Raw genomic sequence first — 45,548 nt, 5'->3', positions numbered from 1 at the left:
GGGCGGGGCGGGGTCGGGCGGGCTGGCTGCGCCGGGTCGTTCCGGGCGTACCTTGTCGAGTCGGGCGTACCTGGTCGGAAGTTCGCACCAGGTATGCCCGAAAGCACCAGCTATCGCGGACGTTCTGGGAAGGAACGGGCGCGGGGTGCGCGGGTACGGGGTCGAGTCGGGCGTACCGGGTCGTTCCGGGCGTACCTGGTCGAGTCGGGCGTACCTGGTCGGAAGTTCGCACCAGGTATGCCCGAAAGCACCAGGTATCGCGGACGTTCTGGGAAGGAACGGGCGCGGGGTGCGCGGGCGCGGGGTCGAATCGGGCGTACTGGGCCGTTCCGGGTGTACCTGGTCGAATCGGGCGTACCTGGTCGGATGTTCGCACCAGGTGCCCGGATGCACCAGGTATCGCGGGTGTTCTGGGAAGGAACGGGCACGGGGTGCGCGGGCGCGGGCGCGGGCGCGGGCGCGGGGCGCGCGGGCGCGGGGTCGAGTCTGGCGTGCCTGGTCGTTCGGGGCGTACCTGGTCGTTGCGGGCGTACCTGGTCGGATCGGGCGTACCTGGTCGGAAGTTCCGACACGGTATGCCCGGGAACGCCAGGTATCGCGGGCGTTCTGGGAAGGAACGGGCGTACCGCTCAGCCGCCGAACTCAGCCGCCGAACTCAGCCGCCGAACTCAGCCGCCGGCGAAGGGCGGCATGACGTCGACGACCTCGACCCCGTCGAGCGAGGTCGCCCGGTCGCGCGTGGTCACGCCGTCGACCAGGTACGAGCAGCGCTCCTGCAGCGCACCCCAGCGCGCAGGGTCCGCCACGACGTCGATCGCGCCGAGGGCGGCCTCGATGGTGGGGCCCGACGTGGTCAGCGAGTCGACACCCACGGCAGCGCGGGCAGCGGCGAAGAACCGGATCGTGGTCATGCCTCAGCCGCCGATCGCACTCATGCCGCGCGTCGGGTGCACGAGTTCGTCGCTGTCGTCACCGTGGTCGCGCGGCTTCGCCCACATCGCGAGCCGCCAGAGCTCGGCGACCTCGTCGTCGTCCGCCCCGGAGCGCATCGGCCCGAGCACGTCGGTCTCCTCGTCGGAGAACAGGCAGCTGCGCACGTGCCCGTCGGCGGTCAGCCGCGTGCGGGTGCAGTCGGCGCAGAACGACTCGGTGATGCTCGCGATGATCCCGACGGTGCCGAGCGGCTCCCCGGTGACGGCGTCGTGCACGCGGTACCGCTCCGCCGGGGCGCCGTCGCGCGGGGCGTCGTCCGGCGTGAGCACGAACGACGTCGCCAGCAGCGCGCGGGTCTCGGCGGCGGTGATCATCTCGGTGCGGTCCCAGGCGTGGTCGGGGTCGAGGGGCATCTGCTCGATGAACCGCAGCTCGTAGCCACGCTCCAGGCACCAGCGGAGGAGTTCCGGGGCGGCCTCGTCGTTGATGCCGCGCAGCAGCACCGCGTTCACCTTGATGTCGAGTCCGGCGTCGTGCGCGGCCGACAGCCCGGCGATCACCTTGTCGAGGAACGGCCTGCGGGTCACGGTGGTGAAGACGTCGGGGTCGACGGTGTCGAGCGAGACGTTCACGCGCCGCAGCCCGGCGTCGTACAGGCCCTGTGCGCGGTGGGCGAGGCCGATCGCGTTCGTGGTGAGCGACAGCTCCGGGGCGTCGGGCAGCGCGGCGCACCGGGCGATCACGTCGACCAGGTCGTGCCGGAGCATCGGCTCCCCGCCGGTGAACCGGACCTTGCGGACGCCGAACCGCGACGACCCGATCCGGACCAGCCGCTCGATCTCGGTCGCCGTCATCAGGGCCTCGTCGGGGGCGAACGGCAGCCCGGCCGCGGGCATGCAGTACGTGCAGCGGAGGTTGCAGCGTTCGGTCAGCGACACCCGCAGGTCGACGGCGCGACGCCCGAAGCGGTCGACGAGCCCGGCGGGAGCCGGGTCCACGGAGCCGGTCGTGCCGAGCAGGATCGCGGGTGCCATGGTCGTCAGCGTACGTGTTCCACGCGCCGGAACGACAGCCGCTCCCACCACCGTCGCCACTCCGAGCGCTCCGTGCGCAGGAGCGTGACGACCACGATGACCACTACGGCCGCGACCAACCACCACCGGTAGGCGTCCGCTGACGGCCACACCCCGCGCAGCGCGATGGCGAGGCCGATCGACAGCCACTCCCACCGCCCGGACAGCACCACGAACGGGATGAGGAGCAGCGCGTACCAGGGGTAGCGCGGCGTCACGGCGAGGAACGTCACGCCGATCATCAGGACCTCGCCCGACCACGGCCGCGCCGGGTCGGACAACCGCCACGCCACGAACGCCGCGAGCAGCACCAGGAGCCCGACTACCAGGGTCGCCGCGTCGCCCTTGACCACGAGCGACACCAGCGCGAACCGGGAGCCGTCCTCGTAGCCCTCCTCGTTCAGGTAGCCGGGCAGGTACCCGAGCACGTCGAGCCCGGTCGTCAGCACGTAGGGCACGTAGAGCAGCCCGAACACGGCGATGCCGATGGGGATCGCCCACCAGGCCCGACCGCGGCCGAGCAACGGCGGGTACACGATCGCCGGGATGAGCTTGGTCGCGGTCGCAGCCCCGAGCGCAATGCCGCCCCAGATCGGCCGGCCGAACGCCACGAGCACGACACCGGCCGTGGCGAGGGCGGCGCCGACGACGTCGACGTGCGAGTTGGTGACCGCCTCGGAGGCGACGAGCGGCGACCAGGCCCAGAGCGCCGCCCACCAGGTCGGACGGCCGATCCGGCGGAGCACCAGGACGAGCCCGACGGTCACACCGAGCGACACGAGCAGCCCGGCGACCTGGAACGGCAGGTACTGCGCGGTCGCCGGCACGAAGAACCGCACCGCGGCGAACCACAGCTGCGCCATCGGCGGGTAGATCGTCGTGACGTCCGGCCGGTTGATCGCGGTGCAGTGTCCGTCGGCGCCGTCGCCGAGTCCGCGGAACCGGGGCTTCAACGGATCGCACGTGCCGTCCACCTTGTCGGGGAACAACCAGTCGGGTCGGAGACCGGACAGTGCCGCGGACTGGGGGGTGTGCGCGTACGGTGAGACACCGGCATGCTGGACGATGCCGTCCCACGCGTACCGAGCGGAGTCGGTGCTCGTGTTGGGCGGGCCGACCAGCGCCGCGATGCCGATCACCACCGCTCCGCCGATGACCATGGTGGTCATCCACCGGACGGGCACGAAACGCACCGCGAGCACGGCGATCACGAAGACGGTCCAAGCGATCAGCGTCCACGCAACGAATGCAGAACGATGGCCCGATCGGAGGAACCCCAGATGCGTGACGCCGACGGCGATGACGCCCGACAGGGCGAGTACTCCCACGACGGCCAGCACCGTGCCGATCCGGGCGGCGGTGCCGTCGGCCAGGGACGGTCGGAGGGCACGCAGTCGGTCGCTCATGGTCCGTCGAGGCTATCCGGCCTCCAGCGCCTGCTGCACGACGGACGAGCAGCTCTGGCGTCCCCCAACCGCAACGCCCGCTCGGCGGTGGTGCTCGGGCGCCTGCTCGGCATCGCGTTCCTGGTCTGCTTCGGCACCGGGATCTACAGCCACCTGCTGCAGGAACCGCTCGGCTGGATGCGGTTCCCGACCCGTCCGACGCAGCTGTACCAGTTCACGCAGGGCCTGCACATCACGACCGGGATCGCGATCATCCCGCTGCTGCTCGCCAAGCTCAACACCGTCATGCCCGCCCTGGTGCAGGTGCCGCCGGTGCGCGGCGTGCTGCACCTGCTCGAGCGGCTGTCGATCGCGGTGCTCGTGTCCGCGTCGATCATCCAGGTCGTCACCGGCCTGCTCAACACGTACCAGTGGTACCCGTGGCCGTTCCCGTTCCGCCAGGTGCACAACGCCCTGGCCTACGTGATCATCGGCTCGCTGGCCATCCACATCGCCGCCAAGCTGCCGGTCATCGCCCGCTACTGGCGGAAGCGCGACTCCTACGACGCGCACGGCCGGTTCATCGCGGACCCCGCGTCCGGCAGTGAGCTGCTCCCACCCGGCCGGGAGGCTCGTGGTGCGTCCGCACCGCGCGCTGCGGACTCGGGGACCGCCGGGTCCACCGCCCCCGGCCTGCTGGGCCGCGTGTTCCGCTGGATCGACGGCGTCGACGCCGCCCCCGGCGGCGCCGAGTCCCGTCCCACCGGACCGGACACGGCCCCGGAGACCCGCGAGGTGTCCGAGGAGCCGAGTCCCGCCCAGCCCACGGCCGACGCGGCGGAGGCGAGCCGGGCCTCCAGGCCGACGCCGGAAGCCGCCACCGGACGACGCCAGCGCATCGCCCGACGCGGGTTCTTCGCCGGCGTGACGGCGGCGACCGTGGGAGTCGTCGCGCTCACGGCGGGGCAGTCCTCGAAGCTCGCGGAACCGTTCAACGTGTTCGGCGCCCGCGGCCGCGGCATCGGCGCGAACGGGCTGCCGGTGAACCGGACCGCGCGTGCGGCCGGCGTGCTCGCCACCGCCACCGCCGCCGACTGGACGCTCACCGTCGTCGGGCACGACGTGAGCCGGACGTTCGTCCGGGCGGAACTCGTCGCACTCGGCACCGCGCAGGTCGACCTGCCGATCTCGTGCGTCGAGGGGTGGAGCCAGATGGCGACCTGGAAGGGCGTGCGGATGCGCGACCTGCTCGACGCCGTGCAGGCGCCACAGGGGTCGCACGTTCGCGTGACGAGCCTGGAGCGGCACGGTGGCTACCGGATCATGGACATGGGACCGGAGTACGCCGAGGACCCGACGACGCTCATCGCCCTCGAGCTGAACGGTGCGACGCTCGACCTGGACCACGGGTTCCCGGCGCGGATCATCGCTCCCGGGCGGCCCGGTGTGCTGCAGACCAAGTGGATCGAGAAGATCGAGGTGCTCCGGTGAAGGCCGCGCGGATCGTGCTCGTGGTGATCGGTGTGCTGGTCATCGCCTTCGGGGCGTCCGTGCTCGTGACGTCCGTCAAGCCGAACCGCATCGGCGGGCTCGGGGTGTGGCTGCTCGCGGCGGTGGTGCTGCACGACGCGATCCTGTCGCCGTTCGTGGTCGGCGCCGGGCTGCTGCTGCGGCGGGCCGGACGCTCGCTGCGGGCCTGGGTGCTCGTCGTCGTGCAGGCGGCGATCGTGCTCGGCAGCGTGCTCGCCCTGGTGGTGCTGCCGGAGATCGCGGCCAAGGACCACGGGCAGAAGAACCCCACCGTGCTGCCGTTCGACTACGGCACGCGGCTGCTGCTCGTCGAGGGGGCGCTGCTCGTCGTCGTGGTGGTCGTGCTCGTCATCGGGGTGGTGCGGTCGCGTCGCGCTGGCGGGCCGTCTGGTTCGGCGGGTTCGTCCGGTTCGTCCGCGGTGCGCACCACTGGTTAAAGAGACAACCTTTCGGTATGATCAGGTCATGACCGACGAGACCCCGTGGCTCACCCGCGAGCAGCTGCGCGCGTGGATGAAGCTCGTCGCGGTCATGGAACTCCTGCCGGCCGCGCTCGACCAGCAGCTGCAGCGTGACGCCGACCTGACGCACTTCGACTACATGGTCATCGCGATGCTCTCCGAGACCGACACCCGGACCCTGCGGATGTCGGCGCTCGCCTCGGCCACGAACGCCTCGTTGCCGCGGCTGTCGCACGTGGTGTCCCGGCTCGAGAAGCGCGGGCTCGTGACCCGGTGCCCGTCGACCTCCGACCGCCGGGCCACCGACGTCCGCCTGACCGACGCCGGGTACGCCACGATCGTCGACGCTGCCCCGGACCACGTCCGCACCGCCCGCCGGGTGGTCATCGACGCGCTCTCCGACGAGCAGGTCGCGCAGCTCGACGGCATCGCGGCGTCGCTCCTGACGCGGCTCGACCCCGAGGGGCGTTTCGCAGCGCTGACCTACCCGCGCGAGGACGACGACACCGCGATCTGCGAGCAGCGGCTGACGGGCGCGGCGACGGACTGAGGCCTACTCCATATGGAGCAATGGTGCCTCCACATGGGCGCATCTTGCGACCATATGGAGGCAGTCCCTGCAATAGGCTCGCCGCATGACCGACCCCGCCGCGCCGTCCGACACGTACTCCTACCTCGGACCCGCCGGCACCTTCACCGAGGCGGCCCTGAAACTCGTCGAGGCCGCCGTCGGCAAGCCCTGGCGGAGCGTCAACAACGTCGGTGAGGCCCTGGACGACGTCATGTCCGGCCGCTCGATCGGGGCCGTCATCGCGATCGAGAACAGCGTCGACGGCGGGGTCAGCGCCACGCAGGACGCCCTGGCCCGGATCCCCGGCGTGCGGATCGTGGGGGAGTACCTGGTCCCCGTCGACTTCGTGCTCGTCGCCCGACCCGGCACGACGCTGGCCGACGTCCACACCGTGAACGCGCACCCGGTCGCCTACGCCCAGACCCACAACTGGCTCGAGGCGAACCTGCCCGGCCACGGCCACATCCCGGCGTCGTCGAACGTCGCCGCGGCGCTCGCCCTGCTCGAGGCGGACCCCACGGCCGACGCCGCCGTCGCGCCGCCCGGCATCACCGACCACCACGACGTCGTCGTGCTCGCGTCGTCCATCGGCGACAACGCCTCGGCGGTCACCCGGTTCGTGCTCGTGTCGAAGACCCTCGCGCTGCCCGAACCGACCGGCGCCGACAAGACCAGCGTCATCGTCGAGCTGCCCGCCGACCACCCCGGCGCCCTGGTCGACATGCTCGAGCAGTTCGCGACCCGGGGCATCAACATGGGGCTGCTGTCGTCACGGCCGATCGGTGACGAGCTCGGCCGCTACCGGTTCGTCATCGACCTCGACGGGCACGTGCGCGACGAGCGGGTGGCGGACGCTCTGCTCGGCCTGCGCCGGTTCAGCCCGCGCGTGACGTTCCTCGGGTCGTACCCGCGCGCCGACGGTGCCCGCCCCGAGGTGCCTGCTCGCTACTCGGACGCCGCGTTCGTCGAGGCGCGGGACTGGCTGCGCGCGATCGTGTCAGGCGAGCCCGGGGCGCGGTAGCGGCGGAACAGCCCCGGGTCAGGGCACCTGGCGCGAGCCGTGGCGGTCATCCGCCGGGTCCGGCACGCGCACGGAGAGCCCCATCGGGTCGATCCTCGAGCGGAAGGCGATGACCTCGCCCACCGGGTCGCCGTCGATCTCGAACTCGTCGGGTCGCTCGAGCCGTGCGGTGAACTCCTGCCCGCGCAGGTAGCGCAAGGGACGTTCCTCGCGCGATTTCGACACGATCTTCTTGCCGACGGCGGTCTTGCCCAGGGTCGAACGGCGGAAGGCCCGCAGGATCCCGTTCTCCCAGAACACCCGGGCGCCGATCCGCACCCATCCGAAGAACCCGCGCGGCCGCATGACGGCGATGTCGAACACCCCGTCGTCGATCTCGGCGTCGGGCAGCAGGATCGCGCCGGCCTGCAGCATCCCGCAGTTGCCGACGATGAGCGAGTGCGCTCGGAGCGAGTGGTTGCCGTCGTCGTCGAGCTGGTAACGGAACTCGAACGCGTTGGCGTCGCGCACCGAACGGAACAGCGAGTCGACGTAGGCGAGCCAGCCGACCTTCTTCTTCAGCTCGGGACGGGTGTTCACGAGCATCCGGGCGTCGAGCCCCAGGCCCGCCATCACCAGGAAGCCGAAGCGTTCGCGCTCGCCGCCCGGTCGCTCGACCTTGAGCATGCCGAAGTCGATCTTGCGGTCGTCGCCGTGGAAGATCGTCCGGACGCTCGCGCCGAGGTCGTCGAGGGGCAGCTTCATGTTGCGGGCGAGCAGGTTTCCGGTGCCGCTCGGCAGCAGCGCCAGGGTCGAACCGGCTTCGTGCACGACCTCGGCGACCGCACGGACCGTGCCGTCACCGCCGGCTGCGGCGACGACGTGGGCACCGGCCTCGATCGCGGCGCGGGCCATGCCGCCGCCCGGGTCTTCTTCCGAGGTCTCGAACCACAGGGTGTCGGCCCAGCCGGCTGCCTGCTGCTGTTCTTCGACGGTGCGCTTGAGGGTCGGCAGGTGGACCTTGACCGGGTTGTAGACCACCGCGGCCGTCCGCTGCTCGGTGGGGAGGGCGTCCTGGTCCGCGGGCGCGGTCTCCGAAGGGGTCGACATACGTTCACGCTACCGATCGAGGCTGCGTGCGGTTGCCTTGTCTAGGATGGAGCGGTGATCGATCCACAGCTGCTTCGCGACAACCCGGACGTCATCAAGGCTTCACAGCGGGCACGCGGTGCCTCCGAGGCCGTCGTGGACGAAGCCGTCGCCGCCGATTCCGCCCGCCGCAGCGCGATCACCTCGTTCGAGTCGCTCCGTGCGGAGCAGAACGCGTTCGGCAAGACCGTCGCCAAGGCCCCGAAGGACGAGAAGGCCGCGCTCGTACAGCAGGCCCAGGCCCTCGCCGCCGAGGTGAAGGAGGCGCAGGCCACCGTCACCGCGGCCGAGGACACCTTCAACACCGTCGTCCGCGGCATCCCGAACGTCGTGCTCCCCGGGGTCCCCGAGGGTGGCGAGGACGACTTCGTCACGCTCCGCACCGTCGGCACCAAGCCCGAGTTCGACTTCGAGCCGAAGGACCACGCCGACCTCGGTGAGCACCTCGGCATCATCGACATCCCGCGTGGCGTGAAGGTCTCCGGCTCGCGCTTCTACTTCCTGCGCGGCATGGGCGCCCGGCTCGAGATCGCGCTGATGTCGCTCGGCCTCGACCGTGCGATCGCTGCCGGCTTCGAGCCGCTCATCACCCCGACGCTCGTCCGCCCCGAGACGATGGCCGGCACCGGGTTCCTCGGTGAGCACGCGGCCGAGGTCTACCGGCTCGAAGCCGACGACCTGTACCTGACCGGCACGAGCGAGGTCGCCCTGGCCGGCTTCCACGCCGACGAGATCCTCGACATCGAGAAGACCGCGCACCGCTACGCCGGCTGGTCGACCTGCTACCGGCGTGAGGCCGGGTCGGCGGGCAAGGACAACCGCGGCATCCTCCGCGTGCACCAGTTCAACAAGCTCGAGATGTTCACCTACGTGCACCCCGACGAGGCCGAGGCCGAGCACGAGAAGCTCGTCGGGTACCAGGAGCAGATGCTCCAGGACCTCGGGCTCCACTACCGCGTGATCGACGTCGCCGGCGGTGACCTCGGCACGAGCGCCGCGAAGAAGTACGACATCGAGGCCTGGGTCCCGACGCAGGGCACGTTCCGCGAGCTCACCTCGACGTCGAACTGCACGACGTACCAGGCCCGCCGCCTCGACATCCGCTACCGCACCGAGAGCGGCAAGACCGCCCCGGTCGCCACCCTGAACGGCACCCTCGCCACCACCCGCTGGATCGTCGCGATCCTCGAGACGCACCAGCAGGCCGACGGTTCCGTCGTCGTGCCGGAGGTCCTGCGCCCCTACCTCGGTGGCGTCGAGGTGATCGAGCCCCGATGAGCACCCAGGGACGATTCGTCGACGGCACCGAGCAGGGCGCGGGCACCGACGCGCCCGCCCGCACCAAGCGCTGGCTGGTCGCGCTCGACATCGACGGCACCACCATGCGCGAGGACGGTGTCATCACGCAGGCGGTGGTCGCCGCCGTGCGCGACGCCGAGGCCGCCGGGCACGAGGTCATGCTCTCGACCGGCCGCAGCGAGGGCATGACCGTGCCCCTGCTCGAGACCCTCGGCATCCGGCCGAAGTACCTGGTGTGCGCGAACGGTGCGCTCATCCTGGCCCGTCGCGCCGACGGTTCCTACGTGCGCGAACACGTCGAGCGGTTCGACCCGTCCGAGGTGCTGCAGACCATCCACGGCGCGCTCGAGAACGCCGCGTTCGGCGTCGAGGACGAGACCGGTCACTTCCTGCTGTCCGGCAACTTCCCCGACGACACGATGACCGTCGAGGGCGAGCACGTGCCGTTCGAGCAGCTGCTCGGCGTCGAGGCCACCCGCGTCGTCGTCATCTCACCCGGCCACGACACCGAGGACTTCCTGCAGATCGTCGAGCAGATGGGCCTGCACAAGGTCTCGTACTCCGTCGGCTGGACGTCGTGGCTCGACATCGCTCCGGAGGGCGTGACGAAGGCCACCGCGATGGAGCGCGTCCGCGAGTGGCTCGACATCCCGCGTTCCCGCGTCTTCGCCGCGGGCGACGGCCGCAACGACATCGACATGCTCCGCTGGGCCTCGACCTCCGGTCGCGGCGTCGTCATGGGCCAGGCCCCCGACGACGTCGTCGACGCCGGCAACGAGCTCACCGGCGGCGTCACCGACGACGGCCTGGCAGCGGCGCTCGACTCCCTGCCCCGTTAGTCCGCGCTCGCGCGCACCCCTGCCTGGAGGCCCGGGTAGACTTCCCGGGACGCGATCACGTCTCGCCACGTGGTCGCGTCACTGGAGGGTTGTCCGAGCGGCCGATGGAGCCTGTCTTGAAAACAGGTGGGCAGAGATGTCTCGTGGGTTCGAATCCCACACCCTCCGCGATGGACACACGGTTGCGCCCACTCCGCCTCGACGACGCGGCCGTCCTGGCTGCGGTCATCACCGAGAACGCTGACCACCTGCGACCGTGGGAACCGGCCCGAGCGCCGTCTTACTACACGGAGTCGGGCCAGCGGGACGTCATCACGCAGGCCCTCGCCACGCAGCGCGCCGGCAACGCGGTGCCGTTCGTCATCGAGTCGACCGACGGGGAACTCCTCGGCCGGATCACGCTGAGCGGCGTCGTCCGCGGCGCCCTGCAGTCGTGCGCGATGGGGTACTGGATCCGCGCCGACCGCACGCGCCAGGGCCATGCGTCCCGCGCTGTCCGCGCGGCGGCCGATCACGCGTTCGACGTGCTCCGTCTGCACCGCGTGCAGGCCGAGACCCTGCCCGAGAACGTCGGCTCGCAGCGCGCGCTCGAGTCGGCGGGCTTCACCCGGTACGGCTTCGCGCCGGAGTACATCAAGATCGACGGCGTCTGGCGCGACCACGTCATGTTCCAGCTCCTCGCGCCGACGCCGGCCCCGTGATCGAGGTCGTCGCGTACCGGTCGTCCTGGCCCGACCGGTTCCGGCAGCTGCACGATGCGTACGCCGCCGCGCTCGTCGACGCTGACGTGCCGTTCCGGAGCATCGAGCACGTTGGCAGCACCTCCGTGCCGGGCTTGGCGGCGAAGCCCGTGCTCGACGTCGACGTCGTGGTGGACACTGCCGACGTCCCGGCTGCAGTGGCGGCGATGGCGACGATCGGCTTCGAGCCGCGCGGCGAACTCGGCGTCCCGGACAGGCAGGCGTTCCGGGCACCGGAGCGGTTCGCCCCGACCAACACCTACGTCGTCGCGGCCGGGTCGCTCGCGCTGCGGAACCACCTGGCCGTTCGCGACGTCCTGCGTGCCGACCCGGCGCTCCGCGACGAGTACGCCGCCGTGAAACGCCGGGCGGCCACCGAGGCCGAGGACATCGACGACTACATCGAGCGCAAGAGCGAGGTGCTGGGCCGGATCCTGCGGGCCGGTGGAATGGCTGACGACGAGCGCGCCGCCATCACCGCCACGAACCGTCGGATCACCGACCGCGGCGCGGGTGGCTGACGCGATCGGGGCGGGTGACGGTTCTGGTTCAGGAACCCGGGTGTTCGTGAACCAGAACCGTCACCGTCCCGACGAGAACCGGCCTCAGGCGCTGGCGAGCATCGGGTAGAGCGCGGTGAGCGGGGCGCTCAGGCCGGCACGGACGTCGCGGCTGACCTGGTCGGCGAGGACCTCGTGCTCGCCGGCCTCGACCGCGTCCCAGATCGACCGGACGATGTCGGCGGGGTCGGACTTCTCGACGTCGAGGTCGGCGATCATGCCGGTGTCGGTGTAGCCGAGGTGGGCGCCGACGACCTGGGTGCCCTGGGGTGCGAGCTCGAGGCGCAGGGAGTTCGTGATCGACCAGAACGCGGCCTCCGACGCCGAGTACGCGCCGGCGAGGGCGACCCAGCTCAGGGCGGAGTGCACGTCGACCAGCGCACCGTTGGCGATCGAGGGGGCGAAGGCCTTGGCGACGCGGAGTGCACCGAAGACGTTGGTGGCGAAGATGCGCTCGACCTCTTCGACGGAGACGTCGACGAGCGGGTCGGAGCCGGCGATCCCGGCGTTGTTCACGAGGACGGTCACGTCGGCTGCGGCGCGGGCCGCGGCGTCGACGCTCTCCTGGCTCGTGACGTCGAGGGCGAGCGGGACGATGCGCTCGTCGTCCCAGGTGCGCGGGTTGCGGGCGGTCGCGTAGACCTTGGTGGCGCCACGCTCCAGGGCCTGGCGGACGAACTCGGCGCCGAGGCCGCCGTTCGCTCCGGTGACGAGGACGACGGCGTTGGTGAGGTCGGTCATGAGTGCTCCAGACGAGAGAAGTTGAGTACGGAAACCGAACCTAGCACGTTGTGTCCGGAAATCGAACCCAGCTAGGATGAGCACATGCTCGGCATCCTCGGCGGCGACGAGCGCTGCCCCATCGCACGCTCCCTCGACGTCCTCGGCGAGAAGTGGACGCTCATGATCGTCCGCGACGCCGTCGGTGGCTCGACGCGCTTCAGCCAGTTCCAGCAGAGCCTCGGCATCCCGCGCGAGGTCCTGACCGCACGCCTGGCCTCACTCGTCGACGGGGGAGTGCTCGAGCGCACGACCTACAAGCCCGAGGGGGCACGTGCCCGCGAGGAGTACGTCCTGACCGACGCAGGCCGCGACCTGTCGCTCGTGCTGCTCGCCCTCGGCGGCTGGGCCGACCGGCACCGCCCGTCCGAGCGGGCGTCGGACCTGCGCTTCGTCGACGCCGAGACCGGCGAGGCGGTCGAGGCCGCTGCCGTGACCGTGGATGCGCAGCAGCGCATCCCGACCGCGCGCCTCCGCGCTGTCATGGAGCCAGCGTCCTGAACGCGAGCAGCTGACGGACAGGAGGCCCGTGGCGGCCCGCCCCGCGCCTCCAGGCCGTCGGTGGGTGCGTCAGCGACGCACGTCGCACCCGCAACTCGCGCCGAGGACCAGCTCGGCGGGGACCAGGTCGCGGTGCCACTGGTTGTCGGCGTCGAGGCCGAGCACGCGGTCGACTGCGGCGACCGCCATCGTCTCGATCGGCTGCCGGACCGTGGTGAGCTGCGGGTTGGTGTAGTCCGCCTCGGCCGCGCCGTCGAACGACACGATCGCGACGTCCTCGGGGACGCGCAGACCGAGTTCCCACAGTGCGCGCATGACGCCGATCGCCTGCATGTCCGAACTGACGAAGACGGCTCGGGGTCCGGTCTCGTCGGCGAACATGCGGAGGCCGGCTTCGTAGCCACCGCGCCGGGTGAAGTCGGTGCGGACGATGGGCCCGTCGGGCAGGCCAGCCTGGCGCAGGGCACGCATCCAGCCCTGCTCGCGGAGCTCCATCGAGCCGGTGTGCCCCATCACGAGGCCGATCGAGCGGTAGCCGTGCTCGACCAGGTGCTGCGTGCCGTCGAGAGCGCCACGCAGGGCGTCGACACCGATGCTGGCGTACTCGGGGACCTCGAAGAACGTGTTGAGCAGGACCATCGGCAGGCCGGGGTCGGTGACGGTCGACAGGTCCGGGTGGGTCATGATGCTCGTCACGATGATGCCGTCGACCTGGCGGGCGGACAGGCTGCGGAGCCGCTCGCGCTCCTGGGCGGCGTCGCCGTCGCTGTTGGCGAGCAGGACGTCGTAGCCGCGTGCGGCGGCGGCGTGGGTGACCGCGACGGCGAGCTCGGACCAGAACGGGTTGTCGAGTTCGGGCACGATCAGGCCGAGCATCTTCGACGAGCCGGTGCGCAGGGCCTGGGCGCTCGCGTTCGGGCGGTAGCCGAGGACGCGGATGGCCTCGCGCACCCGGGCGGCGGTGGCGGCGGCGACGGGGCGCGGTCCGTCGTGCACGACGTAGCTGACGACGGAGGTGCTGACCCCGGCGTAGCGGGCGACGTCCGCACGGGTGACCGCCCTGGGGTTCGTCGGGACGGTCACGGGTGCCACCTTCGTCGGGTCCGGGAGCGTCGTTCGGGTGCCGGCCCACGACGGACCGGCACCCGAACGACACGTGTTACTCGGACGCGATCGTAGCCGACGACGTGCTGTCTGCTGACGTCCGTGCGCTCGCCGTCTCGGGGGCGTCACCGAAGTCCGGCACGTCGAGGCGGGCGCCACCCTGCAGCGCGGACTGGTGGGCGATGATGCCCGGCAGGGTGAAGCGCGCGGCGGTCCAGGCGTTCACCGGCGGCAGGGTGCGGCCGACGACGGCGCGGACGAAGTCGTCGGCGAGGAACTGGTGGCTGCCCTCGTGCCCGGTCGGCACGCCGTCGTACTCGGCGGGCAGACGGTCGGTGTCGTGCACCTCGGCGTAGCCGGAGACGAACGCGTCGCGCAGGGACGGGTCGACGTCGGCCAGGCGCGGGTCGTCGAGGGACATCGTCGCCTGCGTGTCGATCTTGTCGCTGATGTCGTACGAGTCCTCCTTGTCCTGCCAGACGCTGGTCTTCGCGAGCTGCTCGAAGCTTGCCTCGGTGCCGAAGTAGCGGAAGCGCGACTCACGGATGTGCGACGGGTAGCCGACGCGACGCATCTCGTTGATGCGCATGACGCCGCCGTTGTCGAGCTCGAACAGGGCGGTGGCGTTCGAGAAGTCGTTGTCGAACTGGCTGACGTCCTTGTCGAAGACACCGTCGCCGCGGTCGTCCTTGACGCCGATGCAGCTGACGCTGACCGCGTGCCCGGGGATCGCACCGAGGACCCCGCCGACGGAGTGCGTCGGGTAGAGCATGGGCGGGTAGCTGGCGGTGCGCTTCCACTCCTCGCCGCCGCTGTACTGGTACGCGGCGTAGAAGCCGAGGTCCATGTCGTGCACGTAGTCACCCTCGGCGTAGAACACCCGGCCGAAGGCGCCGGCGGCGACCTGCTTGCGGGCGAACACCGTCGCGGGGTTGTAGTAGCTCGTCTCGCCCATCATGTAGGTCAGGCCGGTCTCGCGGACCGCCTGGATGATGTCGCGGATCTCGTCGACGGAGATCGCCATCGGCACGGCGGAGTACACGTGCTTGCCGGCGCGCAGGGCCTTGACCACGAGCGGGCCGTGGGTCCAGCGCTGCGTGAAGATCGCGACGGCGTCGACGTCCGAGGCGAGGACCGCATCGAAGTCCGGGAACGTGCCGTCGAGGTGCTGCGTCTCGACGAGTTCGGACGCGCGCTCGTCGACGAGGTCCGTGACGTAGACCCGGTCCACGTCGGGGTGGAGCTTGAACAGCTTGGCGAACTGGGGGGCGAACTGGCCCGCGCCGACCATTCCGACAGAGATCATCAGTGACCTTTCCAGGGGTGTGGGATGCGTCGCCGAGCGGGTCGCTCCGATGCGATCGAGCGCCATCCTGACACACCCTGTCTACACGTGACAACCCCCGTCGATGGCCCGAAAAGAGCCTCTTGCCAGCAGTGGTCCCCACGTGTAGATTCCCGGCTCACGGACTGCTGCACGTCAGTCCACCGCAGACGAAGGAGTCGCGATGGCAACCGAGAGCCCTGTGTCGTCACCCTTGACGACCGCCAGCACGAGACGGAGGAGTCGGTCCGCCGACCTCGCCCGTGCCCGCACCACCGCACCACGGCGCCGCCCCAGGAACGACCTGTGGCTCGCGCTCGTCTTCATCGCCCCGGCAGCCGTCGGGTTCGCGGTGTTCCTCGCCTGGCCGACCGTGCGGGGCATCTACCTGAGCTTCACGTCGTACAACCTGCTCACCGAGCCCGAGTTCACCGGCCTGCAGAACTACGCCCGCCTGGTGCAGGACTCGATCTTCTGGCACTCGATGGTGGTGACGGTCGAGTACGTCCTCATCAACATCGTCATCCAGACCGTCGTCGCGCTGTTCATCGCCGTGATGATGCACCGCCTGACGAAGTCGACCTTCGTGCGCGGCATCGTGCTCGCGCCGTACCTGGTGTCGAACGTCGTCGCCGCCCTGGTCTGGCTCTGGATCCTCGACACCCAGCTCGGCATCGGCAACGAGATGCTCGCCGCACTCGGGCTCGACCGCATCCCGTTCCTGCAGAGCGACGTCTGGGGCATCCCCTCGATCGCGCTCATCAACGTCTGGCGGCACGTCGGCTACACGGCACTGCTCATCTTCGCCGGCCTGCAGTCGCTGCCCGAGACCGTGTACGAGGCCGGACGCATCGACGGTGCGAGCGAGTGGAAGATGTTCTGGCGCATCACGGTGCCACTGCTCCGCCCGATCCTGTCCCTGGTGCTGATCATCACCGTGATCGGGTCGTTCCAGGTGTTCGACACCGTCGCCGTCACCACGCAGGGCGGCCCCGCGAACGCCACGAACGTCGTGCAGAACTACATCTACAACCTGGCGTTCGGCCGGTTCCAGTTCGGCTACGCGTCCGCGGTCTCGGTCGCGCTCCTCATCGTCCTCAGCATCATCACGATCATCCAGTACCGCCTCACCCGCTCGGGTGAGTCCGACCTGGACTGAACGGAAGCGCCATGACCACGACACTCACCCGTTCCGTCACCACGTCCCGCCCGCCGCGGATGGGCGCCGGCCACCGTCGTCGCCCGTCGCTCGGCCGCGTGCTCGCCTGGGTCGCGATGATCCTCGTCATCGTCGTCACCCTGTTCCCGTTCTACTGGATCCTGCGCACCGCGCTGTCGTCGAACACCGCGATCAACTCCGACCCCACCTCGCTGCTGCCCGTCGGGTTCAGCCTGGGCGGGTTCGAGCGGGTCTTCGGCCTGCAGTCCACCGAAGAGGCGTTGGCGCAGGGCGGCTCCGGCGCCGCGCTGAACTTCTGGCGGTACCTGCTCAACTCGATCCTGGTGTCGACGCTCGTCACCGTCGGCCAGGTGTTCTTCTCGGCAGCGGCCGCCTACGCCTTCGCCCGGCTGCGCTGGCCCGGTCGCGACAAGGTGTTCGGGGTGTTCCTGGCCGGACTGATGGTCCCCGCGATCTTCACGCTGCTGCCGAACTTCACCCTCATCAAGCAGCTCGGGCTCGTCGACAACCTGCTCGGCATCGCCCTGCCGACGATGTTCATGACCCCGTTCGCGGTGTTCTTCCTGCGGCAGTTCTTCCTCGGCATCTCGAAGGAGGTCGAAGAGGCGGCGCTCATCGACGGCGCCGGGAAGGTCCGCGTGTTCTTCCGGCTCGTCATCCCGATGGCCGCGGCCCCGATCGCCACGCTCGCCGTGCTGACGTACATCACGAGCTGGAACGACTACTTCTGGCCGCTCATGGTGTCGTACACGGACAGCTCGCGGGTGCTGACCGTCGCGCTCGGCGTCTTCAAGTCGCAGACCCCGCAGTCCGGCACCGACTGGGCCGGGCTCATGGCCGCGACCCTGGTGGCGGCGCTCCCGATGATCCTGCTGTTCGGCGTCTTCGCCAAGCGGATCGTCAACTCCATCGGCTTCTCCGGGATCAAGTGACCCGGCTGTCGGACAGGACGAACACCATGACGAACCAACTGACCCGCCGCACGCTCTTCGCCGGCGGCGCCTCCGCCCTGGCCCTCGGCGCGCTCGCCGCCTGCTCGTCGCCCGGTCGCCGCACGACCAACCGGTCGGGTGCGCGGACCGTGAGCTACTGGCTCTGGGACGCCAACCAGCAGCCCGCGTACCAGGCCGTCGCCGACGCGTTCCACCGCGCGAACCCGGACATCACCGTGAAGATCACCCAGCTCGGGTGGAACGACTACTGGACCAAGCTCACCGCGGGCTTCATCGCCGGCACCGCGCCCGACGTCTTCACCGACCACCTGACGAAGTTCCCGCAGTACGCCGACCTCGACGTGCTCTACAAGCTCGACGAACTCGACGCCACGAAGAGCATCCGTGACGACGACTACCAGTCCGGGCTCGCCGAACTGTGGAAGGGCCAGGACGGCCACCGCTACGGCTCGCCGAAGGACTGGGACACCGTCGCGATGTTCTACGACAGGAAGGCGATGGCGAAGGCCGGGGTCTCCGCCGAGGAACTCGGGTCGCTCGAGTGGAACCCGGACGACGGCGGCACGTTCGAACGGATGCTCGCGCGGCTGACCGTCGACTCGAAGGGCCGACGTGGCGACGAGGACGGCTTCGACAAGGAGGACGTCGCCGTCTACGGCATCTCGTCGAACGGCTCGGGCGGTGACGGCTTCGGCCAGACCCAGTGGTCACCGTTCACCGGATCGGTCGACTGGTTCTACACGAACGAGAACCCGTGGGGCGACAGGTTCCGCTACGACGAGCGGGTCGTGCAGGACACCCTCGCCTGGTACTACCGGCTTGCCGAGAAGGGCTACATGGCGAAGTACGGGGTGTTCTCCACCACGACCGGGCCCGAGGTCCAGCTCGGCGCCGGCAAGTGCGCGCTGTCGTTCAACGGCTCGTGGATGATCGGTTCGTACCTCGGCATGGAGGACCTCGACGTCGCGGTCGCCCCGACCCCGATCGGCCCGTCGGGTCACCGTGCGTCGATGTTCAACGGGCTCGGCGACTCGATCACGAAGCAGGCGAAGGACCCCGAGGCCGCGGCGAAGTGGGTGGCGTTCCTGGGCAGCGACGAGGCGCAGCGGATCGTCGGTGAGAGCGGGATCGTGTTCCCCGCCCGTCCCGCGGGCACCGAGGCTGCCGTGGCGTCGTTCCGGAAGCGCGGGCTCGACGTCTCGGCGTTCACCCGGCAGGTCGAGGAGGACACCACGTTCCTGTTCCCGGTCACGAAGAACCCCGCCGACGTGCAGGCCCTGCTGCAGCCCGCCTTCGACGACGTCTACGCGAACGGCAAGCCGATCTCGACGCTGACCGGGGTCAACGAACAGGTCAACAACCTGCTCGCCCTCACCTGATCGAAACCCGAAACCCGAAACCCGAAACCCGAAACCCGACACCCCGCCCGTCGTCCGCATGCCGCACCGTCCGGTGCGGTGTGCGGACGACGCGTTGACCGTGCCGCCGACCACGACCCAGACTGCAGGGGATGACCTCCCTCACCTCCCTCGTCTACATGTCCGTCGCCGTCGACGACCTGACCGACGACCAGCTGGTCGCCATGCTGCGTGAGGCGCGGCTCCGCAACCACGCGCTCGGCGTCTCCGGGCTCCTGCTCGCCAAGGGCGGCCGTTTCATGCAGGTGCTCGAGGGTCCGGTCTGGAGCGTCGAGGACCGCTTCGCCGCGATCGAGCGCGACCCGCGGCACACCGGCGTGAAGTCGTTGTCGCGTGAGTCCATCAGCACGCGTCGGTTCGACGGCTGGGCGATGGCGTTCGGCAGCCCGACCGGGGACGAGCTCCGTGACGAGCCCGGGTTCAGTACCTTCCTCAGCGACCGCACCGGTCTGCCGACCGGGGTGGCGGGCACGCCCGCCGACTGGCTGCTCCGCTGGTTCCGTGGGCGCGACCTGCAGGACCTGCCCGAGGAGCGCATCACGCTCGGCCGGCACGCGGCCTGAGACGCGCCGCCCCTCGGACTGCCGGCACGCGGCCTGAGCCGCACCACCCCTCGGACTGGAGGGACGGTGCGGGCCCGTCCCGTGCCTCCAGACTGTGAGACTGGTCCCGTGGAACGACGTGAGCAGATCCTGGTGGCCGCGGCGGAGGAGTTCGACCGCGTCGGCTTCGCCGGCGCGACGATCGCGGGCATCGCCCGCGCGGCGGGCGTCTCGCAGGGCACCCTGCACTTCCACTTCCCGACGAAGCTCGCCCTGGCGCTCGGCGTCATCGGCGAGCAGAACGCCCGCACCTTCGACGTCGTCAGCCACACCGACAGCTCGCCGGTCGCCGCGCTGATCGGTGCGTCGCACGGCATCGCCGACCTGCTCCGGACCGACCCGATCGTGCGGGCCGGGATTCGGCTGTCGCTGGAGCGCGGCGAGTTCCAGACCGCGACGCTGAGCTTCTACGAGCAGTGGATCGGCGGGATCGTCGACGTGTTCCGGTTGGCGGTCGCGAGCGGGGAACTCCGGACGGAACTGACCGCGGAGCAGCTCGGATCGACGGTGGTGCCCTACTTCACCGGCGTGCAGCTCGTGTCCGACGTCCGGACGCGGCGCACCGACCTGATGCCGGCCGTGGCGACGATGTGGCGCGTGGTGATCGCGGCGACGGCGGACCCGAAGCACCGCGACCGGCTGCTCGCCGTCGTCGAGGACGCGTTCGGCGAAGGCTGATCCGTGACGGCGTGCGGGGTCGGATCAGAGGTCGTGCAGCTCGCGGTCGCGGAACCACTTCAGCAGCCAGGCCGCACTGGTCCGGTCGAACGAGCGCGGGAAGTCCATCGTGCCGGAGAGGAAGGGACTGAAGCCCTCCTCGGACCGGATGTCCGAGTCGTCGAGCGCGCGGTAGGCCATCGACCAGCCGTCGAACCGTCGGCGCTCGATGTCCTCGCGCACGAGGGACTTCACCTCACCGTGCCGTCGGTCCTTCGCGATGACGTCGTACCGGTCCTGCACGCTCCACGCGGGCCCCTCGAGCAGCTGCATGAACCGGCCGCCCTTGGCGAGCAGGAGCCCGGAGACCCCGAGCGCTTCGTTGCGCAGCCGGGACTCCGCGAGCAGCACCGCCATGGCTTGGTCGTCGAAGGGGACGACGGCACGGCTCATGTAGACGATGGAGACGAGCACTCCTCCATCCTGCTGGGTGAAAGGCCGCTGCGCGAAGCGGATGTCCGCAACGCGCCCCACGGATCGGCGCTGCGGATCAGCCCTGCGGCAGCTCGTGCGCGGTGACGTCCTCGTTGCGCTTCTTCCGCCACGGACGGGCCGGGGTGTTCGGGCCGTCCCAGACCAGGATCGCGCCCCAGGCGGCGGCGATCAGCGGCACCGAGATGATCGCGCCGGTGATGCCGGCGAGGACGGTGCCGGCGGTCAGCCCGATCAGGATGACGAGGCCGTGCAGCTTGAGGGTGCGCCCCATCAGGACGGGCTGCAGCAGGTTGCCCTCGAGCTGGTTCACCAGCACCACGATGCCGATCACGATGAGCGCCTGCACCGGACCGAGGGCCACGAGCGCGACCAGGGCGGCGAGGATGCCGGCGGCGGTGGCACCGACGATCGGGATGAACGCGGTGATGAAGACGATGACGGCCAGCGGCAGGGCGAGCGGGACGCCGACGATGGCGATGCCGACTCCGATGCCGATCGCGTCGACCGCCGCGACCGTGGCGGTGCCGCGGACGTACCCGCCGAGGGTGGAGACAACCCGGTCGCCGACGCGACGTGCTCGGGCGTAGCGCTCACCGGTGAAGGGGCGGAGCAGGAACTCCCAGATGCTCGGGCCGTCCTTCAGGAAGAAGAACAGCACGACGATCATCAGGACGAGCCCGGTCAGGAAGTTCGCGGTGGCCGAGGCGCCGGCGAGTGCACCGGAGCCGAACTGCGCGCTCGTGACGAAGTCGGACGCCGACGCGACCGCGTCGTCGATCTGCTTGTCCGAGATCGAGAACGGCAGGTTCTTCGCGAACTCCTGCAGTTGCTGGAACCCGTCGACTGCCGACTTCTGCAGCTGCGCCCACTGGTTCTCGACGGCGACGACGATGAGCCAGCCGATCAGCCCCAGGATCGCGAGGACGCCGATGAGCACCGCGAGGGTGGCCAGCACGGACGGCACCCGGTGCTTGCGGAGCCACGACACCACGGGGTGCATGGCCGACGCGATGATGAGCGCGAGGAGCACCGGGATCGTGACGACGCTCAGGATGTTGCTCGCCCAGACGATGCCGGCGACGACCACCACGACGATGATGAGCTGCAGGCACCGGGTCGCGAGGTGCCCGGCGGAGTCGGACCACGCGGCCTGGACCCTGGACGGCGGGGCTGGGGTGGTCGGGCGCGGAGCGTCGCGGAAGAACGGCATGCCTGAGACGCTACCGACCGGACGGCCGCCGCGCCGGTTCCGACGGCTCGATCGTCCGCCCGGTGTCCTGTCCCCGCGTCGCCGGGGCGACCAGGAACGCCGCGACCAGCAGGACGAGCGGCACGAGCATCGCCGTCTGCAGGCCGAGGTGCTCCCCGACGAAGCCGAGCAGCGGCGGCCCCACCAGGAACGCGATGTACCCGGCGGTGGCCACCACCGACACCCGGCGGTCGCCGTCGGTGGGGTGGTCGCCGGCGGCGGAGATCGACAGCGGGAACCCGAGGGCGATGCCCAGACCCCAGACGCCGGCGGCCGCCGCGGTGACGATCGGACTCGGTGACAGCACGACGAGCAGGACCCCCACCGCACCGACCGCGGCACAGACCCGGATGACCGGGGCGCGTCCGAACCGGGCGACGAGCGGGGTGCCGGCCGCACGACCGATGAGCATGGCGAGGGCGAACCCGGTGAACACGAGGGACCCGACGGACTCGGGGGCGTCGTGGTCGGTGGTCATCAGCAGCGGGAGCCAGTCGCTCGCTGCACCCTCGGCGAAGGCCATCGCCAGCGTGATCACGGCGATCATGGCGAGCTGCACGGTGAGGACGGAGCGGCGGGCTCCCTTGCGGGCGCCGGGAGCATCGGCGGGCGCATCGGTCGGTGTCTCACGGGGCACCGGCCGCAGGTTCAGCGCCGCGAACACCGCCAGCGCGGCCATCACCGCGGCGCCGACGAGCAGGTGCACCCGGACCGGGGTCCCCGCCGCCGTCATGGCGATGCCGACGACCCCACCGACCACGCTGCCGAGGCTGAAGCACGCGTGCAGCACCGGCACGACCGGTCGCCCGATCTGCCGTTCGACCGCGGCGGCCTCGACGTTCAGCCCGATCTCGGCGACGCCCGCCCCGAAGCCGATCAGGAACAGCCCAGCCCAGACCCCGGCGACGACCTGCGCCGGGGCGAGCAGCGCGACGAGCACCATGCCGACGACGGGCAGCGCGCCCCCGAGCAGGATCAGCGGGCGGTTGCCGGTCCGTCGCACCAGCGCCCCGGCACCGAGGATCCCGATCATCGACCCGATCGACAGCCCGAGCAGGACGAGGCCCATCGCCTCGATCGAGGCGCCGAGCTCATCGCGGATCGCGGGCGTCCGGGTGATCCACGTCGCGATCCCGAACCCGGTCACCGTCGACGTGGCGAAGAGTGCGAGTCGATGCCGCCCGGCCATGCCCCCATCTGATCGGTCCCCGGGCGGCCCGTCAAGGGCGACCGCGTCCCGCGCTTAGGATCGGGCGCATGGCGACCGTCCTCCTCGTCCGTCACGGACGCACCACCGCGAACGCCACCGGCGTCCTGGCCGGACGCACCGCCGGCGTGCGACTCGACGCCGTCGGCCGCACCCAGGCCGAGCGGACCGCGGAGCGCATCGCCGCGGTGCCCGTCGTCGCCGTGGTGTCGAGTCCGCTCGAGCGCTGCCGACAGACCGCCCGCGCGATCCTGGACCGGCAGACGGACCGGCAGACGGACCGGCAGACCGATCGGCAGACCGGTGCACCCGCCTCGCTGATCGAGCGGGCCATCACCGAGGCCGACTACGGGCAGTGGCAGGGCCGGAAGCTCGCCGACCTGGCGAAGGAGCCCCTCTGGCGCACGGTGCAGGCGAACCCGAGCGCCGTCGTGTTCCCCGGCGGTGAGTCCATGCAGACGATGCAGTCCCGGGCCGTCGCGGCCGTCCGGCGCATCGACGCCGAGGTCGAGGCGGAGCACGGACCCGGCGCCGTCTGGGTCGCGGTGAGCCACGGCGACATCATCAAGAGCGTCCTCGCCGACGCGTTCGGCATGCACCTGGACCTGTTCCAGCGCATCGGCGTCGGGCCGGCCTCGGTGTCCGTCGTGCGCTACGGCGAGCACCGCCCGGAGGTCGTCGCGACGAACACCGAGTCCGGTGACCTGTCCTGGCTGCGCACCGCCCCGGCGCCCAGCGGGGACGCCGCGGTCGGCGGCGGCGCGGGTCATCCGGAACCCGATGCGCACACCGGCACCGGGCGTCCGGCGCCCGACGCGCCCGCGGGTCCTGCCGGACCCTGAACGGCCGGAGCCGAGCGCTCCTACAATGCGGGTATGCCCACCATCGTCCACGGCTTCGACTGGCCGGACCGCCTCGTCGTCGGCACCATCGGCCGTCCGGGTGAGCGCGCCTTCTACATTCAGGCCCGCTCCGGTCGGCGCGTCACCAGCGTCGCGCTCGAGAAGGAGCAGACCGCCGTGCTCGCCGACAAGATCGACGAGCTCCTCGACGAGGTGGCGACCGTCGACGACAACCGCTTCAGCGTGCCGCCGTCGGTGCCCGTCGAACTCCGCGACCCGGAGCCGCTCGACCAGCCCGTCGAGGCCGAGTTCCGCGCCGGGGCCCTGAGCCTGGGCTTCGACCCGTCCACCGCGCAGGTCGTCATCGAGGCGTACCCGATCGACGACGAGGTCGAGATCGTGTCCGAGGAGAGCGAGGACGGCATCGAGATCGAGGCCGTCGTCGAGATCCCCGAGCCCGCCGAGCTGTTCCAGGTGAAGATCCCGGTCGGCACCGCCCGGGCCTTCGTCGAGCGCACGCGCGAGGTCGTCGCCGCCGGTCGTCCGCCCGGCGACGCATGAGCGACGGCTCGCTGTCCGTCCGGGCGCGCATCCGTGAGGCGTCCAACGCCACCTTCCTCGCCGAACTCGACGGTGCGACCGTCGTCTACAAGCCCATCGAGGGCGAGCGCCCGCTGTGGGACTTCCCGGACGGCACGCTCGCCGGCCGCGAGATCGCCGCGCACCTGGTCTCCGAGGCGTTCGGCTGGGGTGTCGTCCCACCCACGTGGATGGGCGACGGTCCGTTCGGGCCCGGCATGGTGCAGCGCTGGCAGGACGTCGACCCCGAGCAGGACGCCGTCGACCTGGTGGCGCCGGATCTCGCCGAGGCGGACGGTTCGCCCTGGCTGCCCGTGCTCGAGGCCATCGACGAACACGACCAGCCCGTGACGCTCGTGCACGAGGACTCCGAGGCCCTGCGCCGGATGGCCGTCTTCGACGTCGTCGTGAACAACGCCGACCGCAAGGGCGGGCACGTGCTCGCGATGCCCGACGGCCACCGTTTCGGCGTGGACCACGGGCTCACCTTCCACGTCGAGCACAAGCTCCGGACGGTCCTGTGGGGCTGGATCGGGGAGCCGCTCGGTCCGGACGAGCTCGAGGGCCTCGACCGGGTGTCCGACGCCCTGCGCGGCGGTCTCGGCGACGAGCTCGCCGAGCACCTGACGGACAAGGAGATCGACACGCTCCGGGCGCGCTGCGCGGCCCTGCGCGCCGTCGGGATCTTCCCGCCGCCGCCCGGTCACGGCCCCGCCGTGCCCTGGCCGCTGTTCTAGACGCACCCAGGGACGGACTGGAGGCCCGTGGCGGTGTCGCCACGGGCCTCCAGTCCGTCCCGTGTGGGCTTCAGAGCCCCCAGTCGTCGCGGAAGAGCGCGCCGCCGGCCCCGCGACGCGAGCCGAGGTACGAACCGACCACGGCGACCCCGAGGTCGTCGTTCTCCGGTGCCACGACGCTGCCGTCCACCCGCTTCGCCATCGCGTCGATGAACCGGGCGAGCCCCGGGTCCTCGCCGAGCCGGAAGAACGTCGTCTGGGCGCCGAGGCGTCCGGCGTTCTCGAGTTCCCGCACGGTCAGCGCGATCGTCACCGGGTCGGGCGGGTAGTCGAACCAGACCTGTCCGTTCGGCTCGAGGTGCGACGTGGGCTCGCCGTCGGTGACGATGAGGAGCACCGGCTGGGCCGTGGGGTGCTTCCGGAAGTGCCGGTTGGCGAGCAGCAGGGCGTGGTGCAGGTTCGTGCCCTTGTCCCACATCGCGTCGAGCCCGACGAGCTGTTCGACGTCCATCACCTCGGCCTCGCGACCGAAGGCGATGAGCTGCAGGTCGTCGCCGCGGAACCGGGTCGACACCAGGGTGTGCAGCGCCAGGGCGGTGCGCTTCATCGGCACCCAGCGGTCTTCCATCGCCATCGAGAACGACGTGTCGACGAGCAGCGCGACGCAGGCCTGGGTGCGGGCCTCGGTCTCCTGCACCTCGACGTCCTCGATGCTCAGGCGCACGCCGGCTCCCTGCCGCCCGCTGGCCGCCGTCCGCACGACGGCGTTCGTGATCGTCCGGGGGATGTCCCAGGGCTCGGTGTCGCCGAACGCCCACTGCCGTGACGCCCCCGAGGGCTCGCCCGCGGCGCCCGAGCGACGGAGGTCCCGCGCGCCCTGGCGACCGGACATCCGCTGAGCGACGTCCTTGAGCAGGCTCTTGCCGAGCTGCCGCATCGCCTTCGGGGTGAGCCGGAGCTGTCCGTCGGCACCGCGGCGCATCGCCCCGGAGTTCCGGAGCGCCTGCTCGAGGCGCTGCAGGGTCTTCGCGTCGACCACCGCCTCGTCGCCGAGCTGCCGGGACAGCGCGTCGAGGTCCAGGTCGTCCAGCTCCGAGCCCGGCCCGGACTGGGCGAGCTGGTCGGCGAGGGCGTCGAGGTCCGCGATGTCCTGGAACACCCCGGTGCCGTCGCCCAGCCCGAGCCCCTGTTCGCCCTCCATGCGCTCGGATCCGCCCCAGTCCTCGCCGGGACGCAGTGCGCGCAGGGTGCTGTCGAGCTGGGACAGCTGCCCCATCAGGTCGGGGGAACCGAAGGCCTGCTGGGCGAGGGCATCGAGTTCGTCCCGCTGCTCCTGGGTCATCGAGTTGCGCATGCGCTGCGCCGCGGCCGCGCGGGCTGCCAGGTCGTCGAGCAGCTCGTCGACGTTCGCCGGGTCCGACGGGAAGTACTCGCCGTGCTGGTCCATGAAGTCGTCGAACTGCTGCTGGGTGTCCTCGCCGCGGGCGTGCGCCTCGAGCAGGGCGTTGAGGTCCTGCATCATCGCGCTGACCGCGGCCCGGTCCTGGTCGGTGGCACCCTCGAGCGCCTGCTTCATGCCGGCGAAGCGCTGATCGAGCACCTCGCGGCCGAGCAGGTCCTTGATCTCGTCGTACTTCTGGCGCGCGGTCGGGCTCGTCCAGTCGTAGTCGCCGAGTTCCTGCACCGCGGCGGCGGGGGAGGGCGACAGGCTGTCGAGCTGCAGTTCGGCCAGGGCCCGGTCGCCGTCGTCGAGGTCGACGTTGCGGGCGAGTTCGCCTCGTTCGGCGAGCAGCGCCTGGTCGAGGAGCTCGCGCACCTGCTGCAGGGTGCCGTCGAGGTTGTTCCTGCTCGTCAGCTCACGGCGGCGCTCGGCCACCCGGCGGGCCAGGTCGTCGAGGCCGCGCTGCGTCCGGCCCCCTCGCCGCAGGAACTCCCGCATCGCGCGCTCGGGCGACGTGCCGCCCATCACGTCCTGCCCGATGGCGTCGAGCGCCTCGGCCAGGTCGACCGGGGCGGCGAGCGGGTCGGGTCCGTCGGTGTACCGGCCGTACCGGGTGTCGCGCGTCAGGCGCCGGTTCTGCCTAGCCATAGACGGCTTCGCCCCCGCCGGACTCCTTGCTGATGCGTCGGGCCAGGAACAGCCCCTCGAGGGCGAGCTCGATCGCGCCGGCGCGTTCGCCGTCGTTCGTGGCACCCATCCGGTCGCACACCTGGTCGTACAGGTCGGACTCGCCGATCGGCGGCAGGCCTTCGAGGAACGCCCGGGCGCTGACCTGCTCGCCCGTGGTCACCATCGTGCCGCCGTCGAGCGCGTCCACGAGCACCGCGAAGTCGAGACCCTTGAAGCGGGAGCGCACGGTCTCGGCGGTCGCGGTGCGGAGCAGGTGCTCGAGGACCTCGTCGGCACGGTCCTCTTCGCCGTTCTCGAACTCGATCTTGCCGCCGAGGACGTCCACCGCGGTCTCGAGGTCGATCGGCCGGGCGACCGCCTCGTCCTCGCCCTGGCGTGCTGCGCGGTGCACCGCGGCCGCGGACACCGTCTCGGCACCGGCGATCGCGAACCGGGCGCTCACACCGCTGCGCTGGTCGACGGCGCTCGAACCACGCAGTGCGCGGGTGAACCGGGCGAGGATCTCGATCAGGGCGTCGGGGACCTCGGCCGTCAGCTGGGCCTCCTGCCGGATGACGGCGATCTCGTCGTCGAGCTCGATCGGGTAGTGCGTGCGGATCTCGGCGCCGAAGCGGTCCTTCAGCGGCGTGATGATCCGGCCGCGGTTCGTGTAGTCCTCGGGGTTCGCGCTCGCCACGACGAGTACGTCGAGCGGCAGCCGCAGCACGTAGCCGCGGATCTGGACGTCGCGCTCCTCCATCACGTTGAGCATCGCGACCTGGATGCGTTCGGCCAGGTCGGGCAGCTCGTTGATCGCGACGATGCCACGGTGCCCGCGGGGGACGAGCCCGAAGTGGATGGTCTCCGGGTCGCCCAGGCTGCGGCCCTCGGCGACCTTCATCGGGTCGACGTCCCCGATCAGGTCGGCGACGCTCGTGTCCGGTGTCGCGAGCTTCTCGACGTAGCGGTCGTCGCGGTGCCGCCAGCTGATCGGCAGGGCGTCGCCGAGGTCGTCGGCGCGCCGGATGCTCGCGGTGGTGATCGGTTCGTACGGGTGCTCGCCGAGCTCGGAGCCGGTGATGACCGGCGTCCACTCGTCGAGCAGGCCCTGCAGGGTGCGGAGCAGGCGGGTCTTGCCCTGGCCGCGCTCGCCGAGCAGGACGACGTCGTGCCCGGCGATGAGGGCGCGTTCGAGCTGGGGGATGACGGTGGTCTCGAAGCCGTGCAGGCCGGGCCACGGATCGGTGCCCTGGCGCAGGGCGGTGAGCAGGTTGTCGCGGATCTCGGCGCGGACCGTCTTCTGGACGTGACCAGAGGTGCGGAGCTCGCCGACCGTGCGGATGTCAGGTCGGGTCACCTCTCCGACGCTACGCCGCGTTCGCGACGGCGACCAGGGTCGGACTGGAGGCCCGTGGCGGGCCCGCACCGCGCCTCCCGTCCGCTTGTGGGTTTCCATCGCACTTGCGATCATTGAGATCCCGGCGACGGAGCCGGATTCGAAGTAGGGGGATCCGGCTCCGCCCCCGGTTCCTCGTTCCGCATCTGAACCACATCGGCGATCTCGGCGTACGGTCCCATTTCGTGAGCAGCGCGAACGCAACCATCAAGAGCCTGGTGCCCGCCAGGATGGACCGCTTGCCGTGGACCCGGTTCCACTGGAGCGTCGTCGTCGGACTCGGCGTGTCCTGGATCCTCGACGGTCTCGAGATCCAGATCGTCTCGAACGCGGGTTTCCAGGCGGACCTGAACCTGTCCACGCAGCAGGTCACCTCACTCGGGACGATCTACCTCATCGGGCAGGTCGTCGGCGCAGTCGTGTTCGGTCGGATGTCCGACCGGTTGGGGCGACGGAAGCTCTTCATCCTCACGCTGGCGATCTACCTGATCGGCTCCGGCATCGCTGGGCTCGCCCAGGACTTCTGGTTCCTCGCGGCGTTCCGGTTCGTCGCGGGGCTCGGCATCGGCGGCGAGTACGCGGCGATCAACTCGGCGATCGACGAGCTCATCCCGGCGAAGTACCGCGGGCACGTCGACATCGCCATCAACGGCACGTACTGGGGTGGTGCCGCGCTCGGCGCGTTCGCCAACATCTACCTGCTCGACACGGCCAACTTCGCCGAGAACATCGGGTGGCGCATCGGGTTCTTCCTCGGCCCGGTGCTCGGCATCGCGATCATCTTCCTGCGCCGGCACATCCCGGAGAGTCCGCGGTGGCTCATGACGCACGGACGCGAGGAGGAGGCCGAGGCGACGGTCACACGGATCGAGGAGTCGGTGGAGAAGTCCACCGGGCACCGCCTGCCGGACGTCGACCAGTCCAAGGCGATGACCGTCACCCCGACCGACAACGTCAAGTTCCGGACGATCGTGAAGGTGCTGTTCCGGCAGTACCCGACCCGGACCCTCGTCGGCGCGACGATGATGATCACCCAGGCGTTCCTCTACAACGCGATCTTCTTCACGTACGCCCTGGTGCTCACGAACTTCTTCGGGCTGAAGACGGCCGAGACATCGGTGTACTTCTTCCCGTTCGCGATCGGCAACCTGCTCGGCCCGATCATCCTCGGGCGGTTCTTCGACACCTGGGGTCGTCGGCAGATGATCTTCTCGACGTACCTGGTCTCGGGTCTCGTCCTCGCCACCTCGGCGTTCCTGTTCCAGGCCGACGCGATCTCGGCGACGGTGCAGGTCGCCTTCTGGTGCGTGTCGTTCTTCTTCGCCTCGGCGGGGGCATCGAGCGCCTACCTGACCGTGTCGGAGATCTTCCCGCTCGAGCTGCGGTCGCAGGCCATCTCGTACTTCTTCGCGCTGGCGCAGATCTTCGGTGCCGTCGCCCCGCTGATCTACGGTGCACTCATCGGTGACGGCTCGTCGCGGGAGCCGCTGTTCTGGGGGTACCTGCTCGGATCCGCGGTGATGATCGGTGGCGGCGTGGTCGCCCTGATCTTCGGGGTCGACGCCGCGCGGAAGGGGCTCGAGGACGTCACCCAACCGCTCTCGGTGCTCACCGGGGACGCGAAGTCCGACCGGAGGTGAGCCCTGTGGCCGCGGCCTGACATTCTGTATTCAGAGTGTTTAGTGCTGCCGTCGCAGCGCTGTCACTGTGCCTGCATGGCACTCCTCCACAGCGCGACACCCGCGACCACGATCCACGGCAGCGACCGCCCTCGCCTCGGGGGTGCCGTCCGTGCGTGAGCCTGGGCTGATGGAGCACACCCCCATCCGAGCAGGCGTCGGCGGCCTCGATCCCCACGGCCTGCGCCGCAGCCTGCTGCGCGACGCGGTGTTCCTGCGACTGCTCGACAACGTCCTGCGGGGGGAGTACCGCCGCGGGCAGCGGCTGCGGCTCGACACCCTGGCATCGGACATGCGGGTGTCGCGCACACCGGTGCGCGAAGCCCTCGTGACCCTCGAGTCCCTGCAGCTGGCCAGCGTGCAGCGGTACGTCGGTGTCGTGATCTCGCAGTGGTCGGTCGACCAGATGATCGAGCGGATGCGGATCGCCCAGGCCCTGCTCGTCGATCCGCCGTCGAACTCCGTCGGGTACCACGACCGGTTCGACAAGGTGTGGCTGCGGGAGTGCTGGACCGAAGCCGGTGCCTTCGTCGAGCTCGGCGCCTGGTACCTGCGGCGCCGCGGGTCATCGGTCAGCGGCGACTGGTTGCTGTCGCAGCGCATCGTGCTCGACATGTTCTTCACCGACGACGTCGCCCTGGCGAACGGGATCGATGCCGTGGTCGACCGGCGACGACGGGTCGAGATCGTCGAGCGGGCCGTGGCCGCTGCTGAGCGAGACGCCCTCGACGACTGTGCCGCGGCGCTCCTCGACCTGTCGTCCGCCCTGATCGCCCTGCCGGACCGCTTCCGGGTGGTCGTGTCCGCCTGAACCGACGTCGGCTGCGGATCCGCTCAGGTCCGCGCCGACCGCCGTCGATCCGCAGGTCGCGGCCCTGAGCAGCGAGCGTCACCGGTGTCACTCGCACTGGATCGTCAGGCAACGTCGTGGCAGCCTTGACCGGTTGCCGTCCCCGGCGTGTCCACCGACGACAGGAGTGCCCGTGAACGACGTCCGCGATCGATCCCACCGCTTGAACCGAGCGTCCGGGATCGCACGGCACGGACGTCTGCGGCGCTCGAGCCCCTTCGCGACCGCTGCCAAGACGGTCTCCGCCGTCGTCGCCGTGGCCCTGGTGAGTTCGGTCTCGGTCACGGCGATCGCGGCGAAGCAGGTCACGGACGACCTCGGTGACGGCGTCGAGATCCAGGGCCAGCCCGCGCCGCAGGCGAAGGGCGGCGCGAAGCCGATCAGCGCCTTCAAGGGCGGGTTCAACATGCTCGTCGTCGGCACCGACAACGACCCCGAGCAGAGTGCTGCCTTCGGGGAGCGCGATGCGACCCTCAACGACGTCAACATCCTGCTGCACGTCTCGGCCGACCACACCAACGCGACCGCGGTGAGCATCCCGCGCGACCTCGTCACACCGATCCCGGCCTGCAAGAAGACCGACGGCACGGGCACAGCCCCGGCGATGGCGGCGCAGCCGATCAACACCTCGTTCGGCGAGGGCGGCCTGAACTGCGTCACCCAGACCGTCGCCGGGTTGACCGGGCTCGACATCCAGTACTCGGCCGCGGTGTCGTTCAAGGGCGTCATCGAGATGTCGAACGCGATCGGCGGCGTGCCGGTCTGCGTCGCCCAGCCGATCACCGACTCGTACACCGGGCTGAACCTGCCGGCCGGCACCTCGACCCTGCAGGGTGACGAGGCCCTGGCATTCCTGCGCACCCGGCACGGGGTCGGCGACGGGTCGGACCTCGGCCGGATCTCGAGCCAGCAGGTGTTCCTGTCGTCGCTCCTCCGCACTGTGAAGTCGAACGACACCCTCGGTTCGCCGGCCCGCCTGTACAAGCTGGCCCGGGCGGCGGCGTCGAACATGCAGCTGTCCCAGAGCCTGAACGACATCGGGACGATGGTGCAGATGGGCCTGGCGCTGCGGGACCTGCCGCTGGCGCAGGTGAACTTCGTGCAGTACCCGGGGACCACGGGCGGCACCGGTGTCTACGAGGGCAAGGTCGAGCCGACGACGTACCTGGCCGACCGGCTGTTCGCGAAGATCAAGGCCGACCAGTCGTTCTCCCTCGGGGCGGACAGCACGGGCATCGGGTCCGAGACGAACCCGACGCAGACGAGTCCGACGCAGCCGAACCCGACGCAGCCGACCGCTACACCGTCTCCCCCGGCCGCTGCGCCGGAGCCCGCGACCCCCGCGACACCGGCAGCGCCGTCGTCCGCTGCGCCGCGCACCCCCTCGGCGACGCCCGAGACCATCGACGGGCTCGAGGGCCAGTCCGCCGACCAGCAGACCTGCTCCAAGGCGTTCGGGTACTGAGGCGCGGGCGGACGGTCGCTTGCTTGCCGCCTCCCGCCCCTGCCCCCTTCCGCGAAAGCGACAGACTGCCGCCGAACATCCGCGACACTCTGTCGCCCTGGCACCTGTGACGGCCGAGCTCGGCGGCGCAGTGTCGCTTTCGTGGGCCCGCCGTTGCCGTGCGCGCGCCCGAACGTCAGCAGTGCACCCGCCCCCGAACGCAGAAACGGGGGCGCGGTGGTGGGCCGCGCCCCCAGGGGAAGTCGCTCCCCGCCGGGCGCCACGCGATCGGGCGCGCCGGGCCCGCACGGGGAACGACGTCGGGTGCTGTGTCGCGACGACGGGGACGAGCCCCGGAACGTGATTGCCGCGTCCCGATGATGGTATGCAGTGGGGTACGCCCCGACAACCCCCACGTGTCCCCACTTCGGGGGACCGAGTGTGACGGGTCGTGCCACGCGCGGGTGTTCGTCGGGTCGAGAGTGGCGCGGTCCTCCTGTATGGTGGTCGCAGCGCTCGTGAGAGTGCTTGGAGACGTCGCATAGTCCGGCCGAGTGCACCACCCTGCTAAGGTGGAGTCCCCTTTGAGGGGACCGAGGGTTCAAATCCCTCCGTCTCCGCACGACGATGAAGCCCGGTCCGATCGGACCGGGCTTTCGTCGTTCCTAGCGCCCGAAGCGCTCGCGTCAGACCGTCGCGATGCTCCCCGTCGTCGTGGTCCGCACTCCCGCGCGCCCCCGACGCACCGCGCCCATGGCCACGAGCGTCAGCACCACGGCCGCCAGGGTGATCCCCGCCCCCGCCCAGATCGGCGACGTGTACCCGAGGCCGGCGGCGATGGTCAGACCGCCGATCCAGGCCCCGAGCGCGTTGCCGAGGTTGAACGCGGCGATGTTCGCCCCGCTCGCCAGGGTCGGTGCGTGGTCGGCGTACTGCATCACCCGCGTCTGCAGGGCCGGGACGGTCGCGAACCCGAACGCCCCCATCAGCACGAGGGCGATCACGGTGAGCACCGGCGAGGTCGCGACGAGGGCGAACGCCGCGAGCACCACGGTCAGCGCGACGAGCACCACGAGCAACGTGCGGTCGATCGAGCGGGCCGCGAGCTTGCCGCCGGCGAAGTTGCCGACGAACAGCCCGATGCCGAACACGATGAGCAGCCACGGCACCGCCGACGACGGGAAGCCGGACACCGAGGTCAGCGTGTACGCGATGTAGGTGAAGGCGCCGAACATCCCGCCGTAGCCGAGCACGGTCATCCCGAGCGACAGCCAGACCTGTCCGGACCGGAAGGCGCCGAGCTCGCGGGCGAGGGACGGAACCTCGGTGGAGCGGACCGCCGGGACGAGGACGAGCACGCCGATCAGGGCGACGATGCCGATGGCCGCGATCGCCCAGAACGTCGCACGCCAACCGGCGGCCTGGCCGAGGAAGGTGCCGAACGGCACGCCGAGCACGTTCGACGCGGTGAGCCCGGTGAACATCAGCGCGACGGCCGACGCGCGCTTGGACCGCTCGACCATGTTCGCGGCGACGACCGAGCCGATGCCGAAGAACGCTCCGTGGCACAGGGCGGCGATGACACGGCCGGTCATCATCACGCCGTAGGTCGGCGCGATCGCGGACAGGGTGTTGCCGACGATGAACAGCACGAGCAGCCCGAGCAGGACGGGCTTGCGGGGGAGCCGGGTGGTCGCGGCGGTGAGCCCGAGGGCCCCGACGATGACCGCCAGGGCGTACCCGGTGACGAGCCAGCCGGCGGTGGTCTCGGTGACGCCGTAGTCGGCCGCCACCTCGGGCAGCAGGCCGGTGATGACGAACTCGGTCAGGCCGATGCCGAATCCGCCGAGTGCGAGGGCGATGAGTCCCGCGGGCATGGATGTCCTTCCGTTGTGCAGCTGTGCCGCGTACGCTGGTTGTTGCAGACGCGGGATATCGATAGTTGCACACGCGGGGTAACCGCGCAAGCAACTGTCGCCGTCTGCACCGACCGAAGGAGCCCCGATGTCCGTCGACGACACCTCCACCGCCGTCCGTGCCCACGGCTGGCGCACCCTGGCAGCGCTGCACGGCCTGATCGAGACGCGCCTGGAGCGGGACCTCCGGCAGGTCGACCTGTCCGTCGTGGAGTTCACGGTGCTCGATGCTCTGCGCCGCCAGGACGGCTTCCACATGCGCATGCAGCAGCTCGCCCGCGCGGCCGCCCTCAGCCCGAGTGCCACCACCCGACTGGTGAACCGGCTCGAGGAGCGTGCCCTGCTGACCCGTGTCCTGTGCGCCGACGACCGTCGCGGGCTCTACACGGAGCTCACGCACGCCGGGCAGGTCCTGCTCGAGCGTGCGACACCGATCCACGCCGAAGCGCTCGAGGGCGCCCTCGCCGAGGCGCACGAGGTCCCCGAGCTCGCTGACCTGGCTGAGGCCGTCGACCGGCTCGAGGGTGCGCGCGTCTGATGGATGACGTTCCGCGGTGTTCAGTTTTTCGACTTGTTCAATTAGATTGAACATCGAGAAAAAATGAACGAGGAGCGTCATGGACGACCAGATCGTGTACGAGGCCATCGCGCGACTCCGCGAGTACGGCTTCGATGTCGCAGTCTCGAGGGAGCCTGAGGGGTTCGATGGCTCTGCTCTCTGGGACGCCGTACTCACCCGCGATGCTGACCCCAGCTGGCGATGGCCAGTGGACATCGCACTCCTCGAGCCGCTCACGATGGAGTCCCTGCGACGGGCACCTTGGAACGTGAAGTCGACACCGACGTTGCTGGTCGGAGCGAAGATCTCAGCCCGGACTGCAGAGCAGTTCCGATCGCTCGGGACTTGCTTCGTCGATGTCGCTGGCAACGCGTTCATCCGGCACGACGGGGTACTCGTGGACGTGCGGGGCCGGACGAGACCGGGCGCGTCCGAGGAGCGCGGTGTGAGCAGTCGAAACGTGAACCTCTTCAGCATTCGCCGAGCGCAGGTCCTGTTCGTCCTGCTGACCTGGCCGCGGATGATGTCAGCGCCGCGGCGAACCGTCGCGAGGGTCGCAGGTGTGTCCGTCGGGCTCGCCAGCGAGGTCGTCGAATCGCTGCGAGCGTCCGGGACGGACGAGGCAGACCTCCGACCCGGGGGTACAGCCCGCGAGCAGCTCATCGACCAGTGGTCCGCTGCGTTCGCCTCGGGTCTCGGAGCTGAGAAACGAGCGCGGGCCTTCGCCGGCCAGACCCTCGAGGTCCAGGCGGTGGACGGGGTGGAGGTGTTCCGGAGCGGTGAAGCGGCAACCGCGTGGTTGCGGCCCGAGACACTGTCGCTGTGGGTTCGGCCATGGTCGTCGGCGCTCGCGCTCGCGAACCGTTGGCGTGCCGGGGCCGCGCCGAACATCTGGGTGCGGGAAGCCTTCTGGACCGACCCGCGGCCCTATCCGTCCGGAGTGAGGACGGCGCCGCCACTGCTCGTGTACGCGGAGCTCATGGCTGCTGGTGATTCTCGCTCGCAGGAAGCAGCGGCCAGGGTCCGCGCGGAGACGGGACTCGTCGATGCACTCGGATGAACGTCTCGACGTCGTCGATCACGTCGTCCGAGACCTCGTGGGTCGACAGGTCGACCCCGCGCGCCTCATGATCATCGGCGCGGAGGCTCGCGACCAACTCCATCACGTCCAGTTCGGCCGGACTGACACCGTGCGTGCGACCTCCGACGTGGACATCGCAATCGCCACAGACGACTGGCAGACGTACGAGGACGTCGTTGCGACGTACACGCGGACCGGTTCCAACGGCGTGCGTTTCGTGGTCGCCGACATGGAAGTCGACTTCATGCCGTTCGGCCGGGTCGAGGACCCCGACGGCGTGGTGACACCGGCCCGCCGCCGCGAGCAGATGAGCGTCTTCGGGATGGCCGATGTCTTCAGTGCAGGGACGTGGGTCGATCTGCCGAGCGGGAACCGTGTCCGCTTCCCCACCGCGGCTGGGTACACGCTGCTCAAGCTGCGAGCCTGGGTGGACCGTGGACACGCCAACGACCGTGACGCACAGGACCTTGCGCTGGCGGTGGACTGGTACTGCGAAGACGAACGGGTCCGGGAGGCATCCTGGAACGACGATCGGATCGAGCTCATGGAGGAGTACGGCTCCAACACGGACCACGTCGCCGCTCGTGTGCTCGGGCGCGAAGCCGCCGCGATCGTGTCGCGACCCCGCGCACGCGAGCTCGACGCACTCCTCGAACGGCGCCCGATCGCAGCGAAGCAGTTCGTGTTCTCCTCGGTTCGGAACATGGCACTCGCCGAGCGCGAGGCTCGGGTCGGTGCGCTCGCCGCCGGGTTCGCTGAGATCGCTCGGTCCTGACCTGACGGAGGCGCAGACGCTCAACCGAGTAGCGGAGTTCAGAGGCGCGGCGGCCCCGTCGTCGAGCGCACGACGAGCGTCGGCGGCACGAGCGTCCGGAGGGGATCGGCCGGCGCCCCTGCGGCCGCGCCGATCCGCTCGACCAACCGCGCAGCCGCCAGGCGCCCGACCTCGTCGTTGTGCGGGTCGACCGTCGTCAGGCGCAGCAGGGGTGACGCGGCGAGCGGGGTCTCGTCGTTGCCGATCACCGAGACGTCCTGCGGCACGCGGAGTCCGGCTTCCTGGACGGCGGCGATCGCTCCCATCGCCATGACGTCGTTCGCGGCGAACACCGCGGTCAGGTCGGGGTGCTCTCGGAGGGCGAGCCGCATGCCCTCGTAGCCGGTCGATTCCGAGGTCGGGCCGGAGCCGTAGACCAGCGGCTCGATGCCGGACGCGACCAGCTGCGCGACGGTGGCCTGACGGCGGACGGCAGCCGGGCCTCCCGAGCCGGTGACGTGGACGATGCGGCGGTGACCCAGTCCGATCAGGTGATCCGCTGCCAACCGTCCGCCGGCGGCTTCGTCGGAGGCGACCACGTCGAGTCCGCCGGGGACGTCCGCGCGTGCGCCGGCGACCACGACCGGGGTGTCGGCGGGGACGACGACGTCGGGGAAGCCCTCGGCGGCGAGCACCACGCCGTCGACCCGCAGGGAGACCAGGTCGTCGAACGGGGATGAGTCGAGGTGGGCGTTGGCGCGGGTGTCGGCGAGGGTGAGGCGGAGGCCGTGCGGGGCGAGGGCCTCGCGGATGCCGTCGAGCATCGGGACGTACCAGGGGTTCCGGAAGTCGTCGACGATGACCCCGATGGTGCGGGTCCGGGTGCCGGCGAGGATGGCGGCGGCGCGGTTCGGGCGGTAGCCGAGCTCCGCGACGGCGGCGAGCACCGCGGAGCGGCGGGCCGGGGAGACCCCGGGATCGTCGCGCAGCACCATCGACACCAGGGACTTCGAGACGCCTGCGCGTGCGGCGACGTCGATGATCGTCGGCGGGCGAGGGGTCACGCTGAGCCTTTCCGGCACGGTGCTTGACAGGACATGGGCTGGTGCGGCTACAGTCTACCGACACGTTCTGGAACGTTCCAGAATCGGGATCCAGCGACCTTCTCGAAGGAGAGAACATGAGCGACAGCATCGGCGTCGCCGTCATCGGCGCGGGCATGGCGGGCAAGGCCCACATGGCGGCATGGCGGAACGCACCCTCCCTCTTCACCTCGACGCTGCCGCCGGTCCGGCTCGTCTCGGTCGGCGACGTCTACGAGCCCCTCGCCGCCGAGGCCGCACGGCGCTTCGGCTACGAGCGGCACGACACCGACTGGCGAGCCATCGCGGCAGCGGACGACATCGACGTGGTGAGTGTGGTCGTCGCGAACACCCTGCACCGCAAGATCGTCGAGGGGCTGCTCGCCGCCGGCAAACACGTGCTCTGCGAGAAGCCGCTGTCCGACTCGCTCGACGACGCACGCGCGATGGCGTCCGCCGCTGCCGAGGCCGCGCAGCGCGGGGTGCTCGGCCGCATCGGCTTCACCTACCGCCGGGCTCCCGGTCTCGCGGCCATCAAGGAGCTCGTCGAGGACGGCACGCTCGGTCGGGTCCTGCACGTCTCCGGCCGGTACTGGACCGACTACGGCGCCTCGCCCGACGTCCCGTTCTCGTGGCGCTTCGCCGGGGCGCCGGGGTCCGGCGCGCTCGCCGACGTCGGCTCGCACCTGTCCTACGTCGCCGAGTTCCTGGCCGGCCCGGTCCGGAGCGTCAGCGGTGGGACGTTCACCACGTCGATCACCGAGCGCCCCGTGGCCGCCGGACACGCTCTGCGGGGGCAGGCCGTCCCGCTCACCGGAGAGACCGCGGCCGTCGGCAACGACGACTACGCCACGTTCAGCGCACGGTTCGGCGACGGCACGGTCGTCGGGTCGCTCGAGGCCTCACGCGTCGCGGCCGGGCACCCGAACGGCCTCGTCATCGAGGTGTTCTGCGAGCGCGGCGCCGCCCGCTGGGACCAGGAGCGCGCCTCTGAGATCGGCCTCGCGCTGCAGTCCGACGGCTCGCGCACGGGTGGGTACCGCCAGGTCGTGCTCGGCCCCGACCACCCCTACGTCGCGGGTGGCATGGCGATGGACGCCCCGGGGGTCGGCTGGGGGCAGAACCAGATGTTCGAGTACCAGGCGCGGGCGTTCCTCGACGAGATCGCGGGGCTGTCCGGCGCCGCGCCCGACGCCCTGCCCGCGAACGCCACGTTCGACGACGGCGTGCACAACATGGAGGTCCTCGACGCGGTGGCACGATCCGCCGCGGCCGGGGGCACGTCCGTCGACGTTGCCGACGCCGTCGTCCCGACCACGCAGGGTGGTGTCCGCGCATGAAGCTCGGTCTCTACAACGCGATCCTGCACGACCGGCCCCTCGCCGACGCACTCCGGGTCATCGCGGACAACGGGCTCGCCGGCATCGAGCTGAACACCGGCGGGTTCCTGCCCCCGGTGCACGTGCCCGACATCGACGCGATCCTGCAGGACGACGGGGCGCGTGACGCGTTCCTCGCGCAGTTCGCGGGGACCGGCGTCGAGATCGCGGGGCTCAACTGCAACGGCAACCCGCTGCACCCCGACCCGGCGATCGGCCCCGCGCACGCCGAGGACGTCCGACGCAGCATCCGCCTCGCGGCCCGCCTCGGGCAGGACCGCGTGGTCACGATGTCCGGACTGCCGGCAGGGGAGCCGGGCGGGACGCGGCCGAACTGGATCGTGAACGCCTGGAACTCGGCCGCGCTGGACGTCCTCGAGCACCAGTGGAGCGTCGCGGTGCCGTTCTGGCAGGAGATCGACGCCCTGGCCCGAGAGCACGGCGTCAAGGTCGCGCTCGAGCTGCACCCGCAGAACCTCGTGTTCAACCCGGCGTCGATCCGGGAGCTCGTCGAGCGCGGCGGGCTGACGAACGTCGGCGTCGAGCTCGACGCGTCGCACCTGTTCTGGCAGCAGATGGACCCGGTGGCGGTCGCCCGCGACCTCGGGCCGCTCGTGTTCCACGCCGCTGCGAAGGACGTCCGGATCAACCCGCACGCCGCGATCAACGGGGTCCTCGACAACTCGTTCCGCCGGTTGTCGCCGGACGAGTCTCGTACGAACCTCGGCGGCGACGAGTGGGCGAACGAGTGGCCGAAGCCGTCGGCGTGGGACTTCGTCGCGCTCGGCAAGGGGCACGACGAGGCGTACTGGACGACGTTCCTCGATGCGCTGCGTGCGATCGACCCGGACATGTGGGTGAACATCGAGCACGAGGACACCGAGCTCGGGCGCGAAGACGGGGTCGCGGTCGCCGCGCGCGTGCTGCGCGCCGCGGACGCGGCGCTGGCGCCCCGGTCCTGACCGTCCGCCGGCCGGTCCGGGCACTGTCTGGAGGCCCGTGGGCCGTTCCGCGCACGAGGTGACGGATCGGCGTGTGGTGGGCCGTGCCTCCCGGCCCCACCACACGCGGATCGGCCGCCGTTGCGCGGAACGACCAGTCCGTGCACCCGTACCGGGTGCTGTCACCGGCCCGATGTAGCATGCACGACACCTGTCCCCGACGATGGAGCCCTGCGTGCCGGACCCGACCGACCCCGCCTTCCCGCTCGAACACGTGCGGGCGGTGGGCGACGACATCGTGGCCTCCGTCGCCACGGTGATCGACGGCAAGGCGGAAGCCATCCGCACGGCCCTGACGGTGATGCTCGCCGAGGGACACCTGCTCGTCGAGGACGTCCCCGGCGTCGGCAAGACCGTGCTCGCCAAGGCGCTCGGCGCCTCGGTCGGCGGGTCCGTGAACCGCATCCAGTTCACCTCGGACATGCTGCCGTCCGACGTCACGGGCGTGAACATCTTCGACCAGTCGTCGGGCACCTTCCGGTTCTCGCCCGGCCCGGTGTTCGCGAACGTGGTCATCGGCGACGAGATCAACCGCACCAGCCCGAAGACCCAGTCCGCCCTGCTCGAGGCGATGGCGGAGTCGCAGGTCACCGTCGACGGTGTCACGCGCCCGCTCGACCGCCCGTTCATGATCGTCGCGACCCAGAACCCGATCGACATGGAGGGCACGTACCCGCTGCCCGAGGCGCAGCGCGACCGCTTCATGGCCCGAATCGCGATGGGCTACCCGAGCGTCGACGCCGAACGGCAGATGCTCGCGAACCGCGGCGGCAGCGACCCGCTGTCGCGCCTGCGGCCGATCGTCGACGTCACCACGCTGCGGGCGATCATCGAGACCGTCGCCGGGGTGCACATCGCCCCCGACGTCGAGGCGTACATCATCGCGATCGTCCGGTCGACGCGCACCCACCCCGACCTCGTGCTCGGTGCGAGCCCCCGCGCGACGCTGCACCTGGCGCAGGCAGCCCGTGCGCACGCAGCCCTGCTCGGCCGCCCGTTCGTCACCCCCGACGACGTCGCGACGCTCGCCCCGATCGTGCTCGCGCACCGGCTCGTGCCGGTCGCCCGTGGGCTCGGCGGCACCGGCGAGGACACCGTGCGCGAGATCGTCGTCCGCATCGTCTCCGACACCGCCATCCCGTTCACGGCCACCCCCGTCCGCTCCTGATGGCCGGTCCATCGGCACCGCCGTCGCTGCTGCGACGCGTCGGTGCCGCGCGGTCCACGGCGGCACGGTTCGGCCGTCGGGGGCTGTCGTTGGCCCGACGCACCCCGTTCCCGCGCCCGACGATCCGGGGCTGGACGGTCATCGCCGTCGGCATCGGCCTGGTCGGCGGCGGTCTGGTCGGCACCACGAGCGTGGCCGTCACGGCCGGCCTGCTGCTGCTCGTCCTGGTCGTGCTCGGCATCGTGATGGCGTTCGTCGTCGCCACCCCGCTCCGCGGCAGCCGCAGCACCGCACGGGCGATCGTGCAGGTGGGCGAGGTCTACCGGGAACGCATCACCCTCGGCAGCACCAGCCTGCGGATCGGCCCGCGGGCGACGCTGCTCGTGCGCGAACAACTCGAGGACGCCTTCGCCAGCCTGGCCGAGGCGGAGACCTACGCCGAGGTCGGGCCGAACCTGCCGCCGGCCGTGCTCGACGTCGAGGCACTCGCGATGCACCGTGGCCGCTCGCTGGTCGGCCCCGTGACGATCCGGGTCGAGGACCCGTTCGGCCTGCTCCGCATCGACCGACCCGTCGTCCCGGCGGAAGAGGTCGTCGTCGTCCCGGCCTCGGCACCCCTCGGGGCGATCGACGCCGGGGCGCTCGCCGGTGCGGTCTCGGCCGACGAGGGCCGGGTCGGACAGGGTGGTTCCGCCGACGACAGCGAACTCCGCCCGTACCGACCGGGTGACCCGATCCGCCGCGTGCACTGGGCCCAGAGCGCACGGCGCGGTGAACTGCACGTCCGCCAGACCACCCAGGCCCAGCCGCCCGAGGCCGTGATCGCCCTCGACGTCCGGCGCGAGTCCTACCAGCGGCTCGGTCGAGAGGACCTCGCCGAGCTGTCCGACCTGGGCGGCGACCAGGCCTTCGAACACGCCGTCGTGGTGGCCGCCAGTGTCGCCCGGGCGCTCGCCGCCCGGACCTCCCGTGTCGTGCTCGTGTTCGACGGTCCCGAAGGCGCGACCCGGCACGCGGGCGACGTCGGCGGGCTGACCGACGTGCTCGTCGGGCTCGCCGACGTCCGGCTCCGCTCCGACGCCCGCGAAGTCACCGACGTCCTGCCCGAGGTCCGTGGCCGCGACGTGCACGGCATGACCGCCGTCGTGACGGGCACCTGCACCGCGGAGGAAGCCGCCGAACTCGTCAGCGCGACCAGCGGGTCGAGCCGCGGCATCCTGGCGACGATCGTGCCGCCGGACCCCGCCGTGCGGGGCATCCTCGACCGCGGCGGCTGGCGGACCCTCGTGGTGCCGGTCGTCGGCGCGACGCCGTCCGGGGCCGCACGGTGACCGGGGTGAGCGCACCGGCGCGTGGCCGTGCCGACGTGCGCGAGATCCTCGACCGCGACGACGACCTGCGTGACGTCCCGAGCGCCTGGGTCGTGGCCCTCGCGCCGGTGCCCGTGCTCCTCGCCGCCCTCGCCATCCGGCCGCTCGTGCAGGGCATCGCCTGGTGGGCATCGGGCGTCGTCGTCGTCGCCGTGCTCGTCGCCGTGATGCTCGCCGTGCGCCGCCAGACGCCCGGCATCCGCTTCGTCGTCCTGGTCGGCACGGTCATCGCCTGCTCGTGCGCCGCCGCACTGGTCAACGACATCCAACCGCTCGGGTGGCTCGACGCCGACGGGGCCCTCGGGGAGACGCTCGCCGCGATCCGCCTGAACCCCGCACCACTGCCGCAGACCGACGCGATCCGGCTCGTCGTCACCGCGTCGATCGGCTGGGTCGCTGCGGTCTCGCTGTTCCTCGCCGCCATCGCGCGGATCCCGTCGCTCGCCGCGGCTCCGGCCCTCGTCATCCTGATCGTGCCGGGTGTCATCACCGGGCAGCCCGCCGGCACCCCGCTCGTCATCACCACGGCGGTGGCGTTCCTCGCCCTGCTCTGGCTGTCCGTGCGGCCGGTGCAGCGCGCACTGCCGGCCGCGGTCGTCGGGGCGATCGGGCTCGTCGTCGCCATCGGGCTGCCGACGATCGTGCCGCTCAACGCCAGCTGGTTGTCCGGCGTGACCGGTGCGATCCAGTCGCCGATCCAGCCCGGACGGCCCGGCACCCTGCTCGAACTCGGCAACGACCTGCGCCGTCCGAGCGAGCTCGAGGTGTTCCGGTACCGCTCGTCCGACGGGCAGCCCGAGTACCTCAAGCTCGCCGACCTCGACGAGTTCGGCACGGGGGACTGGGTGCCGACCGTGACGAACGCGGCCGAGGCCGACACGGCCGACGAACAGCAGTGGGCCGAGGGCGTCAACCCGCGCCTGGCAAGCCGCGGCGACGTGACCGTCCGGATCACCGGGCTGTCCAGCACCTACCTGCCGGTCCCGTCGGGTGCGGTGTCGATCGAGTCGCAGTCCACCAACCTCGACCTGTCGCAGTGGCGGTGGATGGGGAACTCGAGCACCGTCCGGTCGACGGGTGCCGCGACCGCCCGCGGTGCGATGTACGAGGTCTACGGGGCCTCGACGTTCGCCAACGACTACCTCGACGCGGTCGCCGCTTCGGGGGTGCTCGCCCGCTCCGACGGCCGTGGCTTCCGGGAGCCCAGCCGCCAGCAGCTCCGCACCGACCTCGCCCTGCCCGACGACCTGCCCGCCAACATCTCGACCACCGCGACCCGCGTCGCCGCCGCCGCGACCGACGACTACGGGCGGGCGCGAGCACTCGAGCAGTGGTTCCGCAGCGACCTGTTCACGTACTCCGAGACCGCTCCCGTCGAGCAGGGCTACGACGGCGACAGCATGGACGTCGTCTCGACGTTCCTGAAGGTCCGCGACGGGTACTGCGTGCACTTCTCGTCCGCGATGGCCGTGATGGCCCGGACGCTCGGCATTCCCTCGCGCATCGCGGTCGGGTACCGGGCCGGGTCGCCGCAGCCCGACGGCGAGTACGCGGTGTCGAACCGGCAGCTGCACTCCTGGCCCGAGCTGTACATCCAGGGCGCCGGGTGGGTCGCCTTCGAGCCGACGCCCGACTCCGACGAGGCCGCGCCGTCCGAGGAGCCCTCGGCCTCGCCGACCGCGGCGGCACCGGAGACCCCGCTGCCGGCACCCGAGCAGACCACCCCGGCGGACGAGTCAGCGTCACCGACCCCGTCGGCGTCCCCGGTTCCGGGTGCCACGGGTGCGTCCGGCACCGGCGGCGGCGGAGGACCGGTCGGGCTGCTCGTGGGCCTGCTGCTCGTGCTCGCGGTCCTCGTCGCCCCGGGCCTCGTGCGTGCTGTTCGCCGCAGGTCGAGGCTGTCAGCGATCGCTGCCGGTCGGTCACCCGCCGTGCAGGCGTGGCGGGAGTTGCTCGACGACGTCGCCGACCACGGGTACGCCCCGGGCCTGGCGCCGCCGGGTGACGCCGCCGCCGTGGCCCGGACCGCCCGTGCCGTGCTCGGACGCCTGCGTCCCGGGCTACCGGAGTCGGTCGTGCCGCACCTGGAGGCCGCGGTCGACGCGGTCGATCGCGAGCGCTTCGCCGCCGGCGGGGCTGCATCGGTGGACACTCCGTCGTTGGAACGTCACGTCCGCGACGCTCGGGAGGCGCTCGACGCCTCGGTCCCCACGGTGCGCGTCGTGCGGTCGCGCCTGTTGCCGCCGAGCCTGCTGCCGTCGTCCGCCTGGTCCCACGACGGGCCGAAGCCCCGCCGTCGGGATCGTCGCACGGCCTGACGCGGGCGCGTGCCGGCTGGCGGGTGTTGCACGGTGCAGGGTTCGTCGGGTGGTGCGTGGTTGGTGGCTCGGTGCGGGGCTGTAGGCGTGCACGGGGCGGTTGAGCGGACACGGGGTGGCGAAACTCGCACGGTGCGGGCTCTGTTGGGCGATGGCTCGGCGGGTGTTGCACGGTGCAGGGTTCGTCGGGTGGTGCGTGGTTGGTGGTTCGGTGCGGGGCTGTAGGCGTGCACGGGGCGGTCGAGCGGCCACGGCTGTCTCTTATACACATCT

Annotated in this window: 42 protein-coding genes and 2 tRNA genes; 30 read left to right on the top strand and 14 right to left on the bottom strand. The window is 71.1% G+C overall.

The genetic code is table 11. The features are described 5' to 3' along the window. Positions 1–668: 668 nt before the first annotated feature. Genes DEJ03_RS16850 through DEJ03_RS16840 form a run of 3 tightly spaced genes read right to left on the bottom strand, consistent with a single transcriptional unit; the run spans position 669 to position 3,412 of the window. The gene (locus DEJ03_RS16850) at positions 669–911 is read right to left on the bottom strand and encodes a MoaD/ThiS family protein (protein WP_110865526.1); all 243 of its coding nucleotides are present in this window, start codon (positions 909–911) and stop codon (positions 669–671) included. 3 nt (positions 912–914) lie between these two features. Beyond that, complete coding sequence (moaA, locus tag DEJ03_RS16845; RefSeq protein ID WP_110865525.1) at positions 915–1,967, bottom strand: GTP 3',8-cyclase MoaA; 1,053 nt, start codon at positions 1,965–1,967, stop codon at positions 915–917. Between the two features lie 5 nt (positions 1,968–1,972). After that, positions 1,973–3,412, bottom strand: coding sequence for a glycosyltransferase 87 family protein (locus DEJ03_RS16840; protein ID WP_110865524.1), 1,440 nt, complete (start codon positions 3,410–3,412; stop codon positions 1,973–1,975). 87 nt (positions 3,413–3,499) lie between these two features. On the opposite strand from DEJ03_RS16840, the gene DEJ03_RS16835 reads away from it, so the two are divergent. From DEJ03_RS16835 to pheA, 4 genes are all read left to right on the top strand, one after another. Beyond that, complete coding sequence (locus tag DEJ03_RS16835; RefSeq protein ID WP_110865523.1) at positions 3,500–4,882, top strand: molybdopterin-dependent oxidoreductase; 1,383 nt, start codon at positions 3,500–3,502, stop codon at positions 4,880–4,882. Continuing rightward, the gene (locus DEJ03_RS16830) at positions 4,879–5,358 is read left to right on the top strand and encodes a hypothetical protein (protein ID WP_110865522.1); all 480 of its coding nucleotides are present in this window, start codon (positions 4,879–4,881) and stop codon (positions 5,356–5,358) included. Before DEJ03_RS16835 ends, DEJ03_RS16830 begins: the two co-directional genes overlap by 4 nt. 28 nt (positions 5,359–5,386) lie before the next feature. Then, the gene (locus DEJ03_RS16825) at positions 5,387–5,932 is read left to right on the top strand and encodes a MarR family winged helix-turn-helix transcriptional regulator (RefSeq protein ID WP_017888293.1); all 546 of its coding nucleotides are present in this window, start codon (positions 5,387–5,389) and stop codon (positions 5,930–5,932) included. Between the two features lie 85 nt (positions 5,933–6,017). Next, on the top strand, positions 6,018–6,974 hold the full coding sequence (pheA, locus tag DEJ03_RS16820) for a prephenate dehydratase (RefSeq protein ID WP_110865521.1): 957 nt from the start codon (positions 6,018–6,020) through the stop codon (positions 6,972–6,974). Positions 6,975–6,992: 18 nt separating this feature from the next. Here the strand turns inward: pheA and DEJ03_RS16815 are convergent, their stop codons facing one another. Next, positions 6,993–8,063: a diacylglycerol kinase family protein gene (locus tag DEJ03_RS16815; protein WP_110865520.1), complete on the bottom strand. Its 1,071-nt coding sequence runs from the start codon at positions 8,061–8,063 to the stop codon at positions 6,993–6,995. Between the two features lie 54 nt (positions 8,064–8,117). Between DEJ03_RS16815 and serS the strand changes: the two genes are divergently transcribed. The 5 genes from serS (at position 8,118) to DEJ03_RS16790 (ending at position 11,501) form a co-directional block, all read left to right on the top strand. Further along, positions 8,118–9,380 (top strand): serine--tRNA ligase, encoded by a 1,263-nt coding sequence (gene serS, locus DEJ03_RS16810; RefSeq protein WP_110865519.1) that lies wholly within the window; start codon positions 8,118–8,120, stop codon positions 9,378–9,380. After that, complete coding sequence (locus DEJ03_RS16805) at positions 9,377–10,240, top strand: HAD family hydrolase (RefSeq protein ID WP_110865518.1); 864 nt, start codon at positions 9,377–9,379, stop codon at positions 10,238–10,240. The genes serS and DEJ03_RS16805 overlap by 4 nt, the downstream gene beginning before the upstream one ends. Before the next feature lie 83 nt (positions 10,241–10,323). Beyond that, positions 10,324–10,408 (top strand) — tRNA-Ser (locus DEJ03_RS16800). Between the two features lie 14 nt (positions 10,409–10,422). Then, positions 10,423–10,941 carry a GNAT family N-acetyltransferase gene (locus DEJ03_RS16795; protein ID WP_258370896.1) on the top strand — a complete coding sequence of 173 codons (519 nt, stop codon included), beginning with the start codon at positions 10,423–10,425 and terminating at the stop codon, positions 10,939–10,941. Beyond that, positions 10,938–11,501, top strand: coding sequence for a GrpB family protein (locus tag DEJ03_RS16790; protein ID WP_110865516.1), 564 nt, complete (start codon positions 10,938–10,940; stop codon positions 11,499–11,501). The genes DEJ03_RS16795 and DEJ03_RS16790 overlap by 4 nt, the downstream gene beginning before the upstream one ends. A gap of 84 nt (positions 11,502–11,585) precedes the next feature. On the opposite strand, the gene DEJ03_RS16785 is transcribed toward DEJ03_RS16790, so the two are convergent. Beyond that, positions 11,586–12,281, bottom strand: coding sequence for an SDR family oxidoreductase (locus DEJ03_RS16785; protein ID WP_110865515.1), 696 nt, complete (start codon positions 12,279–12,281; stop codon positions 11,586–11,588). Between the two features lie 84 nt (positions 12,282–12,365). Here DEJ03_RS16785 and DEJ03_RS16780 point away from each other — a divergent pair, with 84 nt between their 5' ends. Next, the gene (locus DEJ03_RS16780; protein ID WP_110865514.1) at positions 12,366–12,821 is read left to right on the top strand and encodes a helix-turn-helix domain-containing protein; all 456 of its coding nucleotides are present in this window, start codon (positions 12,366–12,368) and stop codon (positions 12,819–12,821) included. A 69-nt stretch (positions 12,822–12,890) separates the two neighbouring features. On the opposite strand, the gene DEJ03_RS16775 is transcribed toward DEJ03_RS16780, so the two are convergent. Continuing rightward, positions 12,891–13,904, bottom strand: a complete 1,014-nt coding sequence (locus tag DEJ03_RS16775; RefSeq protein ID WP_232536521.1) for a LacI family DNA-binding transcriptional regulator — start codon at positions 13,902–13,904, stop codon at positions 12,891–12,893. A 76-nt stretch (positions 13,905–13,980) separates the two neighbouring features. Then, complete coding sequence (locus tag DEJ03_RS16770) at positions 13,981–15,231, bottom strand: Gfo/Idh/MocA family protein (RefSeq protein ID WP_375342301.1); 1,251 nt, start codon at positions 15,229–15,231, stop codon at positions 13,981–13,983. Between the two features lie 202 nt (positions 15,232–15,433). Between DEJ03_RS16770 and DEJ03_RS16765 the strand changes: the two genes are divergently transcribed. The 5 genes from DEJ03_RS16765 to DEJ03_RS16745 all read left to right on the top strand — a co-directional run bounded on the left by DEJ03_RS16765 (position 15,434) and on the right by DEJ03_RS16745 (position 20,080). Next, positions 15,434–16,408 (top strand): carbohydrate ABC transporter permease, encoded by a 975-nt coding sequence (locus tag DEJ03_RS16765; protein WP_228516654.1) that lies wholly within the window; start codon positions 15,434–15,436, stop codon positions 16,406–16,408. Positions 16,409–16,419: 11 nt separating this feature from the next. After that, entirely contained in the window at positions 16,420–17,361 is a 942-nt protein-coding gene (locus DEJ03_RS16760; RefSeq protein ID WP_027466099.1) for a carbohydrate ABC transporter permease, read from the top strand. Between the two features lie 26 nt (positions 17,362–17,387). Then, positions 17,388–18,761 carry a sugar ABC transporter substrate-binding protein gene (locus DEJ03_RS16755; RefSeq protein WP_220034158.1) on the top strand — a complete coding sequence of 458 codons (1,374 nt, stop codon included), beginning with the start codon at positions 17,388–17,390 and terminating at the stop codon, positions 18,759–18,761. 131 nt (positions 18,762–18,892) lie between these two features. Further along, complete coding sequence (locus DEJ03_RS16750) at positions 18,893–19,363, top strand: BLUF domain-containing protein (RefSeq protein ID WP_051596847.1); 471 nt, start codon at positions 18,893–18,895, stop codon at positions 19,361–19,363. A 108-nt stretch (positions 19,364–19,471) separates the two neighbouring features. After that, on the top strand, positions 19,472–20,080 hold the full coding sequence (locus DEJ03_RS16745) for a ScbR family autoregulator-binding transcription factor (RefSeq protein ID WP_146237772.1): 609 nt from the start codon (positions 19,472–19,474) through the stop codon (positions 20,078–20,080). A gap of 24 nt (positions 20,081–20,104) precedes the next feature. Here the strand turns inward: DEJ03_RS16745 and DEJ03_RS16740 are convergent, their stop codons facing one another. From DEJ03_RS16740 to DEJ03_RS16730, 3 genes are all read right to left on the bottom strand, one after another. Then, positions 20,105–20,533, bottom strand: coding sequence for a BLUF domain-containing protein (locus DEJ03_RS16740; protein WP_110865510.1), 429 nt, complete (start codon positions 20,531–20,533; stop codon positions 20,105–20,107). Between the two features lie 76 nt (positions 20,534–20,609). Next, the gene (locus DEJ03_RS16735) at positions 20,610–21,764 is read right to left on the bottom strand and encodes an AI-2E family transporter (protein ID WP_110865509.1); all 1,155 of its coding nucleotides are present in this window, start codon (positions 21,762–21,764) and stop codon (positions 20,610–20,612) included. A 10-nt stretch (positions 21,765–21,774) separates the two neighbouring features. After that, positions 21,775–22,992, bottom strand: a complete 1,218-nt coding sequence (locus tag DEJ03_RS16730) for an MFS transporter (protein WP_110865508.1) — start codon at positions 22,990–22,992, stop codon at positions 21,775–21,777. Between the two features lie 68 nt (positions 22,993–23,060). Between DEJ03_RS16730 and DEJ03_RS16725 the strand changes: the two genes are divergently transcribed. Genes DEJ03_RS16725 through DEJ03_RS16715 form a run of 3 tightly spaced genes read left to right on the top strand, consistent with a single transcriptional unit; the run spans position 23,061 to position 25,168 of the window. Beyond that, entirely contained in the window at positions 23,061–23,852 is a 792-nt protein-coding gene (locus tag DEJ03_RS16725; RefSeq protein ID WP_110865507.1) for an MSMEG_4193 family putative phosphomutase, read from the top strand. 33 nt (positions 23,853–23,885) lie between these two features. After that, complete coding sequence (locus DEJ03_RS16720; RefSeq protein ID WP_071406497.1) at positions 23,886–24,413, top strand: DUF3090 domain-containing protein; 528 nt, start codon at positions 23,886–23,888, stop codon at positions 24,411–24,413. Then, positions 24,410–25,168, top strand: a complete 759-nt coding sequence (locus DEJ03_RS16715; RefSeq protein WP_110865506.1) for an SCO1664 family protein — start codon at positions 24,410–24,412, stop codon at positions 25,166–25,168. Before DEJ03_RS16720 ends, DEJ03_RS16715 begins: the two co-directional genes overlap by 4 nt. 70 nt (positions 25,169–25,238) lie before the next feature. On the opposite strand, the gene DEJ03_RS16710 is transcribed toward DEJ03_RS16715, so the two are convergent. Both DEJ03_RS16710 and DEJ03_RS16705 read right to left on the bottom strand, forming a co-directional pair. After that, positions 25,239–27,257, bottom strand: coding sequence for a VWA domain-containing protein (locus DEJ03_RS16710; RefSeq protein WP_110865505.1), 2,019 nt, complete (start codon positions 27,255–27,257; stop codon positions 25,239–25,241). Next, complete coding sequence (locus DEJ03_RS16705) at positions 27,250–28,635, bottom strand: AAA family ATPase (protein WP_110865504.1); 1,386 nt, start codon at positions 28,633–28,635, stop codon at positions 27,250–27,252. The genes DEJ03_RS16710 and DEJ03_RS16705 overlap by 8 nt, the downstream gene beginning before the upstream one ends. A gap of 224 nt (positions 28,636–28,859) precedes the next feature. On the opposite strand from DEJ03_RS16705, the gene DEJ03_RS16700 reads away from it, so the two are divergent. The 4 genes from DEJ03_RS16700 to DEJ03_RS16685 all read left to right on the top strand — a co-directional run bounded on the left by DEJ03_RS16700 (position 28,860) and on the right by DEJ03_RS16685 (position 33,267). Then, positions 28,860–30,314 carry an MFS transporter gene (locus DEJ03_RS16700; protein ID WP_309146898.1) on the top strand — a complete coding sequence of 485 codons (1,455 nt, stop codon included), beginning with the start codon at positions 28,860–28,862 and terminating at the stop codon, positions 30,312–30,314. 169 nt (positions 30,315–30,483) lie between these two features. Continuing rightward, entirely contained in the window at positions 30,484–31,164 is a 681-nt protein-coding gene (locus tag DEJ03_RS16695; RefSeq protein ID WP_110865503.1) for a GntR family transcriptional regulator, read from the top strand. 202 nt (positions 31,165–31,366) lie between these two features. Then, entirely contained in the window at positions 31,367–32,668 is a 1,302-nt protein-coding gene (locus DEJ03_RS16690) for an LCP family protein (protein WP_258370894.1), read from the top strand. Between the two features lie 509 nt (positions 32,669–33,177). Then, positions 33,178–33,267: transfer RNA gene (locus DEJ03_RS16685), tRNA-Ser, on the top strand. Positions 33,268–33,333: 66 nt separating this feature from the next. Here the strand turns inward: DEJ03_RS16685 and DEJ03_RS16680 are convergent. Continuing rightward, positions 33,334–34,524, bottom strand: coding sequence for an MFS transporter (locus tag DEJ03_RS16680; protein WP_110865502.1), 1,191 nt, complete (start codon positions 34,522–34,524; stop codon positions 33,334–33,336). A 127-nt stretch (positions 34,525–34,651) separates the two neighbouring features. Here DEJ03_RS16680 and DEJ03_RS16675 point away from each other — a divergent pair, with 127 nt between their 5' ends. The 3 genes from DEJ03_RS16675 to DEJ03_RS16665 all read left to right on the top strand — a co-directional run bounded on the left by DEJ03_RS16675 (position 34,652) and on the right by DEJ03_RS16665 (position 36,978). Continuing rightward, positions 34,652–35,101 carry a MarR family winged helix-turn-helix transcriptional regulator gene (locus tag DEJ03_RS16675; RefSeq protein ID WP_110865501.1) on the top strand — a complete coding sequence of 150 codons (450 nt, stop codon included), beginning with the start codon at positions 34,652–34,654 and terminating at the stop codon, positions 35,099–35,101. Between the two features lie 79 nt (positions 35,102–35,180). Continuing rightward, positions 35,181–36,182, top strand: a complete 1,002-nt coding sequence (locus DEJ03_RS16670) for a type IV toxin-antitoxin system AbiEi family antitoxin (protein ID WP_110865500.1) — start codon at positions 35,181–35,183, stop codon at positions 36,180–36,182. A 148-nt stretch (positions 36,183–36,330) separates the two neighbouring features. Further along, positions 36,331–36,978, top strand: coding sequence for a hypothetical protein (locus tag DEJ03_RS16665; RefSeq protein WP_146237771.1), 648 nt, complete (start codon positions 36,331–36,333; stop codon positions 36,976–36,978). A 38-nt stretch (positions 36,979–37,016) separates the two neighbouring features. On the opposite strand, the gene DEJ03_RS16660 is transcribed toward DEJ03_RS16665, so the two are convergent. Continuing rightward, positions 37,017–38,021 (bottom strand): LacI family DNA-binding transcriptional regulator, encoded by a 1,005-nt coding sequence (locus DEJ03_RS16660; RefSeq protein WP_110865498.1) that lies wholly within the window; start codon positions 38,019–38,021, stop codon positions 37,017–37,019. 116 nt (positions 38,022–38,137) lie between these two features. On the opposite strand from DEJ03_RS16660, the gene DEJ03_RS16655 reads away from it, so the two are divergent. From DEJ03_RS16655 to DEJ03_RS16635, 5 genes are all read left to right on the top strand, one after another. Then, entirely contained in the window at positions 38,138–39,379 is a 1,242-nt protein-coding gene (locus DEJ03_RS16655) for a Gfo/Idh/MocA family protein (protein ID WP_110865497.1), read from the top strand. Beyond that, entirely contained in the window at positions 39,376–40,380 is a 1,005-nt protein-coding gene (locus DEJ03_RS16650) for a sugar phosphate isomerase/epimerase (RefSeq protein WP_110865496.1), read from the top strand. The genes DEJ03_RS16655 and DEJ03_RS16650 overlap by 4 nt, the downstream gene beginning before the upstream one ends. 202 nt (positions 40,381–40,582) lie before the next feature. Beyond that, positions 40,583–41,587: a MoxR family ATPase gene (locus tag DEJ03_RS16645; RefSeq protein WP_110865495.1), complete on the top strand. Its 1,005-nt coding sequence runs from the start codon at positions 40,583–40,585 to the stop codon at positions 41,585–41,587. Between the two features lie 89 nt (positions 41,588–41,676). Continuing rightward, positions 41,677–42,918: a DUF58 domain-containing protein gene (locus DEJ03_RS16640; RefSeq protein ID WP_146237770.1), complete on the top strand. Its 1,242-nt coding sequence runs from the start codon at positions 41,677–41,679 to the stop codon at positions 42,916–42,918. 5 nt (positions 42,919–42,923) lie between these two features. After that, complete coding sequence (locus DEJ03_RS16635) at positions 42,924–45,275, top strand: DUF3488 and transglutaminase-like domain-containing protein (RefSeq protein WP_146237769.1); 2,352 nt, start codon at positions 42,924–42,926, stop codon at positions 45,273–45,275. Positions 45,276–45,548: the final 273 nt, after the last annotated feature.

Source organism: Curtobacterium sp. MCLR17_043 (genome assembly GCF_003224215.1).
Taxonomy (GTDB): Bacteria; Actinomycetota; Actinomycetes; order Actinomycetales; family Microbacteriaceae; genus Curtobacterium; species Curtobacterium flaccumfaciens.
This window is presented reverse-complemented; position numbering and strand designations above follow the sequence as displayed.

What these genes read in the sequence shown, in the direction of transcription:
- DEJ03_RS16840 (WP_110865524.1), bottom strand. Translation starts at nt 3,412, where the DNA reads ATGAGCGACCGACTGCGTGCCCTCCGACCGTCCCTGGCCGACGGCACC.
- DEJ03_RS16805 (WP_110865518.1), top strand. Translation starts at nt 9,377, where the DNA reads ATGAGCACCCAGGGACGATTCGTCGACGGCACCGAGCAGGGCGCGGGC.
- DEJ03_RS16680 (WP_110865502.1), bottom strand. Translation starts at nt 34,524, where the DNA reads ATGCCCGCGGGACTCATCGCCCTCGCACTCGGCGGATTCGGCATCGGC.
- DEJ03_RS16730 (WP_110865508.1), bottom strand. Translation starts at nt 22,992, where the DNA reads ATGGCCGGGCGGCATCGACTCGCACTCTTCGCCACGTCGACGGTGACC.
- DEJ03_RS16720 (WP_071406497.1), top strand. Translation starts at nt 23,886, where the DNA reads ATGCCCACCATCGTCCACGGCTTCGACTGGCCGGACCGCCTCGTCGTC.
- DEJ03_RS16675 (WP_110865501.1), top strand. Translation starts at nt 34,652, where the DNA reads ATGTCCGTCGACGACACCTCCACCGCCGTCCGTGCCCACGGCTGGCGC.
- pheA (WP_110865521.1), top strand. Translation starts at nt 6,018, where the DNA reads ATGACCGACCCCGCCGCGCCGTCCGACACGTACTCCTACCTCGGACCC.
- DEJ03_RS16780 (WP_110865514.1), top strand. Translation starts at nt 12,366, where the DNA reads ATGCTCGGCATCCTCGGCGGCGACGAGCGCTGCCCCATCGCACGCTCC.
- DEJ03_RS16765 (WP_228516654.1), top strand. Translation starts at nt 15,434, where the DNA reads ATGGCAACCGAGAGCCCTGTGTCGTCACCCTTGACGACCGCCAGCACG.
- DEJ03_RS16710 (WP_110865505.1), bottom strand. Translation starts at nt 27,257, where the DNA reads ATGGCTAGGCAGAACCGGCGCCTGACGCGCGACACCCGGTACGGCCGG.
- DEJ03_RS16755 (WP_220034158.1), top strand. Translation starts at nt 17,388, where the DNA reads ATGACGAACCAACTGACCCGCCGCACGCTCTTCGCCGGCGGCGCCTCC.
- DEJ03_RS16850 (WP_110865526.1), bottom strand. Translation starts at nt 911, where the DNA reads ATGACCACGATCCGGTTCTTCGCCGCTGCCCGCGCTGCCGTGGGTGTC.
- moaA (WP_110865525.1), bottom strand. Translation starts at nt 1,967, where the DNA reads ATGGCACCCGCGATCCTGCTCGGCACGACCGGCTCCGTGGACCCGGCT.
- DEJ03_RS16785 (WP_110865515.1), bottom strand. Translation starts at nt 12,281, where the DNA reads ATGACCGACCTCACCAACGCCGTCGTCCTCGTCACCGGAGCGAACGGC.
- DEJ03_RS16670 (WP_110865500.1), top strand. Translation starts at nt 35,181, where the DNA reads ATGGACGACCAGATCGTGTACGAGGCCATCGCGCGACTCCGCGAGTAC.
- DEJ03_RS16735 (WP_110865509.1), bottom strand. Translation starts at nt 21,764, where the DNA reads ATGCCGTTCTTCCGCGACGCTCCGCGCCCGACCACCCCAGCCCCGCCG.
- DEJ03_RS16825 (WP_017888293.1), top strand. Translation starts at nt 5,387, where the DNA reads ATGACCGACGAGACCCCGTGGCTCACCCGCGAGCAGCTGCGCGCGTGG.
- DEJ03_RS16655 (WP_110865497.1), top strand. Translation starts at nt 38,138, where the DNA reads ATGAGCGACAGCATCGGCGTCGCCGTCATCGGCGCGGGCATGGCGGGC.
- DEJ03_RS16815 (WP_110865520.1), bottom strand. Translation starts at nt 8,063, where the DNA reads ATGTCGACCCCTTCGGAGACCGCGCCCGCGGACCAGGACGCCCTCCCC.
- DEJ03_RS16715 (WP_110865506.1), top strand. Translation starts at nt 24,410, where the DNA reads ATGAGCGACGGCTCGCTGTCCGTCCGGGCGCGCATCCGTGAGGCGTCC.
- DEJ03_RS16750 (WP_051596847.1), top strand. Translation starts at nt 18,893, where the DNA reads ATGACCTCCCTCACCTCCCTCGTCTACATGTCCGTCGCCGTCGACGAC.
- DEJ03_RS16770 (WP_375342301.1), bottom strand. Translation starts at nt 15,231, where the DNA reads ATGATCTCTGTCGGAATGGTCGGCGCGGGCCAGTTCGCCCCCCAGTTC.
- DEJ03_RS16760 (WP_027466099.1), top strand. Translation starts at nt 16,420, where the DNA reads ATGACCACGACACTCACCCGTTCCGTCACCACGTCCCGCCCGCCGCGG.
- DEJ03_RS16650 (WP_110865496.1), top strand. Translation starts at nt 39,376, where the DNA reads ATGAAGCTCGGTCTCTACAACGCGATCCTGCACGACCGGCCCCTCGCC.
- DEJ03_RS16695 (WP_110865503.1), top strand. Translation starts at nt 30,484, where the DNA reads ATGGAGCACACCCCCATCCGAGCAGGCGTCGGCGGCCTCGATCCCCAC.
- DEJ03_RS16725 (WP_110865507.1), top strand. Translation starts at nt 23,061, where the DNA reads ATGGCGACCGTCCTCCTCGTCCGTCACGGACGCACCACCGCGAACGCC.
- DEJ03_RS16645 (WP_110865495.1), top strand. Translation starts at nt 40,583, where the DNA reads ATGGAGCCCTGCGTGCCGGACCCGACCGACCCCGCCTTCCCGCTCGAA.